The sequence below is a fragment of the Micromonospora chalcea genome (genome assembly GCF_028768405.1).
In the GTDB taxonomy this organism is placed as follows: Bacteria; Actinomycetota; Actinomycetes; order Mycobacteriales; family Micromonosporaceae; genus Micromonospora; species Micromonospora chalcea.
Genome location: NZ_CP118233.1, coordinates 2,929,874 through 2,987,544, shown reverse-complemented (window position 1 = coordinate 2,987,544; position 57,671 = coordinate 2,929,874). Strand labels below are relative to the sequence as shown.

Annotated in this window: 49 protein-coding genes (2 of these 49 running past the window's edge); 33 read left to right on the top strand and 16 right to left on the bottom strand. The window is 74.7% G+C overall.

Annotated elements, in window-relative coordinates; translation table 11 throughout:
• The 4 genes from PVK74_RS12680 to PVK74_RS12665 all read left to right on the top strand — a co-directional run.
• On the top strand, positions 1-469 hold the 3' end of the coding sequence (locus PVK74_RS12680; protein WP_187693125.1) for a glycosyl hydrolase family 18 protein. Its footprint begins 1,166 nt before the window's first position; only the last 469 of its 1,635 coding nucleotides appear in the window; its start codon lies off the left edge, out of view; the stop codon is at positions 467-469.
• A gap of 173 nt (positions 470-642) precedes the next feature.
• The gene (locus PVK74_RS12675; protein ID WP_166457808.1) at positions 643-1,158 is read left to right on the top strand and encodes a hypothetical protein; all 516 of its coding nucleotides are present in this window, start codon (positions 643-645) and stop codon (positions 1,156-1,158) included.
• Between the two features lie 57 nt (positions 1,159-1,215).
• Positions 1,216-2,622: a class II 3-deoxy-7-phosphoheptulonate synthase gene (locus tag PVK74_RS12670; protein WP_064445207.1), complete on the top strand. Its 1,407-nt coding sequence runs from the start codon at positions 1,216-1,218 to the stop codon at positions 2,620-2,622.
• Between the two features lie 59 nt (positions 2,623-2,681).
• Positions 2,682-3,701, top strand: coding sequence for a threonine aldolase family protein (locus PVK74_RS12665; RefSeq protein ID WP_104114584.1), 1,020 nt, complete (start codon positions 2,682-2,684; stop codon positions 3,699-3,701).
• 43 nt (positions 3,702-3,744) lie between these two features.
• Here PVK74_RS12665 and PVK74_RS12660 read toward each other — a convergent pair whose 3' ends face one another.
• Together PVK74_RS12660 and pknB are read right to left on the bottom strand one after the other, a co-directional pair.
• Positions 3,745-4,614, bottom strand: coding sequence for a deoxyribonuclease IV (locus PVK74_RS12660; protein ID WP_187693126.1), 870 nt, complete (start codon positions 4,612-4,614; stop codon positions 3,745-3,747).
• A complete protein-coding gene (gene pknB, locus PVK74_RS12655) occupies positions 4,611-6,596 on the bottom strand; it encodes a Stk1 family PASTA domain-containing Ser/Thr kinase (RefSeq protein WP_064445208.1) in 1,986 nt (661 codons plus the stop codon). Before pknB ends, PVK74_RS12660 begins: the two co-directional genes overlap by 4 nt.
• A gap of 142 nt (positions 6,597-6,738) precedes the next feature.
• Here pknB and PVK74_RS12650 point away from each other — a divergent pair, with 142 nt between their 5' ends.
• Positions 6,739-7,119, top strand: a complete 381-nt coding sequence (locus tag PVK74_RS12650) for an Rv2175c family DNA-binding protein (RefSeq protein ID WP_043329433.1) — start codon at positions 6,739-6,741, stop codon at positions 7,117-7,119.
• A 132-nt stretch (positions 7,120-7,251) separates the two neighbouring features.
• Here the strand turns inward: PVK74_RS12650 and PVK74_RS12645 are convergent, their stop codons facing one another.
• Both PVK74_RS12645 and PVK74_RS12640 read right to left on the bottom strand, forming a co-directional pair.
• Positions 7,252-8,334: a polyprenyl synthetase family protein gene (locus PVK74_RS12645; RefSeq protein WP_043329435.1), complete on the bottom strand. Its 1,083-nt coding sequence runs from the start codon at positions 8,332-8,334 to the stop codon at positions 7,252-7,254.
• Positions 8,335-8,343: 9 nt separating this feature from the next.
• Positions 8,344-9,771, bottom strand: coding sequence for a helix-turn-helix domain-containing protein (locus PVK74_RS12640; RefSeq protein ID WP_069089013.1), 1,428 nt, complete (start codon positions 9,769-9,771; stop codon positions 8,344-8,346).
• A 219-nt stretch (positions 9,772-9,990) separates the two neighbouring features.
• Between PVK74_RS12640 and metF the strand changes: the two genes are divergently transcribed.
• Both metF and PVK74_RS12630 read left to right on the top strand, forming a co-directional pair.
• Positions 9,991-10,908 (top strand): methylenetetrahydrofolate reductase [NAD(P)H], encoded by a 918-nt coding sequence (metF, locus tag PVK74_RS12635; RefSeq protein ID WP_064445210.1) that lies wholly within the window; start codon positions 9,991-9,993, stop codon positions 10,906-10,908.
• A gap of 44 nt (positions 10,909-10,952) precedes the next feature.
• Positions 10,953-11,642: a CDP-alcohol phosphatidyltransferase family protein gene (locus PVK74_RS12630; protein WP_064445211.1), complete on the top strand. Its 690-nt coding sequence runs from the start codon at positions 10,953-10,955 to the stop codon at positions 11,640-11,642.
• A gap of 129 nt (positions 11,643-11,771) precedes the next feature.
• Here PVK74_RS12630 and PVK74_RS12625 read toward each other — a convergent pair whose 3' ends face one another.
• The 6 genes from PVK74_RS12625 to PVK74_RS12600 all read right to left on the bottom strand — a co-directional run bounded on the left by PVK74_RS12625 (position 11,772) and on the right by PVK74_RS12600 (position 17,083).
• Complete coding sequence (locus PVK74_RS12625) at positions 11,772-13,259, bottom strand: phytoene desaturase family protein (RefSeq protein WP_064445212.1); 1,488 nt, start codon at positions 13,257-13,259, stop codon at positions 11,772-11,774.
• Positions 13,260-13,271: 12 nt separating this feature from the next.
• The gene (locus PVK74_RS12620) at positions 13,272-14,399 is read right to left on the bottom strand and encodes a glycosyltransferase family 2 protein (protein ID WP_274479106.1); all 1,128 of its coding nucleotides are present in this window, start codon (positions 14,397-14,399) and stop codon (positions 13,272-13,274) included.
• Entirely contained in the window at positions 14,396-15,199 is an 804-nt protein-coding gene (locus PVK74_RS12615) for a carotenoid biosynthesis protein (protein WP_113972534.1), read from the bottom strand. The genes PVK74_RS12620 and PVK74_RS12615 overlap by 4 nt, the downstream gene beginning before the upstream one ends.
• Positions 15,200-15,318: 119 nt before the next feature.
• Positions 15,319-15,873 (bottom strand): GNAT family N-acetyltransferase, encoded by a 555-nt coding sequence (locus PVK74_RS12610; protein ID WP_043329442.1) that lies wholly within the window; start codon positions 15,871-15,873, stop codon positions 15,319-15,321.
• Entirely contained in the window at positions 15,870-16,598 is a 729-nt protein-coding gene (locus PVK74_RS12605) for a monooxygenase (protein ID WP_274479105.1), read from the bottom strand. Before PVK74_RS12605 ends, PVK74_RS12610 begins: the two co-directional genes overlap by 4 nt.
• On the bottom strand, positions 16,595-17,083 hold the full coding sequence (locus tag PVK74_RS12600) for a YbaK/EbsC family protein (protein ID WP_064445214.1): 489 nt from the start codon (positions 17,081-17,083) through the stop codon (positions 16,595-16,597). Before PVK74_RS12600 ends, PVK74_RS12605 begins: the two co-directional genes overlap by 4 nt.
• Before the next feature lie 513 nt (positions 17,084-17,596).
• Here PVK74_RS12600 and PVK74_RS12595 point away from each other — a divergent pair.
• From PVK74_RS12595 to PVK74_RS12555, 9 genes are all read left to right on the top strand, one after another.
• Positions 17,597-18,100 (top strand): SAV_6107 family HEPN domain-containing protein, encoded by a 504-nt coding sequence (locus PVK74_RS12595; protein ID WP_043329447.1) that lies wholly within the window; start codon positions 17,597-17,599, stop codon positions 18,098-18,100.
• Positions 18,101-18,255: 155 nt separating this feature from the next.
• The gene (locus tag PVK74_RS12590; RefSeq protein WP_064445216.1) at positions 18,256-19,017 is read left to right on the top strand and encodes a hypothetical protein; all 762 of its coding nucleotides are present in this window, start codon (positions 18,256-18,258) and stop codon (positions 19,015-19,017) included.
• On the top strand, positions 19,014-20,852 hold the full coding sequence (locus PVK74_RS12585) for a DNA polymerase Y family protein (RefSeq protein ID WP_274479104.1): 1,839 nt from the start codon (positions 19,014-19,016) through the stop codon (positions 20,850-20,852). Before PVK74_RS12590 ends, PVK74_RS12585 begins: the two co-directional genes overlap by 4 nt.
• A gap of 93 nt (positions 20,853-20,945) precedes the next feature.
• The gene (locus tag PVK74_RS12580; RefSeq protein WP_274479103.1) at positions 20,946-24,296 is read left to right on the top strand and encodes an error-prone DNA polymerase; all 3,351 of its coding nucleotides are present in this window, start codon (positions 20,946-20,948) and stop codon (positions 24,294-24,296) included.
• A gap of 96 nt (positions 24,297-24,392) precedes the next feature.
• A complete protein-coding gene (locus tag PVK74_RS12575) occupies positions 24,393-24,572 on the top strand; it encodes a hypothetical protein (protein ID WP_030500224.1) in 180 nt (59 codons plus the stop codon).
• Between the two features lie 31 nt (positions 24,573-24,603).
• Positions 24,604-25,335, top strand: a complete 732-nt coding sequence (locus PVK74_RS12570; protein WP_030500225.1) for a methyltransferase domain-containing protein — start codon at positions 24,604-24,606, stop codon at positions 25,333-25,335.
• Entirely contained in the window at positions 25,332-26,495 is a 1,164-nt protein-coding gene (locus PVK74_RS12565) for an alkaline phosphatase family protein (RefSeq protein WP_187694413.1), read from the top strand. The genes PVK74_RS12570 and PVK74_RS12565 overlap by 4 nt, the downstream gene beginning before the upstream one ends.
• 84 nt (positions 26,496-26,579) lie before the next feature.
• Positions 26,580-27,839, top strand: a complete 1,260-nt coding sequence (locus PVK74_RS12560) for a DNA polymerase IV (protein WP_274479102.1) — start codon at positions 26,580-26,582, stop codon at positions 27,837-27,839.
• 115 nt (positions 27,840-27,954) lie between these two features.
• Positions 27,955-28,353 (top strand): DUF3040 domain-containing protein, encoded by a 399-nt coding sequence (locus tag PVK74_RS12555; protein ID WP_030500228.1) that lies wholly within the window; start codon positions 27,955-27,957, stop codon positions 28,351-28,353.
• 496 nt (positions 28,354-28,849) lie between these two features.
• Here PVK74_RS12555 and PVK74_RS12550 read toward each other — a convergent pair whose 3' ends face one another.
• From PVK74_RS12550 to PVK74_RS12540, 3 genes are read right to left on the bottom strand one after another with little or no spacing between them, the layout of a single operon-like run.
• On the bottom strand, positions 28,850-31,318 hold the full coding sequence (locus PVK74_RS12550) for a transglutaminase TgpA family protein (protein ID WP_274479101.1): 2,469 nt from the start codon (positions 31,316-31,318) through the stop codon (positions 28,850-28,852).
• A 16-nt stretch (positions 31,319-31,334) separates the two neighbouring features.
• Positions 31,335-32,633 (bottom strand): DUF58 domain-containing protein, encoded by a 1,299-nt coding sequence (locus PVK74_RS12545; protein WP_274479100.1) that lies wholly within the window; start codon positions 32,631-32,633, stop codon positions 31,335-31,337.
• Position 32,634: 1 nt separating this feature from the next.
• Positions 32,635-33,690, bottom strand: coding sequence for an AAA family ATPase (locus PVK74_RS12540; protein WP_043329458.1), 1,056 nt, complete (start codon positions 33,688-33,690; stop codon positions 32,635-32,637).
• Positions 33,691-34,091: 401 nt separating this feature from the next.
• Here PVK74_RS12540 and leuS point away from each other — a divergent pair, with 401 nt between their 5' ends.
• The gene (gene leuS, locus PVK74_RS12535) at positions 34,092-36,932 is read left to right on the top strand and encodes a leucine--tRNA ligase (protein WP_274479099.1); all 2,841 of its coding nucleotides are present in this window, start codon (positions 34,092-34,094) and stop codon (positions 36,930-36,932) included.
• A gap of 46 nt (positions 36,933-36,978) precedes the next feature.
• Here leuS and PVK74_RS12530 read toward each other — a convergent pair whose 3' ends face one another.
• From PVK74_RS12530 to PVK74_RS12520, 3 genes are read right to left on the bottom strand one after another with little or no spacing between them, the layout of a single operon-like run.
• Positions 36,979-37,656 (bottom strand): TVP38/TMEM64 family protein, encoded by a 678-nt coding sequence (locus PVK74_RS12530; RefSeq protein WP_369799370.1) that lies wholly within the window; start codon positions 37,654-37,656, stop codon positions 36,979-36,981.
• Positions 37,657-37,685: 29 nt separating this feature from the next.
• A complete protein-coding gene (locus tag PVK74_RS12525; protein ID WP_043329464.1) occupies positions 37,686-38,408 on the bottom strand; it encodes a type 1 glutamine amidotransferase in 723 nt (240 codons plus the stop codon).
• Entirely contained in the window at positions 38,398-39,645 is a 1,248-nt protein-coding gene (locus PVK74_RS12520) for a MurT ligase domain-containing protein (protein ID WP_064446416.1), read from the bottom strand. The genes PVK74_RS12525 and PVK74_RS12520 overlap by 11 nt, the downstream gene beginning before the upstream one ends.
• A gap of 355 nt (positions 39,646-40,000) precedes the next feature.
• On the opposite strand from PVK74_RS12520, the gene mraZ reads away from it, so the two are divergent.
• The 16 genes from mraZ to PVK74_RS12440 form a co-directional block, all read left to right on the top strand.
• Positions 40,001-40,432: a division/cell wall cluster transcriptional repressor MraZ gene (mraZ, locus tag PVK74_RS12515; RefSeq protein ID WP_013287610.1), complete on the top strand. Its 432-nt coding sequence runs from the start codon at positions 40,001-40,003 to the stop codon at positions 40,430-40,432.
• 204 nt (positions 40,433-40,636) lie between these two features.
• Positions 40,637-41,746, top strand: coding sequence for a 16S rRNA (cytosine(1402)-N(4))-methyltransferase RsmH (rsmH, locus tag PVK74_RS12510; protein ID WP_043331095.1), 1,110 nt, complete (start codon positions 40,637-40,639; stop codon positions 41,744-41,746).
• Positions 41,743-42,324 (top strand): cell division protein FtsL, encoded by a 582-nt coding sequence (ftsL, locus tag PVK74_RS12505; protein WP_043329466.1) that lies wholly within the window; start codon positions 41,743-41,745, stop codon positions 42,322-42,324. The genes rsmH and ftsL overlap by 4 nt, the downstream gene beginning before the upstream one ends.
• 3 nt (positions 42,325-42,327) lie before the next feature.
• On the top strand, positions 42,328-44,541 hold the full coding sequence (locus tag PVK74_RS12500; RefSeq protein ID WP_064445225.1) for a peptidoglycan D,D-transpeptidase FtsI family protein: 2,214 nt from the start codon (positions 42,328-42,330) through the stop codon (positions 44,539-44,541).
• Positions 44,542-44,593: 52 nt separating this feature from the next.
• On the top strand, positions 44,594-46,156 hold the full coding sequence (locus PVK74_RS12495; RefSeq protein ID WP_187694459.1) for a UDP-N-acetylmuramoyl-L-alanyl-D-glutamate--2,6-diaminopimelate ligase: 1,563 nt from the start codon (positions 44,594-44,596) through the stop codon (positions 46,154-46,156).
• Positions 46,153-47,562 (top strand): UDP-N-acetylmuramoyl-tripeptide--D-alanyl-D-alanine ligase, encoded by a 1,410-nt coding sequence (locus PVK74_RS12490; protein ID WP_043329471.1) that lies wholly within the window; start codon positions 46,153-46,155, stop codon positions 47,560-47,562. Before PVK74_RS12495 ends, PVK74_RS12490 begins: the two co-directional genes overlap by 4 nt.
• Positions 47,559-48,686: a phospho-N-acetylmuramoyl-pentapeptide-transferase gene (mraY, locus tag PVK74_RS12485; RefSeq protein WP_043329473.1), complete on the top strand. Its 1,128-nt coding sequence runs from the start codon at positions 47,559-47,561 to the stop codon at positions 48,684-48,686. The genes PVK74_RS12490 and mraY overlap by 4 nt, the downstream gene beginning before the upstream one ends.
• Positions 48,687-48,917: 231 nt before the next feature.
• Positions 48,918-50,333 carry an FtsW/RodA/SpoVE family cell cycle protein gene (locus tag PVK74_RS12480; RefSeq protein WP_176722845.1) on the top strand — a complete coding sequence of 472 codons (1,416 nt, stop codon included), beginning with the start codon at positions 48,918-48,920 and terminating at the stop codon, positions 50,331-50,333.
• The gene (murG, locus tag PVK74_RS12475) at positions 50,333-51,439 is read left to right on the top strand and encodes an undecaprenyldiphospho-muramoylpentapeptide beta-N-acetylglucosaminyltransferase (protein WP_043329477.1); all 1,107 of its coding nucleotides are present in this window, start codon (positions 50,333-50,335) and stop codon (positions 51,437-51,439) included. The genes PVK74_RS12480 and murG overlap by 1 nt, the downstream gene beginning before the upstream one ends.
• 31 nt (positions 51,440-51,470) lie before the next feature.
• Entirely contained in the window at positions 51,471-52,949 is a 1,479-nt protein-coding gene (gene murC / locus PVK74_RS12470) for a UDP-N-acetylmuramate--L-alanine ligase (RefSeq protein ID WP_064445228.1), read from the top strand.
• Complete coding sequence (locus tag PVK74_RS12465; RefSeq protein ID WP_064445229.1) at positions 52,946-53,764, top strand: cell division protein FtsQ/DivIB; 819 nt, start codon at positions 52,946-52,948, stop codon at positions 53,762-53,764. Before murC ends, PVK74_RS12465 begins: the two co-directional genes overlap by 4 nt.
• Positions 53,765-53,991: 227 nt before the next feature.
• Positions 53,992-55,107: a cell division protein FtsZ gene (gene ftsZ / locus PVK74_RS12460; RefSeq protein WP_030500246.1), complete on the top strand. Its 1,116-nt coding sequence runs from the start codon at positions 53,992-53,994 to the stop codon at positions 55,105-55,107.
• A 9-nt stretch (positions 55,108-55,116) separates the two neighbouring features.
• Positions 55,117-55,863, top strand: a complete 747-nt coding sequence (locus PVK74_RS12455) for a YggS family pyridoxal phosphate-dependent enzyme (RefSeq protein ID WP_274479098.1) — start codon at positions 55,117-55,119, stop codon at positions 55,861-55,863.
• Between the two features lie 193 nt (positions 55,864-56,056).
• On the top strand, positions 56,057-56,758 hold the full coding sequence (locus PVK74_RS12450) for a cell division protein SepF (protein ID WP_043329483.1): 702 nt from the start codon (positions 56,057-56,059) through the stop codon (positions 56,756-56,758).
• A 28-nt stretch (positions 56,759-56,786) separates the two neighbouring features.
• Entirely contained in the window at positions 56,787-57,092 is a 306-nt protein-coding gene (locus PVK74_RS12445; protein ID WP_030500249.1) for a YggT family protein, read from the top strand.
• Between the two features lie 41 nt (positions 57,093-57,133).
• On the top strand, positions 57,134-57,671 hold the 5' portion of the coding sequence (locus PVK74_RS12440; protein ID WP_043329484.1) for a DivIVA domain-containing protein. 269 nt of this gene lie beyond the right edge of the window; only the first 538 of its 807 coding nucleotides appear in the window; it begins with the start codon at positions 57,134-57,136; the stop codon falls past the right edge of the window.

Here is a 57,671-nt window from a genome sequence, read left to right as displayed (position 1 = left end):
CGGCGCCTTCAACGCCCAGGGGCCGACCGCGCCGCACTCGCCGCTCTACTCGTACTCGGGCATCCCGCAGCAGGGCTTCTGGTCCGACGCGGCGATCCAGAAGCTGAAGTCCAAGGGCGTACCGTCCAGCAAGCTGCTGCTCGGCGTCGGCTTCTACGGACGCGGCTGGACCGGCGTGACCCAGGCTGCGCCCGGCGGCAGTGCCACCGGCGCGGCCCCCGGCACCTACGAGGCCGGCATCGAGGACTACAAGGTGCTCAAGAACAGCTGCCCGGCCACCGGCACGGTCGGCGGCACCGCGTACGCCAAGTGCGGCAGCAACTGGTGGAGCTACGACACCCCGGCGACCATCGGCGGGAAGATGAGCTACGCCAACAGCCAGGGCCTCGGTGGCGCGTTCTTCTGGGAGCTCTCCGGTGACACCAGCAACGGTGAGCTGATCGGCGCCATCAAGGGCGGTCTCGGCTGAGCCGAGGGCCGACGCACCACCCACCCGGCGGGGAGGGGCCGTACCGGCCCCTCCCCGCCCGCGTGCCGTTCTGGCAGAGCGCGCCGATCCGGGTCAGGATGGGGAGTCACCCGGCCGGCCGGGCCGGGTGTGGCACACTCGCCGCTCGACGAGTCCACGCGACGGGAGGACCGATGGATCGCAGCCACCGCGGCCGGTTCGCCGCGCTCGCCCTCGCCTTCGCGCTCACGCCGGCGCTGGCCGCCTGCGGCTCCGGCCCGGACGGCGCCGCCACCGCGCCCAGCGGCCGGGCGCCCGCCGAGGAGGCGGCGGCCAAGAGCCGGGAGCGCGTGCAGGCGTACCTCGACGCGCTCACCGCCCGCGACGCCGACGCCGGCCGCAGCCAGCTCTGCGCGCCCATGCACGCCGCCTTCGACGCCGCCGCCACCGGCCCGAACGGTGACTTCGCCGACCACTTCACGGTGCCCGAAGCGACGATCACCGACGTCCGCTCCGGCCCGAACGGGCAGGAGGTCAGCGCCTCCGTCACGGTGGCCGCCGGATCGCGCAAGGCCACCCGGTCACTGCTGTTCACGGTGACCCGTAACGGGGCGGACTGGTGCATCTCCGGCGAGGTTCCCGGCGACCGCACGGCCGACCCGTCCGAGCCGCCGCCGGCGGCGCGGCCCTCGCCGGTCTCCTCCCAGTGACCGGAACCATGCCCCTCGGCGACGAGTGATCGCGACGGTCGCCGTACGCTTTCCTCCATGCGCCATGAGTGGCATCAGCTGAGTCACCCCGCCGTGGGCAGCCCTGGCCTGCAGACCAGCCGCCCGACCGCCGACTCCGCCGAGGACGCAGCCCTCGGCCTCGACCGATGGCGGGAGCTGCCGCGCGCGCAGACCCCGCCGTGGGACGACCCGGCCCAGGTCGCCGAGGTCTGCCGGGTGCTGGACACGGTTCCCTCGGTGGTCGCGCCCTACGAGGTCGACCAGCTGCGGCAGCGGCTGGCCCTGGTCTGCGAGGGCAAGGCGTTCCTGCTCCAGGGCGGTGACTGCGCCGAGACGTTCGCCGACAACACCGAGAGCCACCTGCTCGCCAACGCCCGCACGCTGCTCCAGATGGCCATCGTGCTCACGTACGGCGCGTCACTGCCGGTGGTCAAGGTGGCCCGGGTGGCCGGCCAGTACACCAAGCCCCGGTCCCTGCCGACCGACGCCCGGGGGCTGCCCGCCTACCGCGGCGACATGATCAACTCGCTGGAGGCCACGCCGGAGGCGCGGGTCGCCGACCCGCAGCGCATGATCCGGGCGTACGCCAACTCGGCCGCCGCGATGAACATGCTCCGGGCGTACCTGGCCGGCGGCCTGGCCGACCTGCACGCGGTGCACGACTGGAACAAGGACTTCGTCCGGCAGTCCCCGGCCGGGGAGCGCTACGACGCGATCGCCCGGGAGATCGACCGGGCACTGGCCCTCATCCGGGCCTGCGGGATGACCGACGACGAGGCGCTGCGCACCGTCACGCTCTACTGCTCGCACGAGGCGCTGGCGCTGGAGTACGACCGGGCGCTGACCCGGATCTCCGACCACAAGGCGTACGGCCTGTCCGGGCACTTCCTCTGGATCGGCGAGCGGACCCGGCAGATCGACGGCGCGCACATCGACTTCATCTCCCGCATCGCCAACCCGATCGGCGTCAAGCTCGGCCCCACCACCACGCCGGACGAGGCGATCGAGCTCTGCGAGAAGCTCAACCCGGACAACATCCCCGGCCGGCTCACGCTGATCAGCCGGATGGGCAACCACCGGGTACGCGACGCGCTGCCGCCGATCGTGGCGAAGGTCACCGCCGCCGGCGCGAAGGTCGTCTGGCAGTGCGACCCGATGCACGGCAACACGCACGAGTCCTCGAACGGCTACAAGACCCGGCACTTCGACCGGATCGTCGACGAGGTGCTCGGCTACTTCGAGGTGCACCGCGGCCTCGACACCCACCCGGGCGGCCTGCACGTCGAGCTGACCGGCGAGGACGTCACCGAGTGCCTCGGCGGCGCCCAGGGCATCGAGGACCTCGACCTGCCCGACCGGTACGAGACCGCCTGCGACCCCCGGCTCAACACCCAGCAGTCGCTGGAGTTGGCGTTCCTGGTGGCGGAGATGCTCCGTGGCTGACGCGAGGAGTGAGCTTGCGAGCCCCGCAGTCGGCAGCCGAAGGAGGCTCCGTGGCTGAACTGATCGATCTGCGGACGGACACCGTGACCCGGCCGACGCCGGGGATGCGGGAGGCGATGGCCGCCGCCGAGGTGGGCGACGACGTCTACGGCGAGGACCCCACAGTCGCCGCCCTGGAGGCGGAGGTGGCCGCGCTGTTCGGCCACGAGGCGGCGCTGTTCGCCCCGAGCGGATCGATGGCCAACCAGATCGCGCTTCAGTTGCACGTGCCGCCCGGCGACGAGTTGCTCTGCGACGCCGACGCGCACGTGGTCACGTACGAGGTGGGGGCCGCCGCCGCGTACGGCGGGATCTCGTCGCGGACGTGGCCGGCGGTGGGCGCGGACCTGGACCCCGACGTGGTCGCCGGGATGATCCGGCCGGACGGCTACTTCGCGGTGCCGACCCGCGCGATCGCGGTGGAGCAGACCCACAACCGGGGCGGCGGCGGGGTGATCCCGCTGCCGACGCTGCGACGCATGCGCGAGGTCGCCGACGAGCACGGGGTGGCGCTGCACTGCGACGGTGCCCGGATCTGGCACGCGCACGTCGCGGACAGGGTGCCGCTGGCCGGGTACGGGGAGCTGTTCGACACGCTCTCGGTGTGCCTCTCCAAGGGCCTCGGCGCGCCGGTCGGCTCGCTGGTGGTGGGCAGCGCGGAGAAGATCGCCCGCGCGCGGGTCCTGCGCAAGCGGATGGGCGGTGGCATGCGGCAGGTCGGCATTCTTGCCGCCGCCGGCCGGTACGCGCTGGCGCACCACGTCGAGCGGCTCGCCGAGGACCACGCGAAGGCGGCCCGGCTGGCCGAGGCGGTCGCCCCGCACGGGGTGCTCGCGTCGGTGGTGCGGACGAACATCGTGCCGCTGGACCTGACCAAGCACCCTCTCGACGCGCACGCGCTGGCGGCGGCCGCGCGGGAAGCCGGCCTGCTGATCTCGGTGCTCGGCCCGCGTACCGCCCGGTTGGTGACCCACCTGGACGTCACCGACGAGCAGATCGACAGCGCCGCCACCATCCTCGACACCGCCCTGCGCGCCTGACCCTCCGGCAACGCCGTGGCGAGGGCGGGAGGAAACGGCTGTGTCAGGGGCGCAGGCGTTTGAGGGCGGCGATGTCGGCGGCGTGGCCGACGTGCTTCTCCGTCGGGGTCTCCACCAGCACCGGTACGCCGGCGGCCGCCGGATGGCGCATCAGCTCGGCGAACGCCGGTTCGCCGATGGTGCCCTTGCCGATGTTCTCGTGCCGGTCCCGGGTGGAGCCGCACAGGTCCTTCGAGTCGTTCGCGTGCACCAGCCGCAGCCGGTCGGCGCCCACCGTGGCGACCAGCGTGTCGAGCGTGGCGGTCATGCCGCCCTCGGCGGCCAGGTCGTGCCCGGCCGCCCAGGCGTGACAGGTGTCGAAGCAGACGCCCAGCATCGGGTGCCGGTCGACCGCGTCGAGGTAGGGGCCGAGGTGCTCGACCCGGGACGCCAGTGACCGGCCGCCCCCGGCGCTCGGCTCGACCAGCAGCATCGGCCCGCCGGTGGCCGCGGTCTCGTCGAGCAGCGGGAGCAGCGACTCCCGGACCTGCCGCAGGGCCGCCTCGGCGTGCCCGGCGTCCACCGAGCTGCCGGCGTGGAACACCACGCCCTCGGCGCCGATCGCCCGGCCCCGCCGCAGCGCGTGGGCGAGCGTCTCCGCCGACCTGGTGACCGTCGCGGGGGTGGGGGAGCCGAGGTTGACCAGCAGCGACGCGTGGATGAACACGGGCAGGCCACGCTCGGCGCAGCCGTCGCGGAACAGCGCGTCCTGCGCCGGGTCACCGGCCGGCAGCGCCCAGCCACGCGAGTTCGAGACGTAGACCTGCACCACCTCGGACTCGGCCGCATCCGCGTACGGCAGGGCCGCCCGCGCCAGGCCACCGGAGGTGGGGGTGTGCGACCCCACCGGCCGGCACCCGTTCGCCGCGCTCACAGGCACGTCACAGTGATCGTGGTGCCCGGCGGCACCGGCGTGTTCTCGGCCGGGTTCTGGATCCGGACGATGCCGTTCGGGTTGAGCTGGATGTTGACCGGGAAGCCCTGGCTCTCCAGCGTCTGCTTGGCCTGCTGGCAGGGCATGTCGACCACCCGGGGCACGGCCACCTGCGGCGGGCCCTTGCTGATCTCCAGCTTGACCTGGGCGCCCTTTTCCACACCGGTGCCGTCGGCCGGGCTCTGGCCGAGGATCTCGTCCTTCGGCTTGTCGGACTCCTTGACGTTCTCCACCGGCTTGAGCCCGAGCCGCGCGAGGATGGCGCGCGCCTCGGTGAGGCTCTTGCCGACCAGGTCGGGCACGCTCACCGGGGCGCGGCCCTTGCTGAGGATCAGCGTCACCTTGGCCCCGGGCTTGACCTCAGTGCCCACCTTCGGGTCGGTGGCCAGCACGACACCCGCCGGCAGCGCGTCGTCGTAGCGGGAGCTGCCCTTGGCCGCGACCAGGTTGAGACCCTCCAGCTCCACCTGGGCGAGCGCGAAGTCCTTGCCCACCACGTCCGGCACCGGCAGGCGCTCCGGACCGAGCGACAGGGTCAGCGTGATCGTGCCGCCCTTGACGATCCGGGCGGCCGAGCCCGGCGCCTGCCCGAGCACGGTGTCCTTCGGGACGTTCTCGTCGTACCGGGGGTCGGCGTAGCGCAGCGTGAAACCACCGCGCTGGGCCTGCGCCTCCGCCTCGGCCTTGGTGAGGCTCACCATCTGCGGCGCGACCGTGTAGCGGCCCACGCCGAACCACCAGCCGCCGACGGCGGCGACCAGGCCGAGCACCACGACCGCCGCGGCGACGGCCAGCCGGCCGCGCGGCGAACCCATGATCCGGGTACGCAGGGCGGCGAACCGGGCGCCCACCCCCTCCGGTTCGGCGGCGCGTCGGCGGTGCGGGCGCTGCGTGGCGGCGCCCTCGGGCAGCCGGGCCCACGACGGGCGCTCGATCGGCTGCAGCGCGGCCACCACCTGCGTCGGCTGGCTCAGCACCGCCGTGTCGTCGCTGAGCTGACGCAGGACAGTGGTGTGCGTGTGCGGGTTGCCCAGTTCCTCGCGGGCCGCCTGCACCTCGGTCAGCAGCGCCGCGGCGTCGGCCGGACGGGCGGCCGGGTCGCGCCGGGTGGCCCGGGCGACGAGCGCGTCGACGGCCGGCGGCAGCGCCGGAACCAGCGTGGACGGGGCCGGCACGTCCCGGTCGACATGCTGCCAGGCGACCTCCACCGGGCGGTCGCCGTCGTAGGGCACCCGGCCGGTGAGCATCTCGAACAGCACGATGCCGGCCGAGTAGACGTCGGTGCGCGGGTCGGCGTGGCCCTGGGTGACCAGCTCCGGCGCCACGTACGCCACCGTCGCCATGAGCTGGTTGCCGTTCTCGTCCTCCGCGCTCGCCTCGACGGCCCGGGCCAGCCCGAAGTCGGCCACCTTGACCACGCTGTCGACCAGGTCGCGGCTGCCGCCGGCGGGCACCTCGGCGACCAGGACGTTCTCCGGCTTGACGTCGCGGTGCACCAGGCCGGCCCGGTGCGCGGCGGCGAGCGCGGCGAGCACCTGCTCGGTGATCGCGAGCGCCTCGTCCGGGTTCAGCCGGCGGCGCTCGGCGAGCACGTCACGCAGCGTGCGGCCGCGCACGTACTCCATCACCAGGTACGGCAGGCCGGCGTGGATGCCCTGGTCGTAGACCGCCACCACGTTCGGGTGGGTGAGCCGGGCGATCGTCTTCGCCTCGTCGGTGAACCGCTCGACGAACCCGGCCATCCGGGCCCGGGCCTGCGGCGCCTGGGTCGGGTGAATGATCTTGACCGCCACGGTGCGCTCCAGGCGCTCGTCGGTGGCGGTGTACACGGTCGCCATGCCGCCACGGGCGACGCGACCGCGAATGCGGTAGCGCCCCTCGATCAGCGAGCCCAGCAACGTGTCGGCGACCTGTGTGTCCATCGGCAGGCAGTCTATGTGTCGGAAGGGTGAACGTAGAACAGGATGCTACCGCCGGGTTGGGACACCGGTGGCCCGGCGCGCTCCGGCGCAGGTCGGGGGGTGCCGTGCACCGGATCCGGCGGGCACGTGGCAGGGTGGTCGGGTGACCGATTCCGTACCCGCCGAGACCGGCGCCGACCTGGCCGGACCGGCCGACCCGGCCGGCTGGCTGACGCTGCCCGACGTGGCCGAGCGCCTGGACCTGTCGATCAGCAAGGTGCACCAGATGATCCGCGACCGCGAGCTGCTCGCGGTGCGCCGCGACGGCGTCCGCCGCGTCCCGGCCGACCTGGTGGCCAACCGCACCGTGCTCAAGCACCTGCCCGGCGTGCTCAACCTGCTCGCCGACGCCGGGTACGACGACGAGGAGGCGCTGCGCTGGCTCTACCGGGAGGACCCGTCGCTTCCCGGCACCCCCGCAGTGGCCCTCGGCGGCGACCTGGCCCGCGAGGTCAAACGCCGAGCCCAGGCCGTGGCCTTCTAACCCACACCCCACCCACCCACCCCCACCCACCCCGTCGATCATGAAGTTGGCGGCGAAGTCGATCTCCAAAAGTGCCGCCAACTTCATGATCGACCGCTTCGGAGGCGGGGGACAGCGCGGGGGGAGTGGTTGTCAGGCGGGGCGGCGGGTGGCGGCTATGGCCAGGTCCACCAGCGCCTGGCGGGCCTCGGTGTCCAGGTCGACGGCGGTGAGCGCGGCCAGCGCGCTCTCCGTGAGCGCGGTGATGTGCCGTTCGGCACGCTCCAGCGCGCCGCTGGAGGTGATCAGCTCGCGCAGCCGGTCCACCCCGGCCGCGTCCAGGTCCGGTACGCCCAGCCCGGCCAGCAGCGCCTCCCGGCCGGCCTCGTCGAGCGTCTCCAGGGCGGCCGCCACCAGGTACGTCCGCTTGCCCTCGCGCAGGTCGTCACCGGCCGGCTTGCCGGTCAGCTCCGGGTCGCCGAACACGCCCAGCACGTCGTCGCGGAGCTGGAACGCCTCACCCAGCGGCAGCCCGTACGCGGAGTAGGCGGCGTGCACCTCGGGCGGGGCGCCGGCCAGCGCGGCGCCCAGCAGCAGCGGCCGTTCGACCGTGTACTTCGCCGACTTGTACCGGGCCACCTTGGCCGCCCGGTCGAGCGAGGTGTCAGCGGTCGCCTGGGTCAGCACGTCCAGGTACTGCCCGACGGTCACCTCGGTGCGCATCTCGTCGAAGACCGGCCGGGCCCGGGCCACCGTCGCCGGCGGCAGGCCGGAGGAGTGCAGCAGCTCGTCGGACCAGACCAGGCACAGGTCACCCAGCAGGATCGCGGCCGAGTCGCCGAACGCGTCCGCGTCGCCGCCCCAGCCGGCCGCCCGGTGCCGGGCGGCGAACCTGCGGTGCACCGCCGGCTCGCCCCGCCGGGTGTCCGACCGGTCCATCAGGTCGTCGTGAATCAGCGCGCTGGCCTGCACGAACTCCAACGCGGCCAGGGCGGCGACGACCTGGTCGGAGTCGACTCCGCCGGCGCCCCGGTAGCCCCAGTAGCCGAACGCCGGGCGCAGCCGCTTGCCGCCGCCCAGCACGAACGCCTCGATCGCCTCGGCGACGGGCAGCAGGCCGTCGTCGACGGCGGTCAGCCAGCCGCGCTGGCCGGCCAGGAACTCGGTGAGCGCCTTGTCGATCCGCTGACGCAGGCCGGCACGGTCGACGGGGGAAACGGGAGCAGCGTGGGTCACGCCACGACGCTAGCGGTTCGGGCCCGCTCCCGTCGTGCCGCCGTCCCGGCGTGCCTCGCAGCTCACCGGCGGCGACGGCCGCCACGGGTGCCGTGACGGCAGGTACGGACGGGTCGCCGCGAGCAGCCGTGCGTACCCCCGGGTCGCCGGTCCGGGCGGACGGCGGGCCAGCCCGCGGCGGAACTCGGTGAGCTGGCCGACGGCCCGGGGCGAACCGGAGCGGACCGCGTCGAGCAGCGCCTCGCCGGCCACCGCGCACGCCTCGGGCTCCGCGCCGAGCCCCAGGTGCGCCCGGGCCAGCCAGCCGCCGTACACGGCGGAGCGGCGCGGGCGGCCCGGCGCTGTCACCACGGGCGTCAGCAGCGGCACGGCCGCGGCGGCCCGGCCCAGCGCGACGAGCGTGCGCCCGGTCATCGCGGCCAGCTCGGCGGCGTCCAGCCAGTAGAGCCACTGCGGCTCCCGGCCGGGCTCCGGCGGCCCGGCCCGGTCGGCGCCGGCCAGCGCCTCACCGGCGGCGCGACGCCGCCCGCCGAGCGCGGCGGCGAGGGCGACCCGGTGCAGCAGCAGCGCCCGCAGCCCCGGGGAGGCGGTGGCGCGGCTGGCCGCGTACCCGATCCGGGCCAGGACCAGCGCGCCGGCCGCGTCACCGGCGTCGGACAGCAGGTGGCTGGCCGACCCGAGCACGTGCCCGGCCAGCGGCGGCTCCCCGGCGGCCACCGCGGCCCGCAGCGCCAGCCGGTAGGCGACCAGGCCGCCGGTGAGGTCGCCGGCGTCGGCGGCCAGCCACCCGGCGAGCTGCGCCGACTCGGCCAGCGACGGCAGCATCCGCCGCCGGCCGGCGGGCCCGGCGCGCCGGTAGCCGCGGACCGAGCGGCGCAGCCGGCGGGCGCCGAGGCCGGCGAGGTCGCCGCCACCGAGGAGGTCGTCCCAGCGGCGCAGCGTGGCCAGTGACGCCCCGTCCGCCGGGTGCCCCCGGACGGGGCCGGCGCGGTCGGCGGCGCGGGCCGGTCCGTACCCGTCGCCGGTGGCCGGTCCGGGGACCGGCGGTGTCGCCGGGCCGGTGAACGGACCGGCCAGCGTGCCGCCGCCCGGGTCGGCGGCCCAGCGGTGCGCCAGGGTGAGCAGCGCCAGCCGGGCCCGGGACCCGGCCGGGTCGACGGCCACCGGCGTCACGCCGAGCCGGCGGCTGCTGGCGGCGGCCCCGGCGAGCAGCTCGCCGGGCACGCCCAGGACCGTCGCCAGCCACGCGGACCAGAAGTCGCCGGGGAGCCGGAGCTGGCGCTCCCAGCGGGACACCTCGTGCCGGGTCAGGGTGGGCACGCCGGAGGCGGCGCAGAGCTCGGCGGCGAGGCGCTGCTGGCTCCAGCCGCGGGCGGCCCGCAGCTCGGCCAGGAGCGGCCCGAGCAGCCGCGGACCGGGCGGCCAGGACGGGATCATGGTGACCTCCGGGGGCGACGGCGTGAAATGGCGACGCGGACGTCCGGCTGGCGCCGGCGCGTCACAGTCGTGCGACCCCCGCGCGGGCCCCCGGGACGGCCGTCGGCCGCCCCACCGCGCTGTGGTCTTTCTACCCCCGGGGTACGACGTCGCGCCGCGAAGTGTTCGCGGGCTGGGAAGACCCTCGGTAAGCCGTGCGCTCCCGGCTACAGTCGGTCCGTGGCGCTCGGTCTTCCCTCGGTCCTCCCCAATCCCCAGCCGGCCATCGGGGAGCTGATCCGTGACGGCCGCCCCACCTTCTCCTTCGAGTTCTTCCCGCCGAAGACACAGGCCGGGGAGAAGCTGCTCTGGCAGGCCATCCGCGAGCTGGAGTCGCTGCGCCCCTCGTTCGTCTCGATCACCTACGGCGCGGGCGGCTCGACCCGCGACACCACGGTGGCGGTGACCGAGCGGATCGCCACCGAGACCACGCTGCTGCCGATGGCGCACCTGACCGCGGTGAACCACTCGGTCGCCGAGCTGCGGCACGTGATCGGCCGGCTGGCCTCGGTCGGGGTGCGCAACGTGCTGGCCGTGCGGGGTGACCCGCCGGGCGACCCGGGCGGCGAGTGGATCGCCCACCCCGAGGGCGTCCGGTACGCCGAGGACCTGGTCCGGCTGGTCCGCGACAGCGGTGACTTCAGCGTCGGCGTGGCCGCCTTCCCGTACAAGCACCCGCGTTCGCCGGACGTGGACAGCGACACCGCGTACTTCGTGCGCAAGTGCCGGGCCGGCGCGGAGTTCGCGATCACCCAGATGTTCTTCGACGCCGACGACTACCTGCGGCTGCGTGACCGGGTGGCCGCCACCGGCTGCGACACGCCGATCCTGGCCGGGGTGATGCCGGTGACCCAGATCGGCACCATCGAACGCTCCGTGCAGCTGTCCGGCGCGCCGTTCCCGCCGGCGCTCGCCGAGCGGTTCGAGCGGGTGGCCGACGACCCCGAGGCGGTCCGCCGCCTCGGCGTGGAGCAGGCGAGCGAGATGTGCGAGAAGCTGCTCGACGAGGGCGTGCCGGGGATCCACTTCATCACGCTCAACCGGTCCACCGCGACCCGCGAGGTGTGGCAGCGGCTGCGCGCGGCCGCACGGGTGTGACCACCCGCCACACGACACCCGCGCCGTGCTTCTACGGTTGATCCGTGGTGGGCACACAGCTGAACTGGGACCAGTACGCGACCGCGTGGGCGCGGCTGCACGGCGGATTCGATCCGCGTACCGCCGCGCCGGTGGTGCGTGCCTGGCTGCGCTTCGCCTACCACGTGGGCTACGTGCTGGGCCGGCTGCGCGTCGGCCCCACCCCGGTGACCGTGTTCGGGGTGCTGCTCTGCTTCTGCGTACCCCTGTTCGCGGAGCGGCCCGGCGACGGACCGTTCCTCGGCGCGCTGTTCGTGCTGCTGGCGGCGGTGGCCGACAGCGTCGACGGCGCGGTGGCGGTCGCGACCGGCCGCACCACCCGGCTGGGCTACGTCTACGACTCGGTCGCCGACCGGCTCGGCGAGGTGGCCTGGCTGATCGCGTTCTGGCTGCTCGGCGCGCCCGGCGCGCTGGTCGCGGCGGCCGGGGGCCTGTCCTGGCTGCACGAGTACGTGCGGGCGCGCGCGGTGTCGGCGGGGATGCGGGAGATCGGCGCGGTGACGGTGGGGGAGCGGCCCACCCGGGTCAGCGTGGCGCTGGTCGGGCTGCTCGTCGCCGGGCTCACCGGGCTGATCGACGCCGACCTGACGGCCGGCACCATCACCATGGCCACCACGGTGTGGGTGCTGCTCGCCGGGTTCGGCCTGGGGCAGTTGCTCTCCGCCGTCCGCCGCGCCCTGGTAGACGCGGGCTGACCGCCGCGCCCGCGCCCGCGCAGCCCCGCCGCGCCCACGCGAGGCGCGCGGCGGGCGGCGGGCGGCGCGCGTTAATAAGGGGCCCTTCCTCTACCGGAGGCGTTAATAGGGGGCCCTTCCTTACACCCCTCACCAGGCGGGGCCGACCGCCTCGGCGACGATCTCGGCGGACATCGTGACCATGGGCAGGCCGCCGCCCGGGTGGCTGGAGCCGCCGACCAGCCAGAGCCCGGCCGCCGGGCCCCGGTTTGCCGGGCGCAGCAGCCCGCCCGCGGTGCCGTAGATCGCCCCGCCCGGCGCGCCGGTGGCCGCGTCCAGGTCGGCCGGGGTACGGATCTCCCGGAACACCAGCCGGTCCCGCACGTCGGCGCCGCGCTCGGCCAGCACGTCGAGGATCCGGTCCGCGTACGCCTCGGCCAGGCCGGGCCGCCGCCAGTCCACGGCGCTCGCGGCGGTGCCGTGCCGGGGCGCGTTCACGAGCACGAACCACGCCTCGTGGCCGTCGGGGCGGACCGCCGGATCGTCGGCGGCGGTGACGAACACGGTCGGGTCGGGCGCCGGGCGGGCCCGCACCCCGCGACCCGGGTCGCCGAACACGGCGTCGAACTCGGCGTCGTAGTCGCGGGGGAAGAACACGGTGTGGTGGGCCAGCCCGGAGTCGCCGCGCACGCCCAGCAGCAGCACGAATCCGGCCAGGCTGCGGTCGGTGAGCGCGGCCAGCCGGCGCGGGTCGGGCAGCAGGTCCCGGTAGACGGTGAGCGCGTCCACGTTCGCGACCACCACGTCGGCGGGCACCGGCGCGGCCGACCCGGCCACGCGTACCCCGTGCACCCGCCCGCCCGCGGCGTCGATCCGGGTGACCGCGGCGTCGGTGCGTACCACCACGCCCAGGTCCAGGCAGCGCGACAGCAGCGCGTCGGCGAGCGTGCCCAGCCCGCCGCGCAGGTACCAGCCGCCGTACGCCAGCTCGGCGTAGGGAACGGCGACGAGCGCGGCCGGGGCGCGGCGCGGGTCGGCGCCGGTGTACGTGGCGTACCGGTCCAGCAGCATCCGCATCCGTGGGTCGGACAGGTGGCGGCGGCCCAGCCCGCGCAGGCTGCGGCCGGGGCCGATGGCGGCCAGGTCGCCCAGCCGCCAGGCCAGCGCGGCCAGGTCGCGGGGCGAGTCGACGGTACGGCGCAGGATGTCCCGGTGCGAGGCCGCCCACACCCGGCCGGCGCGCCGCCACAGCCCGCGCCAGTCGGCGGCGGACCGGTCGCCGAACGCGGCGCCGATCCGGGCGGCGAACTCGTCCGGGTCGGCGCAGGAGTCGAGCGCCTGTCCGCCGCCGGGGAAGACGTGCCGCACGATCGGGTCCAGCGGGACCAGGTCCAGGTATTCGTCGAGCTTCGCGCCGGTCGCCTCGAACAGGTCGTGGAAGACCTGCGGCAGCGTGAACAGGCTCGGCCCGGTGTCGAAGTGCCACACCCCCTCCGGGGTGTGGTGGGCGTACCGGCCGAGCTTGCCCCCGACCGTGCCGGCCCGTTCGAGGACGGTGACCTCGTGCCCGGTGACCGCGAGCCGGGCGGCGGCGGCGAGCCCGCCCACCCCGGCGCCGATGACCACGATGCGCGCCATGGCGTGCCCCTCCTAGGTGACCGGGCGACCCCGCCAGGTGAGCCGGTGTCGCTTCCGCAGATGGTACGACCGGACGGTCAGCCAACCGAGGACCACGACCGACACGGGGTGTGCGAGCGCGTCGGGCCACGCCCGTCCGCCGGTGGCGCGGGCGCTGACCACCCGCCCGGCGACCCCGGCCAGGTAGGCCAGGAACGCCACGGCGGCCACCGCCGGCGCGCCGGCGAGCAGCGCCCCGAGCGCCAGCAGCGGCGGCGCGACGTAGAGCGCGAACAGCAGCGCCAGCACGGCCGCCGCGGCGGCCGGGTGCCCGAACGTCGCCCACAGCGACTTGGTGTAGCCGTCGCGCAGCTGCGGCCAGGTGTCGTACATCCGGCAGGACGCCAGCCGGGACCCGTCGGCCAGCGCGATCCGCCCGCCGGCCCGTTTCACCGCCCGGGCCAGCTCGATGTCCTCCAGCACCTTGTCGGCCACCGCCGCGTGCCCGCCGGCCCGCAGGTAGCCGGCCCGGTCCACGACCAGGAACTGCCCGCCCGCCGCCGCGAGGGACGGCCGCCGCGAGCGTTCCATCGCGCGCAGCGGCAGGAACGTCAGCCACAACCACTGCAGCAGCGGCTGCGCCAGCCGGTCGGCCACCGTCCGCACCACGATCCGGGGGTACGGCGACAGCAGCGCCGCGTCCGCCGCGCGCAACTCGGTCACCGCCGCCGCCACCGCGTACGGGGTGAGCACCACGTCCGCGTCGACGAAGGCCAGCACCGCCGGCTCCGGGGCGGTCCGGGTGGCGAGCTGCCAGCAGGCGTGCGGCTTGCCCAGCCAGCCCGGCGGCGGGGCGACGCCGGTGAGCAGCGTGAGCCGGGGATCGTCACCGGCCACCGCGCGGACCACGTCGGCGGTGCCGTCGGTCGAGCCGTCGTCGAGCACCACGATCCGCAGGTCCGGCACGCCGCGCTGGGCCAGCAGCGCGCGCAGGCACGGGGTGACCCGGTCGGCCTCGTCGCGCAGCGGCAGCAGCACCGCCACCGGCTCGGTCACCTCGGCCGGGCCGGCGGCCGGGCGGCGCAGCCAGGCGTACGCGTTGACGATCGTGTGCCCGGTGAGCGCGGCGACCGCCACGGCCAGCGCGAGGGTGGCGATCATGCCGGGGCGTCGACGCGCGGCGCCGGCTCCGGCGCGGCGGCCCGGTCCCGGCGGGCCCGCCACAGCGTCACCGCCAGCGGCACCGCCGCCACCGCCATCCCGGCCGCGCCCCACAGCGCCGACGCCGGCAGCCGCAGGAACACCGCGTGCGCCAGCACGCTGGAGGCGTACGTCCAGAGGTAGAGCGCGAACATCGGCGCGTCCCGGCCGTCGGTCCGGTCCACCGACGGACCGGCGAGCGGGCGCAGCGCGACCGCGAGCAGCACCGCGAAGCCCAGCCAGCCCAGGTAGTTGCTGACCGGGATGCCGGGCAGCCCGGGTAGCGCCGGGGTGGCGTCACGCCAGGTCCAGTAGCCCTCGGCCACCATCTGCGGGTCGAGGAACAGGTCCCACGCGGCCAGTCCGACCGCCGACAGCGCGATCCGGGCGAGGCGGGAGCGGACCAGCCGCACCGCGGTGAGCCACGCCGGCCAGGCCATCCAGGTCCAGGCGAGTGGGATGATCAGCGGCACCCCGGCCAGCTTCGGGCCCAGCTCGCCGGAGTAGTCGTAGGTGCCGAACGGGAACCCGGTGGCCACGCCGATCGCCTCCACCGCGAACCCGCCGCCGGTGACGACCGCGACCAGCGCGGCGGCGGTACGGACGCCGCGGGTGAGCAGCGCGTGGCCGACCGAGAGCAGCCAGCCGAGCACCACTGTGGCCACCGTGAGCCCGGCCCGGGTCGCGCCGCCGGTGAGCGGGTAGCAGATCTGGGCGAGGATCAGCGCGGCCAGCAGCGCCCAGGGCAGCCGGGCTCTCATGCTGTGCCGCCTTTCGTTCGCGACTGCGGGGCTCGCAAACCCGGCTCACTCCTCGCGCTCACGGTGCCGCCCTTTCGTTCGCGACTGCGGGGCTCGCAAACCCGGCTCACTCCTCGCGCTCACGGGGCGTCCGGCGGGGGCAGCGGCAGGTCCCGGCCGAGCACGCCGAACGGCCGCTCGTCGCCGGGGAAGTGGAAGTGCCGCAGGACGTCGACGAAACCGAACCGGCGGTACAGCCGCCAGGCCCGGGACTTCTCCTCGTCGGCCTCCGGCGTGGACAGCAGCGTGGTGTCGCCCTCGGCCACGGCGAGCAGCGCGCGCAACTGGCGGGCGCCCAGGCCGTGCCCCTGCGCGGGCGGGCGGACGTGCAGCTCGACCACCTCGAACGGGTGCGCCAGCCAGCGCTGCCGGTCCCGCGCGTTCAGCGCCCGGTGCACCTGGTCGTGCCACCACTGCCCGGTGGCGCCCCGGTAGCCGTACCCGAAGCCGGCCAGGTGGCCCTCGGTGGTGAGGCTGGCGACGGCGCGGAAGCCGGGCCGGCGTACGTGGGTGGCGATGTAGCCGCGGCGGGCCTCCAGCAGGTCGGGCCGGTAGCCCATCGCCTCGCCGTAGACGGCCACCACGTCGTCCAGCCGCCGGACCAGGTCGTCCGGTGTCCACCGCACCAGCCTCATGCGTACCCTCTCGCTGTTTCCGGGCCGCCCTCGGCGGCCCAGCCGAGCACCGTGCGGTCGCCGACCACGTCGCCCACCGCGAACCGCGCGAACAGTTCCTCCGCGTACCAGCCCTCGGTGGGGGTGCGGGTGATCGCGGCGCGGTGCTCGGGGGAACGGTACGCGAACGCGACCAGGTCCGCCGGGTCGCGCCACACGCTCACCGTGCCCTGCCAGCCCAGCGGCGCCTCGCCGACGCCGAAGCGGGCGAGCAGGCCGGGCGCGGCGTGCAGCTCGGTGGCGACCGGCGGGATCGCCCGCCAGAACGTGGCCGCCCGGCGGGCCCGCAGCCGGGCCCGGGTCAGCGCCAGCACCGGACCGGTGACCCGCCCGCCCGACGGCGCGCCGAACGGCTCCCGGCCGGACCACCGGCCGCGGCTGGTCAGCGGGCGCAGGTCGACCCGTACCGCGGCGCGGGCGATCCGGGCCCAGGAGCGGGCGACCGGGGAGGCGTCGAAGCCGGCCGCGTCGGCGAGGGAGTCCCAGACCACGAGCGCGGCCCACCGGGTCAGGTCGGCGTCGCCGGGGCCGAATCCGGTGCCGGTCCCGGTGCCGAGCAGCTTGGCGAAGCGGACGCCGGGCAGGCGGCGCAGCCGCGCCGGGTGGGTGGCCATCCGGGCCGGCACACCGGGTACGGCCCGTCGGGGCACACGCCACACGTGCAGCGTGACGAGTTCGGGGTTCACGCCACCTCGGCCGGCGCGCCGGCGGTGATCCGCAGCAGTTCCGCGTACGTGGTGGGGAACACCGCCCGGGGTACGCCGCCGGCGGCCCACACCTCGTCGTACCCGGTCAGGGCGGTGTCGACGACGGTGCGCAGCGGCGTGGGGTGGCCGACCGGGGCGACGCCGCCGATCACCTGCCCGGTGTGCTGCTTGACGAACTCCGGGGTGGCCCGGCGCAGCCGGGTCACGCCCAGCGTGGCGGCCAGCCCGGCGGTGTCCACCCGGTGCGCGCCGGAGGTGAGCACCAGCAGCGGCGCGCCGTCCGCGTCGAAGATCAGCGAGTTGGCGATGGCGCCGACGGCGACGCCGAGCGCCTCGGCCGCGGCGGCGGCGGTGTGCACCGCGTCGGGCAGCAGTCGGACGAGGCTGGCCTCGCCCGATCCGTCCCGCGCGCCCGCCTCGTCGAGCGCGCGCTGCACCGCCTGCACGTTCGGGTGTGGCTGCATGCCCCCATTCTTCCCTCACCCCCGGTCCGGCCCCGCCGGGGGCCGTGGCCCTCCCGTGTGTCCCCGGCGCGTCACACGTTGCGTTTTCGTCGGTAGGGAGGTGTACTGTCAGGGTAGTTAGAACGAGTGTTCGATTCGGTTAGAGCGGATAGCGGCTCAGCTCCCCGGCTGGCCCGGCTCCGGTCCGACCGGTCGGGCACCCGTCGAACGCTCCGGAAGCGGTGTTTCGCGGCACCGGCTTCCGGGAGGTGCGGCACCGCGGGCCGCACCGGGTTCGGACAGTCGCGAGTCCGGGCCCGTCAGGCAGGTCGTCGCCCGCCGCCCACGACCCCCGGGCGGCGGGCGACGGACCCGCCGGCACGCCGGCCGGGGGTGGGTGTGGGGAAGCGTCCACACCCGGCCGGCCAGCCACCTGAAGGTGCGTCTTCCTCCGCACCGACCGCTCCGGGCGACCGGGCGACGGTTTCCCCGTCGCGCGACCGCCCGCCCCGGCCACACGCGGAGGAGAGACCCATGCCGACCAGTCCGGCCCAGGCGCCCACGGTGCCCGCGCACGTGCTGCCGCACCGCACCCCCGCCCAGTTGCTCGCGGTGGCCCGCGACGGGCTGGCCGAGGCCGCCCGCACCCGTCCCGACGGTCTCCGGTACGCCGCCGCCCACCTCGCGGCGCTGCGCGCCGCCGCCGCCGTGCTCGCCGCCCGGGCCCGTCCCGCGCCCACCCGGCGGAACCGGATCACCAGCGTCTGGGTGCTGCTCGCCACCGTCGCCCCCGAGCTGGACGAGTGGGCCGCCTACTTCGCCGCCGGCGCGAGCAAGCGGGCCGCCGCCGAAGCAGGCATCCCCCGGGTGGTCACCGCCCGGGAGGCCGACGACCTGCTGCGTGCCGCCGAGGAGTTCGTGACAGTGGTGGAGACCGCGCTCGGCCTGGCCCACCAGCCGGCGCTCGACGGCCTGCCCCGGCCCCTGCGGCGCGGCGCCCCCGACTCCCCGACCCGGCCCGGAGCAGCCGCGGCCTGATTCGTGGCGCCCGGCCACCACCGGCGGGACCCCGGGTGGCCGGGCGCCGCACCAACGGCACCACGTGCCGCAGCACCGACACGATCCACAGCACACGATCCACAGCACCATCCACGGGCGGGCCCGTGGCGGAAACACGACGGGGGGTTGGTCCGATGGCGGGCCGCATGGTGGTCGGTTCCGCCGCCCTGGCCGAGCTGGTCCGTCCGGCGAGCGCGCCCGACCCGGCCGGCGGCCACCGGGTGCTGCCCGTCCGGGCCGAGCTGACCGGGCTGCTGCCCAACCGTGGCCTGCGCCGGGGCAGCACCGTCGCGGTCGGCGCCGGCCAGCCCCGGCGCAGCGGCGCCACCTCGCTGATCCTCGCGCTGCTCGCCGAGGCGTCCCGGGCCGGCTCGTGGTGCGCCGTGGTCGGCGTACCCACCTTCGGGGCCGGCGCCGCCGCCGAGGCGGGCATCGCCCTGGACCGGCTGGCCCTGGTGCCCGACCCCGGGCCGGAGTGGCCCACAGTGGTCGCCGCGCTCATCGACGGGGTCGACGTGGTGGTCACCGCCGTGCCGGCGACCGTCTCCGCCTCGATCGCCACCCGGCTGGCCGCCCGCGCCCGGCAGCGCGGAAGCGTGCTCGTCCCGTACGGCCGGTGGGACGGCGCGGACGTCACGCTCCAGGTGGTCCGGGGCGTCTGGCAGGGGCTCGGCGCCGGTCGCGGGCGGCTGCGCCGCCGTGAGGTGACCGTCTCGGCCCGGGGGCGGGGCGCCGCCGCCCGCCCCAAGGAGATCAAGGTCTGGCTGCCCGGCGACGAGCTGACCCGGGTGATCCCCCGCTCGGCCGGGTTCGGCGCACCGTCCGCCGCGCCGTCGCGCCGGCTGCGCGTGGTGGCTCCGCCCGCCCGTACGCCCGCCGTGGCCGGGCCGGCGTGAGCGGCGTACCGCAGCGGACGCTGCTGCTCTGGTGCCCGGACTGGCCGGTCCTCGCCGCCGAGATCGTCGACGGGGTGCCCGCCACCGACCCGGTCGTGGTGCTGCACGCCAACCGGGTGGTCGCCTGCTCCGAGCGGGCCCGTGCCGAGGGGATCCGGCGCGGGCTGCGCCGCCGGGAGGCGCAGGGGCGCTGCCCGCACCTGACGGTGGTCGACCACGACCCGGGGCGGGACGCGCGGGCGTTCGAACCGGTGGTGGCCGCCGTGGAGGAGGTGGTCGCCGGCGTCGAGGTGATCCGGCCCGGCGCCTGCGCCACGGCGGCCCGGGGGCCGAGCCGCTACCTCGGCGGCGAGGAGGCGGCGGCCGAGCGGATCGTCGAGCACGTCGCGCAGAGCTGCGCGGTGGAGAGCCAGGTCGGCATCGCCGACGGGGTGTTCGCGGCCGGGCTGGCCGCCCGGGAGGGGCGGATCGTGGCGCCCGGCGGCACCCGCGAGTTCCTGGCCACCCGGCCGGTCGAGGCGCTCGGCCGGCCCGCCCTGGCCGACCTGCTGCGCCGGCTCGGCGTCCGCACCCTCGGCGACTTCGCGGCGCTGCCCGCCGGGGACGTGCTGGCCCGGTTCGGTTTCGACGGCGCGCTGGCGCACCGGCTCGCCGGCGGCCGGGACGACCGCCCGCTCGCGGTCCGGCAGCCGCCCGCCGACCTGATCGTCACCGCCGACTACGACGAGCCGGTCGACCGGGTCGACGCCGCCGCGTTCGCCGCCCGCACGCTCGCCGAACTGCTGCACGAGCGGCTGGCCGGGTACGGGCTGGCCTGCACCCGCCTCGGCATCGAGGCGGTCACCGCGCACGGCCAGGAGCTGCACCGGGTCTGGCGGCACGACGGCCTGCTCACCGCCGCGGCCATCGCCGACCGGGTCCGCTGGCAGCTCGACGGCTGGCTCACCGGCAGCAACGGCCGGGGCGGGACGCGCCCGGCCCGCCCGACCGCCGGGATCGTCCGGTTGCGGCTGGTGCCCGACGGGGTGCTCGCCCAGGCGGGCCTGCAACCCGGGCTGTGGGGGGAGACCGGCGCGGAACGGGAGCGGGCGCACCGCGCGCTGAGCCGGGTGCAGGGCATCCTCGGCCCCGAGGCGGTGGTCACCGCCGTGCTCGGTGGCGGGCGTTCCCCGGCCGACCAGGTGCGCCTCGTGCCGTGGGGCGACGAGCGGGTGCCCGCGCGCCCCGGCCCGCCACCCCTGCCGCCCGCCTCTCCCGCCGCCGCGCCACCGGTCCCGGCCGGTTCGGTGCGCGGTGTCGCGTCGTCGCGCCCGGTCCCGGCCGGTTCGGTGCGCGGTGTCGCGTCGTCGCGCCCGGCTCCGGCCGGTCCGGCTGCCGCTCCGGCGAGCGGCGTGACGCCGTCGCGCCCGGCCGCCGGGGCCGCTCCGGGTGCCGCGTCCGCCCCTGTCGTCGTACCCCCTGGGGGCCGTGCGGGGCGACGGGCCGGGCGGGGCCGGGCGATGGCCGAGCCGCCGTGGCCGGGGCGGATCCCGCCGCCGTCGCCGGCCGTGGTGCTGCCCGCCCCACTGGCCGCCGACGTGCGCGACGCGGCCGGGGATCCGGTGGTGGTGAGCGCGCGGCTGGCGGTCAGCGCGGCGCCGGCCCGGCTCACCGTCGGCGACGGCCGCCCGGCCGAGATCACCGGGTGGGCCGGCCCGTGGCCGGTGGACGAACGCTGGTGGGCGCCGGCCGAGGCGCGCCGCCGGGCCCGGTTCCAGGTGTGCCTGGCCGACGGTGCCGCGCTGCTGCTCGCGGTCGAGGGCGGGCAGTGGCTGGTGGAGGCGATCTATGACTGAGCGCCGGGAAAGATCTTGGTACGAAAGCGCCCCTCCGGGGGCCGCTTCGTACCAAGATCTCGGGCTTTCGGGTGCAGGGCGAGGCGGGCACCGGTGAGCTTCCACAACCCGAAGATGCCCTGGTCGAAGCTGGAGCAGGTGCTCTCCGGGCGGGCCAAGGGGGAGCGGCACCTGCACGTGGTCGACCCGCTCGCGGTCGACGCCGACGGCGGCGACTCACCGGCGTGGAGCCGCAAGCGCCAGGAATACCAGCCGCCGCAGCTGGACCGGCCGGACGGCGTGGTGCCGTACGCGGAGCTGCACGCGCACTCCAACTTCAGCTTCCTCGACGGGGCCAGCCACCCGGAGGAGCTGGCCGAGGAGGCGGCCCGGCTCGGGCTGACCGCGCTCGCCGTCACCGACCACGACGGCTTCTACGGCGTGGTGCGCTTCGCCGAGGCGGCCCGCGCGCTGCGGCTGCCGACGATCTTCGGCGCGGAACTGTCCCTCGGGCTGCCCGGCCCGCAGAACGGCGAACCCGACCCGCTCGGCCGGCACCTGCTGGTGCTGGCGCACGGCCACGAGGGGTACGCGCGCCTGGCCGCCACCATCTCCCGCGCCCAGCTGCGCGGCGGGGAGAAGGGCCGCCCGGTCTACGGCGAGTTGGAGGAGCTCGCGGCGGAGCTGAAGGACCACGTGCTGGTGCTCACCGGCTGCCGCAAGGGGCACGTGCCCGCCGCGCTGCTCACCGAGGGCGTCGACGCGGCGGCCCGGGAGCTGGACCGGCTCACCGCGCTGTTCGGCGCGGAGACGGTGGCGGTGGAGCTGGCCGACCACGGCCACCCGGTCGACGCCGACCGCAACGACGCGCTCGCCGACCTGGCCGCCGCGGCCGGGCTGCCCACAGTCGCCACGAACAACGTGCACTACGCCACCCCGGGCCGGCGGCGGCTGGCCACCACGGTCGCGGCGGTCCGGGCCCGGCGCAGCCTCGACGAGATCGACGGCTGGCTGCCCGCCGCGGCCACCGCCCACCTGCGCAGCGGCGCGGAGATGGCGGCGCGGTTCGCCGCGTACCCGGGGGCGGTGGCGCGGGCCGCCGAGTACGGCGCGGAACTCGCCTTCGACCTGCAGCTCGTGGCGCCGAAGCTGCCGGCGTACCCGGTGCCGCCCGGGCACACCGAGATGAGCTGGCTGCGCCGGCTGACCATGGACGGCGCCCGCGAGCGCTACGGCCCGCCCGAGGCGCACCCGGAGGCGTACGCGCAGCTGGAACACGAGCTGCGGATGATCGAAGACCTCGGTTTCCCCGGCTACTTCCTGGTGGTCTACGACATCGTCGCGTTCTGCCGCGCGCAGGACATCTACTGCCAGGGCCGGGGCTCGGCGGCCAACTCGGCGGTCTGCTACGCGCTGCGCATCACGAACGTGGACGCGGTCCGGCACCGGCTGCTGTTCGAACGGTTCCTCGCCCCGGAACGCGACGGCCCGCCCGACATCGACGTGGACATCGAGTCCGACCGTCGGGAGGAGGTGATCCAGCACGTCTACGCCCGCTACGGCCGGGAGCACACCGCCCAGGTCGCCAACGTCATCTCGTACCGGCCCCGGTCGGCGGTGCGGGACGTGGCGAAGGCGTTCGGCTTCTCACCCGGCCAGCAGGACGCCTGGAGCAAGCAGATCGACAGGTGGGGCTCGGTCGCCGCGGTCGACGTGGCGGACATCCCGGAGCAGGTGGTCGCGTACGCCAACGAGCTGCAGACGTTCCCCCGGCACCTGGGCATCCACTCCGGCGGCATGGTGATCTGCGACCGGCCGGTGATCGAGGTGTGCCCGGTGGAGTGGGGCCGGATGCCCGGCCGCAGCGTGCTCCAGTGGGACAAGGACGACTGCGCGGCCGTCGGCCTGGTCAAGTTCGACCTGCTCGGCCTCGGCATGCTCTCGGCGCTGCACTACGGCTACGACCTGATCGGCTCCCGCCTCGACCTCGGCGACATGACGCTGGACGACCCCGAGGTCTACGACATGCTCTGCCGGGCCGACTCGGTGGGCGTGTTCCAGGTGGAGAGCCGCGCCCAGATGGCCACGCTGCCCCGGCTCAAGCCGCGCGAGTTCTACGACCTGGTGGTGGAGGTGGCGCTGATCCGGCCCGGCCCGATCCAGGGCGGCTCGGTGCACCCGTACATCAGGCGCAAGAACGGCCAGGAGCCGGTCACGTACGCGCACCCGCTGATGCGCAACGCGCTGGAGAAGACGCTCGGCGTGCCGCTGTTCCAGGAGCAGCTCATGCAGCTCGCCATCGACCTGGCCGGGTTCGACGCGGCCGGCGCCGACCAGCTGCGCCGGGCCATGGGGGCGAAACGGTCGGTGGAGCGGATGGCGCAGATCGCCGACCGGCTCTACGCCGGGATGGCCGAGCGGGGCATCACCGGCGAGCTGGCCGACGACGTCTACCGCAAGCTCACCGCGTTCGCCAGCTACGGCTTCCCGGAGAGCCACGCGATGAGCTTCGCCTACCTGGTGTACGCCAGCTCGTGGCTCAAGCGCTACCACCCGGGCCCGTTCCTGGCCGCGCTGCTCAACGCCCAGCCGATGGGCTTCTACTCGCCGCAGACGCTCGCCGACGACGCCCGCCGCCACGGCGTGGAGGTACGCCGGCCGGACATCAACGCCAGCGGCGCCAAGGCGGTGCTGGAGTCCACCCCGCAGACGCGGTGGGGCAGCGTGCCGGGCGAGCCGCCGCACGCCTGGGGGCTGGGCGGCCCGGCGGTACGGCTCGGGCTGGGCAGCGTCCGTACCCTCGGCGAGGACGTGGCCGAGCGGATCGAGGCGGAACGGACGGCGCACGGGCCGTACCGGGACATGCCGGACCTGGCCCGCCGCGTCGGTCTCACCGCCGCGCAGCTGGAGGCGCTGGCCACCGCCGACGCCTTCGCCTGTTTCGGGCTGACCCGGCGGCAGGCCCTCTGGGCCGCCGGCGCGGCGGCCCAGGACCGGCCCGGCCGGCTGCCCGGCACAGTGACCGGCGCGGACCCGCCCACGCTGCCCGGCATGGCCGCGGTGGACCGCCTGGTCGCCGACGTCTGGGCCACCGGCCTGTCCCCGGAGAGCCACCCGGCCCGGTTCATCCGGGACCGCCTCGACGAACTGGGCGCGGTGCCGATCGCCCGGCTCGGCCAGGTGCCGCCCGGGCAGCGGATCCGGGTCGGCGGGATCGTCACCCACCGGCAGCGCCCGGCGACCGCCGGCGGCGTCACGTTCCTCAACCTGGAGGACGAGACCGGAATGCTGAATGTCACTTGCTCCCCGGGGCTGTGGCAGCGCTACCGTCGAATCGCCCGCACCAGTGGAGCACTGGTGGTGCGGGGCCGGCTGCAGCGGCACGAGGGCGTCACGAACCTCACCGCGGACCGGCTGGACGCGATCGAGCCCCCCGTCACACCGGCATCCAGGGATTTCCGTTGATGGAGTGATCCACATTACGGTTTCCGTGAGCCGGAGGCGGGAGACTCCCGACGCGGGTGGGCAGAGTGGCCCACCCGGGGTATGGGGGATGAACAGATGACCTTTCACCGCACGTACGCCGGTGGCGTAGCCAACGCCCGACGGACCCGCCTCGGCGCCGACTGGGCGCCCACCCACGAGGCCGAGCCGCGGGAATACCAGGTGACCGACGGCCCGGTGGCCAACGACCAGCGCTCCCGCGCCGAGGACGACCCCGCCGGCGGCGGCGAGTCCTGAACCTGGGCCGGGGGGTGACTAGGCTCGGCGCGTGGAGCAGATCCGAACCCTCACCCCCCGCACCGCCGTCATCTGGTCGGTGCTCCGGGCCGAGCTGGACCGGCGGGCCGGCGAACGACTCTCCGTGCTCGACGTCGGCGGCGGGACCGGCGGCTTCGCCGTCCCGCTCGCCGAGGCCGGTCACCGGGTCACAGTGGTCGACGCCAGCCCCGACGCGCTCGCCGCGCTGACCCGCCGCGCCGCCGAGGCCGGGGTCGCCGACCGGGTACGCGCGACGCAGGGCGACGCCGACGCGCTCGCCGGGCTGGTCGAACCGGCCACCGTGGACCTGGTGCTCTGCCACTCCGTCCTCGAAGTCGTCGACGAGCCGGAACCGGTGATCTCCGCGCTGGTCACCGCGTTGCGCCCGGGCGGCGCGGCGAGCGTGCTCGTCGCCGGCCGGGCCGCCGCCGTGTTCGGCCGGGCGATGAACGGGCAGCTTGACGCCGCCGCGGCGCTGGCCGCCGACCCGCACGGCACCACCGGCCGCCGGGACACGCTGCGCCGCCGTTACGACGCCGCCGACGCGAGCGCGCTGCTCACCGCCGCAGGCCTCGCCGTGGAGGAGATCCACGGGGTACGGGTGCTCGCCGACCTGCTTCCGGCCGCCGTGGCCGACGGTCAGCCGGCCGCCCTGGTGGAGCTGGAACGGGCGCTCGCGGCCCGGCCCCCGTACCGTGATCTCGCCGCTCAACTGCACCTGTTCGCCCGCCGCCCGGCATGACCGGCCCGGCTCCGGGCCCGCTGGACCGGGTTGCGCCGCGCTACGACGGCGGCAGCCTGGCCGACGTGCTGCCCAGCGCGCTGTCGGTGCTCGGCGTACCCGGTGCGGCCGACCGGCTCGGCCTGGCACCGGGGCTGGCCGGGGTACGCCGGATCGCGGTGCTGCTCGTCGACGGCCTCGGCTGGTACCAGATCCCCACCGCCGCCCGGTACGCCCCGACGCTCGCCGGACTGGCCGCCACCACCGGCCGGCCGCTCACCACCGGCTTCCCGTCCACCACCCCGACCAGCCTGGTCAGCCTCGGCACCGGCACCGCGTCGGGCGCGCACGGCGTGCTCGGCTTCACCGTCCGGGTGCCCGGCACCGACCGGGTGCTCAACCACGTCGACTGGGCCGGCGACCCCGACCCGGTGAGCTGGCAGCCGGTGCCCACCTGGTACCAGCGGGCGCGCGCCGCCGGGGTGGCGGTGACCGTGGTCAGCCGCCCCGAGTTCGCCGGCAGTGGCCTGACGCTCGCCGCCAACCGGGGCGGCGACTACCGGGGCGCGGCCGGCGCCGACGCGCTCGCCGCGCGGATGCTGGCGGCGCTGGCCGCCGGGGACGGACCCACGCTGGTCTCCGGGTACCACCCCGACCTGGACCGGCACGGGCACCTCAGCGGCGTCGACTCCGCGCCGTGGCGGTCCGCCGCCGCCGATGTGGACGCGCTGCTGGCCCGGCTCGTCGACGGGCTGCCGCCGGACGCCGCGCTGCTGGTCACCGCCGACCACGGCCAGCTCGACGTGCCCGCCGGGCACCGGATCGACCTGGACGCCGATCCCCGGCTGCGCGCCGGCGTACTGGTGGTCGCCGGTGAGCCCCGCGTCCGCTACCTGCACACCGAGCCGGGCGCCGAGGCCGACGTGGTGGCCGCCTGGACCGAGCTGCTGGGCCCGGCCGCGCACGTGCTGACCCGCGCCGAGGCGGTGGCGACCGGCTGGTTCGGGCCGGTGCCCGAGGCGCACCTGAGGCGGATCGGCGACGTGGTGGTGGTCTGCCGGGACACCTACGCGGTGGTCGCCACCCGTTCCGAGCCGCCGATGGCGTCGCGGCTGGTGGCGTACCACGGCGCGGACACCGCCGCCGAGATGACCGTTCCGCTGCTGGTGGTGCGGGGCTGACCCGGCTCATCCGCGGCTGCGGCCGCGTCGGTGGCCGCCGGCCTGGGCGGTGGGGTTGTCGGACCGGCGGGCTAGCCTGCTGGCATGGGCCGCAGCCAGTCGTTGCCCCGAGGCGGTGACCCGCGCTTCGGGCCGGACGCCGACGACACCGGCTGCGCCATCCTGCACGTCGACATGGACGCGTTCTACGCCTCGGTCGAGGTGCGCCGCCGACCCGAGCTGCGCGGGCGGCCGGTGGTGGTCGGCGGCGTCGGCCCGCGCGGCGTGGTCAGCTCCGCCAGCTACGAGGCCCGGCAGTACGGCGTCCGCAGCGCCATGCCCACCGCCCGCGCCCGGGCGCTCTGCCCCGGCGCTGTCTACCTGCCGCCCGACTTCACCGCCTACACCGAGGCGTCGCGGGCGGTCATGCGGATCTTCCGGGACGTCACGCCGCTGGTCGAGCCGCTCTCGCTGGACGAGGCGTTCCTCGACGTGGCGGGCGCCCGCCGGCTGTTCGGCCGGCCCGCCGACATCGCCGCGCTGATCCGCCGCCGGGTCGCCGAGGAACAGCGGCTGACCTGTTCGGTGGGCGTCGGGCCGAGCAAGTTCGTGGCGAAGCTCGGCTCCACCCGGGCCAAGCCCGACGGCCTGCTCGTGGTCCCGGCCGCTCAGGTGCTGGACTTCCTGCACCCGCTGCCGGTGTCCGCCCTGTGGGGCGTGGGGGAGCGTTCCGCCGACGCGCTGCGCCGCCTCGGCCTGCGCACCGTACGCGACCTCGCCGAGGCGCCGGCCGGCCTGCTGCGCCGGGCCGTGGGCGAGGCGTCCGCCGCCCACCTGCACGAGCTGGCGTGGGGGCGCGACCCGCGCGGGGTGACGCCCGAACAGGTGGAGAAGTCGATCGGCGCGGAGGTCACGTTCGACATCGACGTGACCGACCCGGACGAGATCCGGCGGTCCCTGCTCGCGCTCGCCGACAAGGCCGGCGTCCGGCTGCGGGCGGCCGGGCAGGTGGGCCGTACCGTGTCGCTCAAGGTCCGTTTCGCCGACTTCCGGACGATCAGCCGCTCCCGCACGCTCGCCGTGCCCACCGACACCGCCCGGGAGATGTTCGACACGGCCTGGGCGTTGTGGGGCGCGCTCGCTCCCGGCGAGCCGGTTCGGCTGGTCGGGGTCCGGATGGAAGGTCTCGCCCCCGCCGGGGAGACCCCGCAGCAGCTCACCCTCGGCGCGCCCGAGCGCGGCTGGCGTGAGGCGGAGGCGGCGGCCGATGCGGCGGCCGCCCGATTCGGGCGGTCCGTCATAGGTCCGGCCAGTCTTCTCGGCCGTCGTGATACACGACAAGTCGAAAAACCGACCCGGCCGTAGGTCGTCCCGCTTTCCGACGCGCGGGGGCCCTCGTAGACTTGCGGGTAAGCAGCCGGTTGGCTGCCACGGTCTGTCGGCCCGCCCGGGTCGACCAACGTGACCGGGGAGGAGTGCCGTGCCGCTCTCGGAGCACGAGCAGCGGCTGTTCGAGCAGATCGAGCGGTCGCTTGCCGAGGACCCCAAGTTCGCCTCGGCCGTGCGCGCCAGCGACCCGCGTTTCCACGCGCGGCGTCGCGTGCTCGTCGCTGCCGGCGTGGTCGTCGCTGGTCTGGCCCTGTTGATCTATGGTGCCGTGATCAAGATTCCCGCGGTGGCCGTGGCGGGTTTCGTCGTCATGCTGGCCTCGTTGGGCTACGCGGTGCAGTCGCACCGCCGATCCCAGTCGCCCGACCTGCACGTGGTCGGCGGCACAACGAGCCGGCGTCGTCCCCGTGGCCGCAGCAGTGGCCGCCGGGGCTCCTTCCTCGACCGGATGGAGGACCGCTGGCGGCAGCGCCCGGAGGGACACCGCTGACCGTGCTCCGCCCCGGACCGGGGCGGATGTCGCGGCGACGCCCGTCGGCGTGCGCTTCGTCGTGCCCGCTCCACGGCCGGTTGGTGTCGCGTAGCGGTCGATGGCGCCGCACCCGTCCACGCCCCGATGTCGGTCGGTGTGGCGGTGCCCCCGGATTCCCCGGCTGCGGCGTGAGTCTCTCCCCGGTCCGCTGGCCAGTGCTTCGCAGCCGATCATCGCCTCCGCGCCGACCTGCGGCGGCTCCTGTCGGCTGATAGTCCACGAATAGAGATCGATCTTCCAAGCGCGGGAAACGCGAAGATCTTGGTAGGAAAAGGCCCCTATAGCGGCCCTTTCCTACCAAGATTTCAAGCGCCCTCGCTCCCCACCCCGCCAGCCCGCTGAGCAGTCGGTGATCAAGGAGTTTGTGTCCGGTCGGAGGCCTCGCGGAGACACAAACTCCTTGATCAACGGGCCGGGGGCCGGGGGGACGGGGCGAGGGGACGGGGCGGGACGGTCAGCGGGCCGTGCGGCCCGCCAACAGGCGGCGTGGGCTCCAGCGCAGCATCTGCGTCCGGGCCTGCCCGCTCGTGGTGACGATCCGGGCCGACTGCTCGGCCAGGGCGGTCCGCCAACGCTGGATCACCGACGGGGGCAGCAGCGCGGCCAGCAGCCGGGTGCGGCGGTCCGCCCTGGCCGCGAGCGCGCCCCGGACCGTCCGCAGCGCCGGTTGCAACTCCGCGCCGGCGAGCGGGTCCCGCGCGTACCGGGCCCGCTCCTCGGCCCGGCCCAGCAGCCGTACCCCGGTCGCGGCGTCGCCGTTCTCGGTGAGCGCCTCCCGGGCCAGCCGCTCGGCGGTCGCGCGGGGGGTCTCCGTGCGGTCCACCCGGACGTGGAAGTCGACGAGCGTGTCGAGAAGCTCGTCCCAGGCGGCGTGCGCGTCGGCGCGGGCGGACTCGGCGTCCACGCCGACGACGACCTCCCGTGTCTCGCCCCGCTGGCCCGGCACCGCGAGCGCGGTGGCCGAGGGCGCCCGGACCCGGACGCGCCGGCGGCGGCGCAGGGTGGAGCGGCGCAGGCCCGGTACGGCGAACAGCGCCAGCAGCGCCAGCGCCGCGGCCAGCCACCACGGCCACACCCGGTTCTGCTCGGCCGGGTCACCTCCGCCCAGGGACAGGCCCTGGTCGGTGTCCTTGTCGAGCCGGTCCGCCTCGTTCGGGCCGGCCGACGGGTCGGCGGCGCCGGGAGCGACGGTGCTGCCGGGCGACGGGGTGACCTCCTCGGGGGCGTCGGTGTCCGGCGCCCAGGCGGAGCGGACCGAGCCCTGCACGCTCGCCGCCGGGGTGGCGTCGAACGGCACCCAGCCGATCCCGTTGCCGAAGTTGACCTCGGTCCAGGCGTGCAGGTTGCGGTTGGTCAGCACGTACGTGCCGCCGTCGGACTTGCTGCCGTTGGTGAAGCCGACAGCCACCCGGGCCGGAATGCCGGCGGCCCGGACCAGCCAGGCCATCGCCGCCGCGTACTGCTGGCAGTAGCCGACCTTGGTGGCGAGGAAGTCGGTGATGTCCTGCCCGCTGCTGCCGTCGCGGGTGGACAGCGAGTAGGTGAAGCCGTTCTCCACGGAGAAGTATTCGTAGATCGCGCGGACCTTGTCGTAGTCGTTCGACTTGCCCCTCACCAGTTCGTCGACGAGCTCCTCGACCTCCGGGACCGACGGCCGCTCGGTCTGCTGGCGCTTCACCGGGCTGTCCGCGGGCAGGGACGGGGCGGCGCGCAGCGCCGCCGGGCTGAACGTCGAGCGCACGTACTCGAACGAGTAGCTCTTGCCGCGGGCGTTCTCCCGGTTGGAGAAGACGATCTGCTGGCTCGAGTCGTACAGCCAGTTGCCGTTGAGGTCGTCCGCCTTCACCGGATCGGCGTAGACCGGCAGCAGCGGCATGTTCAGGTTCTTCGACACCTCGACGGTGGCCTTGTAGCGCTGCCGCTCGACGCCACGCGGGGTGCGCTCGCTCGGGTCGGGCAGGCCGCGGGTGACCGGCCGCCCGGTGGGCACGCGCGCCTGGAAGCCGCTCGGCCGCAGGTCGTCGACCACGCCGAGGCGCAGGTAGAACGGGCTCGGCTCGTTGGTGCTGACCTTCACCAGCTCGGTTTCCTGGCTCTGGTTGAGCTGGCCGCTGAGCGCTGCGAACAGGTCGATCCGGCCCGGGCTGCCCCCCTGGCCGGGCCGGCCGTTGCCCTCACCGGGCCCGGCGCCGACGTTGTTCATCAGCCCGCCGGTCATCCCGGGCACGGCCAGGGGCAGGGCCACCGCCACCGCCACGCCGACCACTGCCAGCCGGCGGCCCGCCGCGGCCAGCGGCGACGCCTCCCAGACGTCGACGTCGCGTCCCTCACCGGTGAACCGGCGGCCGAACCGGCGTACCCGGTCGACGTTGTCGGTGACCAGCAGCCACAGGTAGCCGGCGGCGCCCACCACGAACGGGGTGGCGGGGACGCTGTCCAGGTAGACCGCCACCGGCACCGAGTAGATGGCGAGCATCGGCAGGCCGGCCAGCGCCGGCCGGCGCAGCCCGACCGAGAGGACGTCCACCACCACGGCGACCGCGCCGATGCCGAGCACCGCGAGGAACAGCAGCGAGTCGACGTCGGGCACCTTCACGCCGTACGAGCGCATGTCCTCCAGCGACGCCTGCGTCAGCTCGCCGAAGTGGGCGAACGTGCCTGGGGCCGGGATGAACGCGAGCAGCTCGGCGCCGCTCGGGAAGATCCACGTCAGGCCCAGGGTCAGGCCGGCGAGCATCGCCAGCACCTGGCCCCACAGCGGCGCCCGGGCCAGCCGGCTCAACGCGGCCGAGCCGGCCACCACGGCGACCACGATGGTGGCCTGGATCAGCCACGTCCAGCGTTCGAAGATCGCCGACAGCGGGGCCGCCGCCAGCAGGGTCGCCGCCGCGGCGACGAACCCGATGTTGCGATGGGGGGTCACGGGAGCTTCCTTCCGGTCATCGCATGCCTCCGGCGACCGTCTCGGCCAGGGCCGCCCGCAGCGCGAATCCCTGCGATCCGCGCCCGGCCTGCGGCCACAGCACCGGCAGACGGCTGCCGTGCTCCACCCCGATGACCCGCCAGCCGCTCTGCAGCAGCGCGAGCGCGGCGGCGCCGTGCGCCCGTTCCGCCTCGGTGCGGGCCTTCGGCGGCAGGTTCAGCCAGGTGTTGCTGTCGAGCAGGAACGCCACACAGGTCGCGCCGTTGCCGCGCAAACCGGCCAGCAGCTCCGCCTCGGCGGCGCCGAGCGTGCCGAGCAACGCGATGATCAGGCCGCCGTCGGCCCGCTGCCGGACCTGCTGCACCAGCGTGGTGATCTCGCCGCGCCGGTCCAGGTGCACGTCGGCGAGCTGGTCCAGGAGCAGGCCCTCACCGCCGGCCTCGGTCGCCGCGACGTCGGCGCCGTTGCCGGTGACCAGGCGCAGCTTGTAGCCGGCCTGGCGCAGGTGCACGGCGATGCTGGCGGCCGCCGAGACCGCCCACTCGAAGCTCGCCGTCGGCCCCTCGCCCCGGTGCCCGGCGGCGCGCGTGTCCAGCACGACGGTGGCGCGGCTCTCCCACGGCTGCTCCTCGCGGCGCACCATCAGCTCGCCGGTGCGGGCGGTGGACTTCCAGTGCACGCGGCGCAGGTCGTCGCCCATCCGGTACTCCCGGGTGGCGGCGTCGTCCTCGCCGTGCACCGCTACCGAGCGGGCCCGGCTGTCGCCGCTGCCGGCGTACTCGCCTGGTAGCCGCACCGACGGCAACGCAGTGACCTGCGGGATCACCGTGAGGTGGTCGGTGCTGGGGAACGAGCGGGTCAGCTCGCACAGCCCGAACGGGTCGGTCAGCCGGATCACCAGCGGGCCCACCTCGTAGCGGCCACGCACGTCCGCCCGGACGGTGTACGCCACGGAGCTGGCCTGGTGCGCGCCGAGCCGCTCCAGCACCACCCGGGGGCGGCTGCCCAGCGCGTACGGCAGGCGGTCCTCCAGCAGCAGCGTGCCGGTGGGCAGCCGGGACAGGTTCTGCAACCGCAGCACCACGCGGGAGCTGGCCCCGACCGGCACCCGGTGCGGCTCCAGCGACCTGTTGCAGGCCAGCTTGTACCGGCTGCGCCCGACGTACGCGGCGGCCAGCAGCGGCAGGACGGCGAGCAGGACCGCCACCCGGAGCAGGTCCTTCTCGCCCAGGATGCCGGCGGAGATCGCCGCGGCCACCGCGGCCGCCAGGAAGGAGCGGCCGCGGGTGGTCAGCCCACGCAGGCCGTCGCGCACGTCACGGCCTCCGCGGCTCGTACGGCCCGCGGCCGTTGTTGCCGCCGCCGGGGCGGGTGTCGTACGGCGAACGCTGCCGGTCGTGCGGGAGCGGCAGGCGGTGCACCAGCTCGGAGACGATCGCGTCGGTGGTGCGCCGGGCCAGCTGGGCGTCGGCGGTCGGGATGATCCGGTGCGCCAGCACCGGCACCGCGAGGACCTGGAGGTCGTCCGGCAGCACGTAGTCGCGGCCCTCCAGGGCGGCCACCGCGCGGGCGGTGCGCAGCAGCTGGAGCGTGGCCCGCGGGGACGCGCCCAGGCGCAGGTCCGGCGCCTCCCGGGTGGCGGTGACCAGGTCGATCGCGTACTGCTTGACCGCGTCGGCGACGTGCACCTGCCGGACGTGACCGATCAGCCGGCGCACGGTGGCCGCGTCGGAGACCGGCCGCAGCCCCGACAGCGGGTCGGTGGCGCCGTGCCCGTCGAGCATGGCCAGCTCGGCGCGCGGGTCCGGGTAGCCCATGGCGATGCGGGCGGTGAACCGGTCGCGCTGCGCCTCGGGCAGCGGGTACGTGCCCTCCATCTCGATCGGGTTCTGCGTCGCGATCACCATGAACGGCGTCTGCAACTGGTAGGTGACGCCGTCGACGGTGACCTGGCGCTCCTCCATGCACTCCAGCAGCGCCGACTGGGTCTTCGGCGAGGCCCGGTTGATCTCGTCGCCGACCACCAGGTTGGCGAAGACCGCGCCGGGGCGGAACTCGAAGTCGTGCGTCTCCTGGTTGTAGACGCTCACGCCGGTGACGTCGCTGGGAAGCAGGTCGGGGGTGAACTGGATCCGCCGGACCGAGCAGTCGATGGACCGGGCCATCGCCTTGGCGAGCTTGGTCTTGCCGACGCCGGGCACGTCCTCGATGAGCAGGTGGCCCTCGGCCAGCAGCACCGCCAGGGCGAGCCGGACGGTGGCGGTCTTGCCCTCGATGACCTGCTCGATGTTGGCCACGATGGCCTCGCTGGCGGCGCGGAACTCGTCGTGCGGCAGCAGACCGCCCACCTCGTCCCAGGTCTGTTGTGTCACGGGCCTCCTCCTCGTCGCCTGGACGGCAGCTCTTTATAGAGCACCTGGACCCGCCGTTGGGTTCGCGACGCCGAGCCACGTCTGCCGCAGTAATCTCACTGGCCTCTCAGGCTAACCATGTTTGTCGTTACTGCCGACTCCCGCAGGTGGTCGGTCGGTTACGCCCGGAATATTCGCCGGACCGGGGGACCGGCCGCTCCGGGCGGAACGGGCGCGCCGCCGCCGAGGGCTGCGAGGTACACTGCCTGCATGGCCGGGTTCTTCCTGCTTCTTACCGAGCCGTGTTGATGCGCTGAACGCGCGACAGCACGGCCGCCCCTCCTGCGCGAGGGGCTTTTTTGTGCCCGCAGCAGACCGCCCACAATTTTTTCGAATCGCCCGATCCGCGCCGAGGAGACGCCATGAGTGAGGCAGCCGCACCGGCGACCGACATTCCCCCGTTCCGGTACACCGCCGCACTGGCCGACGAGATCGAACACCGCTGGCAGGACACCTGGGAGCGGGACGGCACCTTCCACGCGCCGAACCCGACCGGCCCGCTGGCCGACCCGGGTCATCCGCGCGCGGGCGCCGAGAAGCTGTACGTGCTGGACATGTTCCCGTACCCCTCCGGCGCGGGCCTGCACGTCGGCCACCCGCTGGGCTACATCGGCACCGACTGCTACGCCCGCTACCAGCGGATGGCCGGGCGCAACGTGCTGCACGCGATGGGCTTCGACGCGTTCGGCCTGCCCGCCGAGCAGTACGCGGTGCAGACCGGCACCCACCCCCGCACCACCACCGAGGCGAACATCGAGCGGTACCGGGCGCAGCTGCGCCGGCTGGGGCTGGGCCACGACGAGCGGCGGTCGGTGGCGACCATCGACACCGACTTCTACCGCTGGACGCAGTGGATCTTCCTGCAGGTCTTCAACTCCTGGTACGACACGGACGCGCGCAAGGCCCGGCCGATCGCCGAGCTGATCGCCGAGTTCGAGGGCGGCACCCGCGCCACCCCGGACGGGCGGCCGTGGGCCGAGCTGTCCGTGGGGGAGCGGCGGCGCGTCGTGGACGACCACCGCCTGGCGTACGTCTCGGAGGCGCCGGTCAACTGGTGCCCGGGCCTGGGCACCGTGCTGGCCAACGAGGAGGTCACCGCCGACGGCCGCTCCGAGCGCGGCAACTTCCCGGTCTTCAAGCGCAACCTGAAGCAGTGGATGATGCGGATCACCGCGTACGGGGACCGGCTGCTGGAGGACCTGGACACACTGGACTGGCCGGAGCCGATCAAGCTGCAGCAGCGCAACTGGATCGGCCGGTCGACCGGCGCGCACATCGACTTCCCGACCGCCGCCGCGCCGGTGCGGGTGTTCACGACCCGGCCGGACACCGTCTTCGGCGCCACCTACATGGTGCTGGCCCCCGAGCACGAGCTGGTCGACGTGCTGACGCCGGCCGCCTGGCCGGAGGGGACGAAGGACGCCTGGACCGGTGGGCACGCGAGCCCGCGTGAGGCCGTCGAGGCGTACCGGAAGGCCGCCGCGGCCAAGACGGACATGGAGCGGCAGGCGGACAGCAAGGAGAAGACCGGCGTCTTCGTCGGCGCCTACGCGACCAACCCGGTGACCGGCGGGCAGATCCCGATCTTCATCGCCGACTACGTGCTGGCCGGGTACGGCACCGGCGCGATCATGGCGGTGCCCGCGCAGGACGAGCGGGACTGGGACTTCGCCGAGGTCTTCGAGCTGCCGATCGTGCGGACCGTGCAGCCGCCGGAGGGCTTCGCCGGCAAGGCGTACACCGGGGACGGCCCGGCGATCAACAGCGCCGCGCCGGAGCGCGGCATCGACCTGGACGGCCTGGGCGTCACCGAGGCCAAGGCGCGGATCATCGAGTGGCTGGAGGCGAACGGACACGGCGCCGGCGCGGTCACCTGGCGGCTGCGCGACTGGCTGTTCTCCCGGCAGCGTTACTGGGGCGAGCCGTTCCCGATCGTGTACGACGAGACCGGCGCGCCGATCGCGCTGCCCGAGTCGATGCTGCCGGTCGAGCTGCCCGAGGTGGAGGACTTCTCGCCGAAGACGTTCGACGCCGACGACGCCGACAGCAACCCGGAGACCCCGCTGTCGCGGCGGCGCGACTGGGTCGAGGTGGAGCTGGACCTGGGTGACGGGCCCAAGCGCTACACCCGCGAGACCAACGTGATGCCGCAGTGGGCCGGCTCCTGCTGGTACGAGCTGCGCTACCTGGATCCGACCGACTCGCAGCGCTTCGCCGACCCGGAGAACGAGGCGTACTGGATGGGGCCGCAGCGTCCGGGTGACTGCGGCGGCACCGACCTGTACGTCGGCGGCGCCGAGCACGCCGTGCTGCACCTGCTGTACGCGCGCTTCTGGCACAAGGTGCTGTACGACCTGGGCCACGTCTCGTCGTTCGAGCCGTTCCGCCGCCTGTTCAACCAGGGCATGATCCAGGCGTACGCGTTCGTCGACCCGCGCGGCGCCTACGTGCCCGCCGAGGAGGTCGTCGAGGTCGACGGCCGCTGGTTCCACGGCGAGACCGAGGTGCGGCGCGAGTACGGCAAGATGGGCAAGTCACTGAAGAACGTGGTCACCCCGGACGACATGTGCGCGGCGTACGGCGCGGACACGTTCCGGGTGTACGAGATGTCGATGGGCCCGCTGGAGGTGTCCCGCCCGTGGGAGACCCGGGCGGTCGTCGGCTCGTACCGGTTCCTGCAGCGGGTCTGGCGCACCGTCGTCGACGAGCAGACCGGTGAGCTGCGGGTCACCGACGCGCCGGCCGACGAGGCGACCCGGCGGCTGCTGCACAAGGCGATCGACGGGGTCCGCGCCGACATGGACGGGATCCGGTTCAACACCGCCATCGCCAAGCTGATCGAGCTGACGAACGGCCTGACCCGGCTGGCGGAGACCCCGCGTGAGGTGGCCGAGCCGCTGGTGCTGATGGTCGCCCCGTTCGCCCCGCACCTGGCGGAGGAGCTGTGGCGCAAGCTGGGCCACGAGGAATCCCTGACGTACGCGGACTTCCCGGTCGCCGACCCGGCCCTGCTGGTGGCCGAGTCGGTCACGTACCCGGTGCAGGTCAACGGCAAGGTCCGGGGCCGGATCGAGGTGCCGGCCGACGCGTCCGAGGAGACCGTCCGCGCGGCGGCGCTGGAGGCGGTGGCAGGCGCGCTGGCCGGCAAGGAGCCGCGCAAGGTGATCGTGGTGAAGGGCCGGATGGTCTCGGTCGTCGTCTGACCCGGCGGGTGGGCGTGTCCACACGCGGGACACGCCCACCCGCCGGTCAGGTCGCGCGGCGTCGCCGTTCGGCCCGCCACCAGCGGTGGATGATCAGCACACTGGCGATCAGGCCGAGGCTCGCAGGCGCCGCCGCGTACCAGTTGATCGACCCGGGCGTGGTCACCGCCGCGCCGATCGCCGCGTAACCGATGGCGGTGGGGGCGGAGGCGATCACGCTGCCGGCCAGGAACGGCCCCACCCGGGCGGCGGTGGTGCCGTAGCCGTAGCTGACCAGGCCGAACCCGGCGATCGGCAGCAGCCGGACGGTGATCACGCCGAAGACGCTCTGCCGGGCGAACCAGCCGTCGAGGCGGGCCAGCCGGCCGCGTACCCGCTCGGCGACGAAGTCGCGCCCGAGCACCCGCCCCACCGTGAAGCCGAGGGCCGCCGCCAGCAGCGCCGCGCCGAGCGCGTACGCGGCGCCCTGCACCGGGCCGAAGATCGCGCCCGCGGCCAGCGTGACGAACGTGCGCGGCACCAGAGCCACCAGCAGCAGCGCGCCGCCGAGAACCGCCGCGGGCGGGCCGTAGCCGCCGAGCGAGTCGGCGAGCCGGGGCAGGTCGGCCGGATCCGGCCGCGGCACCAGCAGCAGCGTCACGCCGAACCCGGCGAGCAGCAGCAGGAGCAGCCCGAACCGGCGCGCCGAGGGCTGCCGCAGCAACCCGGCGAGCCGGCGGGCCACCGGTCGCCGCCCCGGCCGGGCGGCGTCGGTCACGGCCTCGGGGCGGCGGCCACCGCGGTGCGGCGTTCGGAGCGGAGCCGGTCGGCCCAGGTGTCGTCGAGCGGCGGAAGCTGGTGGATGCCGGTCGCCCAGCGCAGCAGCAGGTCGGCCAGGTCGGGGTTGCGCGCCAGCGCCGGGCCGTGCGAGTAGGTGCCGAGCAGCTTGCCCCGCCACGCGCCCTCGGTGGCGCCGTCGTTGCCGACGCCCGTGGTGACCCGGGCCAGCGGGGACACGCCGGGGCCGAGGTGGGTACGGCCGCCGTGGTTCTCGAACCCGGACAGGTGCGGGATGCCCAGCCGCGGGTCGACCTCGCCGGCCAGCTCGCCGACGGCCCGGGTGGGGCCGCGGTCGGAGGAGAGGTCGAGCAGCTCCAGGCCGGCGCACTGGGTGCCCTTGGCGAAGAAGGAGGTGCCGAGCAACTGGTAGCCGGCGCAGACGCCGAACACCACCGAGCCCTGGGCCACCGCCCGGTGCAGGCCGCCGTCGGCGATCAGGCGCTGGGCGCCGAGCGCCTGCGGGCCGTCCTCGCCGCCGCCGAGCAGGTAGATGTCGGCGGTGGCGGGCAGCCGCTGGTCGGAGCGGACCTCCAGCACCTCGACCGGCATGCCGCGCAGCTGGGCCCGGCGGGCCAGGATCAGCGCGTTGCCCCGGTCGCCGTAGGTGGACAGCAGGTCGGGATAGATCCAGACGATGCGCAGGCTCTCAGTTGACACGGTCCAGCTCCGCTCGGATGTCCTGGAAGGCGGTGTAGTTGGCGATGACCTCCAGCCGGCCCGGCGGCACCGCGCGGACCGCCTCGTCGAAGCTGCGGACGTGCTGGAACGGCACGCCGTTGACCTCGAGCCGCACCGCCAGGTCGTACGCCCGGTCGCCGGTGATCAGCACCTGCCGGCCGGTCAGCGGGGAGAAGTCCACGTCGAACAGCCAGGACGTGTCCAGCCCGTCGGGGTCGCGGGCGTTGATGGACAGCAGTGTCGGCGCGACGTCGGCCATGTCGAACGCCTCCAGCCAGCTCGCCGGGTTCTTCGCCAGCAGCAGCCGGATGTTGCGCCCGTCGCGGTTCACCTGGGCGTAGCGCCCGGCCACCGAGGTGACGGTGCCGAGCCGGGAGACCGCGTCCACCGGGCGTACGCCGAACTCGGCGGCGACGGCCAGGGCGGTGGCCGCGTTGCCGAGGTTGACCTTGCCGGGGAGCTGAAGCTGGATCTTGTGCCAGGCGCCGGTGGGGTCGAGCACGCCGTCGTCCTCGACCGTCCAGTTCGGCTCGGGGCGGCGCAGCGGGCAGCCGGTGCACCACCACTGCTCGCCGGAGCGCTGGATGGTGGAGCCGCACTCGGGGCAGACCCAGGAGTCGTCGTGCCAGCGCTGCCCGGCGCTGAACCAGGTGACGTGCGGCGGCACGTGGCCCTGGGCCGGGTCGGCCGGCGGGGTGGCGGCCCACACCACCATCGGGTCGTCGGCGTTGGCGACCACCCGTACCCGCGGGTGCCGGACCAGGGCGGCGCGCCAGAGCTGCGCCATCATGGCGACCTCCTTGGCGCGGTCGAGCTGGTCGCGGGAGAGGTTGAGCAGCGCCACCACGTGCGGCTCGGTCGCCTCCAGCACCTGGGCGAGGTAGTGCTCGTCCACCTCCAGCACCGCGTACGGCGTGCTGCCGGCCTTGGCGAGCGCCGAGGTGTGGCCGGTGGGCATGTTCGCGCCGAAGGAGTTGGTGGCGACCCGGCCCAGCACGCCGACCGCGGCGGTGGTGAGCCGGGTGGTGGTGGTCTTGCCGTTGGTGCCGGACACCAGGGCGATGGCGCGCCCGGCCGAGAGGTGGGCGAGCAGGTCCGGGTCGATCTTGAGGCCGATCCAGCCGCCGATCACCGAGCCGTCGCCACGGCCCGCGGCCCGCGACAGCGCCGCGGCGGTGCGCGACACGGAGCTGGCCACCTTTGCCCGCAAGGGCATCTTCGCGTCCGTCACGCGAGCGAGGTTACCGGACCGCCACCTCCACCAGATCGCCGCCGACGGCGAACCGTTCGGCCGGGGACGTTCCGGCGGACGGGTGGAGCGCGCGGGGCCGGACGGCGTCGGTCGATGTCGGGTAGCGGACGGTGCCGGGCGCGCCCCACCCCCTCCACTCCGCCCCACCCGCGTTGACGTGCGGTTTTGCGCGCGGAAACGCCACGCCGCGCGGGCGATTCTGGTTGCAGGTGGAGGGAAGTGGAGTAGAGTGGGGCGCGATGGTGAGGCCGGGAGGGCCACACCGGCCCGGGGGGTCAGCGGCGCCGCGAACGCCGCTCAGGGCGAGGGGGTTGGGCCGATGTTCCTCGGCACCCACACTCCGCGCCTGGACGACAAAGGCCGGTTGATCCTGCCGGCGAAGTTCCGGGACGAACTGGCGGGGGGTGTCGTGATCACCAAAGGGCAGGAGCGCTGCCTCTACGTCTTCCCGATGCCCGAGTTCCAGCGGATCGCCGACCAGTTGCGCGCGCAGCCGATGACGAGCAAGGCGGCTCGGGCCTACAGCCGGGTCTTCTTCGCCAGCGCGCACGACGAGGTGCCGGACAAGCAGGGGCGGGTCACCATACCCGGCCACCTGCGGTCGTACGCGGCACTGGACCGGGATCTGGTCGTGATCGGAGCGAGCACCCGGGTGGAGATCTGGGACAAGGCGGCCTGGGAGGCCTACCTCGCGGAGAGCGAAGACGACTTCGCCGACATCGAGGAGGGGGTGCTGCCCGGCGGTCTGTAGGGCGTGACGGCGCCCGACGTACTGCGAGATCTCCAGCCGCTTTCGAGTTCCTGGCACCCCTTCCCCGGTGCCAGGCGCACGATCCGACACGGAGGGCCGCGGCCTCCGGCGGGCGGGAGCGGATGGGGATCTGGCGGTATGGCGAGGCGTCGTGGCGACGACGGACACGTGACGGAACGGTTGGCGAACGGGGTGGGGGTCGAGATGGGGGAGCTACGCGGCACGCACGTGCCGGTGCTGCTCGAGCGGTGTCTCGAGCTGCTGGCCCCCGCACTGGGCCGGCCCGGTCGCACCGTCCACGTCGACGCCACGCTCGGCCTGGCCGGGCACGCCGAGGCGGTGCTCACGGCGCATCCGGACACGGTGCTGATCGGCCTGGACCGGGACACCGAGGCGCTCGCCCACGCGCGGGTCCGCCTGGCCCGGTTCGCCGACCGGATCCACCTGGAGCACGCCGTCTACGACGAGCTGCCCGAGGTGCTCGACCGGCTCGGTTACCCGGCGATCGACGGGGTGCTGTTCGACCTGGGCGTCTCGTCGCTGCAACTGGACGCGCCCGACCGCGGGTTCGCGTACGCGCAGGACGCGCCGCTGGACATGCGGATGGACCAGACCCGGGGGGTGACCGCCGAGGAGGTGGTCAACACCTACTCCCACCCGGATCTGGCCCGCCTGCTGCGGGTGTACGGCGAGGAGAAGTTCGCCGGGAAGATCGCCTCGGCGATCATCCGGGAACGGGAGCGGGCCCGGATCACGTCGTCGGCCCGGCTGGCCGAGCTGGTCCGGGAGAGCATTCCGGCGCCAGCCCGACGAACTGGCGGACACCCGGCAAAGAGAACGTTTCAGGCTTTACGGATCGAGGTAAACAGAGAACTGGCAGCGCTGGAGACAGCGCTGCCGGCCGCTCTGGACAAGCTCACAGTGGGCGGCCGCATGGTGGTCCTGTCCTACCACTCGCTGGAGGACCGGCTCACCAAGCACGCGCTCGCCGACCGGGTCCGCAGCAAGGGCCCGGTCGACCTCCCGGTCGAACTGCCCGGGTCGGGCCCGACGTTCCGGCTGTTGAGCCGGGGCGCCGAGCTGCCCGGGGAGGCGGAGGTGGCCGCGAACCCGCGCGCCGCCTCGGTGCGGCTGCGGGCAGCGGAACGGCTCGACCCGGAGGCGGCCCGGCAGGGGCGTACCGACCGCGAACGGTACCGCCGCCGGGTGAAGGCGATGCACCAACCGGGGACGGGGTCACCGGGGTCCGGGACGGACCCCGCGTCGGCTCCGGGGGACGGGATCGGGACGGACGAAGAGGGGGAGGGGACATGAACGTCGAGAAGCGCGACGGCCGGGGAGCCGTCGGGCAGCGCGCACCGCGGTCGGGGGGCCGGACCGCGGCGCAGCGCACCACGCGGGCCACGACGGCGACCGACCGCCGGGAGGACACTCGCGCCCGGGGGGCGCGCGAGTTCCCGACGCAGGGCAGCGCCGCTCTGCGGCCGGCCGAGCGGACCCGGGTCACCGGCACGCCGGCGCCGCGCCTGCGGGTCGCCCCGCCGGCGCCGATCCGGGTGCCCCGGGCGCCTTTCGTCGCACTGATCCTGGTTCTCGTGGTCGGTGGGGTGCTGGGCATCCTGGCCGTCAACACCAAGATCAATGAGAACGCCTTCAAGCTGGAGAGGCTCCAGCAGCAGCAGGCCAAGCTCGACGTGGACGAGCAGGAGCTCAAGAAGGAGATCGCCAACCAGAAGGCGCCCGGCAACCTGACCGCCAACGCCCGCAAGCTGGGCCTGGTCGAGTCCGAGGACCCGGCCTACATCCGGCTGCCGGACGGGCAGACCATCGGGGTGCCGCACCCCGCCCAGGGCGCCCCGTCGGTCACCAGCCAGCAGGGCAACGGAGGCTGAGCGGTGCCGCCGAGATCGGAGGATCCGCGCCGGGACGCCACGGGCTCCCGGCGCGGATCGTCGCGGGGGTCGGAGCCGCGCGAGCCGGGTCTCGGCGGGATCTCCGACGCCCGGGCGTACACCCCACGCGGACGGACCGTGCGCGAGGGCGGCGGCGCCGAGCAACGGCGTACCCCCCGCAGCACCCGGTCCGGCGACCCGTTCCGGCCCGCGTTGCAGGTGCTCGACGGCGGCCGGGCCGGGCGTGCCGGCACGCGCGAGCCCACGGGTGACGGCGCCCGGACCGGCCGCCGGGCCACCGCCGCGGGCGGCCGGGCCGGCGTGGTGCGGACCGTCTCGTCCCGGCCCGTGCGGGAGCCGTTCGACGACGAGGAGGACGCGCCGCCGCCGCGCCGCCGGTCCCAGCCGCGCCGTCCCGCCGCCCAGCCGCGCCGACCGGTCCGCAAGCCGCGCCGGCCCCCGCGGCTGGGCGATCCGCGCCGGCGGCTGCGCCTCGGCACGCTGCTGGCGCTGACGTTGTTCGCCAGCATCGGCGTGCGGCTGGTCTACCTCCAGACCGTCGACACCCCGGCGTACGCCGACGGCGGCCTGCCCAACCGGCTCGCCGTGGTCGAGCTGCCGGCCCCGCGCGGGGCGATCCTCGACCGCAACGGTGAGCCGCTGGCACACAGTGTGGAGGCCCGGTACGTGTTCGCCGACCCGACCCGGGTCAAGGACCGCGCCGCCACCGCACGGGCGCTGTCCCCGTTGCTCGGCGTGCCCGCCTCGGACCTGGCCGAGAAGATGCGCGAGCGCAACCTGCCCGGCACCGACACCCCGTTGCAGTTCGTCTACCTGGCCCGGGGCGTCGAGATCGGCACCGCGAAGCGGATCATGGCACTCGACCTGGCCGGCATCAACGTGCACCGGGACGAGCGGCGCGAGGTGCCCGGCGGAGACCTGGCCGCGAACCTGCTCGGCTTCGTCGGCCAGGACATGAACGGCCTGGAGGGGCTGGAGGCCAGGTACGACGACGTGCTGCGGGGACAGGCCGGCAAGCGGACCTACGAGGTGGGCCAGGGTGACCTGGCCGCGCCCATCCCGGGCGGCTACAGCCGGACCACCCAGCCGAAGCCGGGCAGCTCGCTGCAACTCACTGTCGACCGGGACCTGCAGTTCATGACGCAGCGGATCCTGGCGAAGCAGACGGAGAAGGTGAAGGGCAGCGTCGGCGCTGCGGTGATCATCGAGATCCCCAGCGGCGAGGTGCTGGCCCAGGCCAGCCAGCCGACGTACGACGCGGCCAACCCCACCAAGGTCACCTCGCCGTCGGACCGGGACGACGCGGCCACCACGTTCGTGGTCGACCCGGGCTCGATCCACAAGGCGATCACGTTCGGCGCGGCGCTCCAGGAGGGCGTGATCACCCCGGACACCGCGTTCCCGGTCGCCAACACCATCGAGCGGGGCGGGGTCACCTTCCGCGACACCCACCCGGTCGACGGCCGCACCATGAGCATCCCCGGCATGCTCGCCTTCTCGTCGAATGTCGGCACGATCGAGATCGGCGAGAAGCTGGGCAAGGAACGGCTCTTCGACTACCAGAAGCGCTTCGGGCTGGGCCAGGTGACAGGCGAGGGCATGCCGGGTGAGGCGGCCGGCCGGCTGCTCCCGCCGGACCAGTGGAGCGGCTCGGCGTACGGGTCGGTGCCGATCGGGCACAGCGTGGACGCCACGCCGCTGCAGATGGCCGCCGCGTACGCGGCCATCGCCAACAACGGCACGTACGTGCAGCCGCACCTGGTCAAGGAGACGATCGGCGCGGACGGCACACGCAGCCCCGCCGCGACGCCGACCACCCGGTCCGTGCTCAGCCCCGCGAACGCGGCCGCGCTGCGCCGGATGATGGAGGCGGTCACCACCGTCGACGGCCCGGAGGGGCAGGCCACCGGGCTGGCCGCCGCTGTGCCCGGCTACCGGGTGGCCGGCAAGACCGGCACCGGGCTGCGCTACGACAACGGCAAGCAGCAGCCCGGTGAGGTCGGCTCGTTCATCGGCATGGCCCCGGCGGAGAACCCCCGGTACGTGGTGGCGGTCTTCGTGTGGAGCCCCGGCGGCGGTGGCGGCGCGGTGGCCGCGCCCGCGTTCCGGGAGATGATGGGCTTCACTCTCCGCCACTACCGGGTGCCTCCGTCGCTGACCAACAAGTCCCCGAAGTTCGAGGTCTTTCCGCGCTGAGCCGGGACGGCGGGACATCATCGGTGAGTGGCGACGAACCACCGGGGCGGCTGTGCGGTCGGAACCGGACGACCGGGTAGGGTCTGACGCCGTGCCCGGCAATCCACGTCCCGCCACCGTGCGTCCCGTACGGCTCGGCGACCTCGCCGCCCGCGTGGCGGTGACCCCGCCGGAGGGGGCCGCCGAGGTGGCTGTCACCGGCGTGACCCACGCCAGCCAGGAGGTCCGCCCCGGCGACCTGTACGCGGCCCTGCCCGGCGCGCGGCGCCACGGCGCGGAGTTCGCCGCCGCCGCCGCCGAGGCGGGCGCGGTGGCCCTGCTCACCGACCCGGCCGGCGTGGCGCTGGCCGCCGGCGCCGGCCTGCCCGTGCTCGTCGTCGACGACCCGCGCGAGGCGCTCGGCGAGGTGGCCGCGACGGTCTACGGCGACCCGACCGCCGGCCTGACCGTGATCGGCGTGACCGGCACCGCCGGCAAGACGTCCACCAGCTACCTGGTCGAGTCCGGGCTGCGCGCCGCCGGGCGCGTCACCGGCCTGATCGGCACCGTGGAGACCCGCCTCGGCGATCTGGTGATCGACAGCGTCCGGACCACCCCGGAGGCCACCGACCTGCACGCCATGCTCGCGGTGGCCCGCGAGCACGGGGTGGACACCGTGGTCATGGAGGTGTCCAGCCACGCCCTGGCGATGGGCCGCGTCGGCGGCGTCCGCTTCGACGTCGGCGGCTACACCAACTTCGGCTCCGACCACCTGGACTTCCACGCCGACGAGGCGGACTACTTCGCGGCCAAGGCCCGGCTGTTCGACGGCCGCTGCCGGGTCGAGGTGCTCAACCACGACGACCCGGCGCTGCGCCCGCTGTACAAGCCGGGCACGGTCACCTACTCGGCAGCCGGCGACCCGGACGCCACCTGGTGGGCCGAGGGCATCGACGGCGAGGGGTACGCGCAGCGCTTCACCCTGCACGGGCCGGACGGGCTCGCGCTGCCCACCGGGGTGGCGCTGCCCGGCCGGCACAACGTGGCGAACGCGCTGCTGGCCGTCGCGCTCCTGGTCGCCGTCGGGGTGGACGCGGAGACCGCGGCGCGCGGCGTGGCCGCCTGCGGCGGCGTGCCCGGGCGGCTGGAACTGGTCAGCGGCGACGCCCCGGTACGCGGGGTGGTCGACTACGCGCACAAGGCCAACGCGATCGAGGCGGTGCTGACCGCGCTGCGCGACCTGACCGGCGGCCGGCTGATCTGCGTGCTGGGCGCCGGCGGCGACCGGGACCGGGGCAAGCGGCCGGTGATGGGCGGCGTGGCCGCGCGCGGCGCCGACGTGGTGCTGGTGACCGACGACAACCCGCGGACCGAGGACCCGGCCGCGATCCGGGCCGAGGTGCTGGCCGGCGCGTACGCCGCCGCGACCCCGGCCCGCGTCATCGAGGTGCCCGGGCGGCGGGCGGCGATCGAGGAGGCGGTCCGGGTGGCCGAACCGGGTGACGTGGTGGCGGTGCTGGGCAAGGGCCAGGAACGCGGCCAGGAGATCGGCGGCGAGGTGCTGCCGTTCGACGACCGGGTGGAGCTGGCGGCGGCGCTGCGCGCCCGCTTCGGTGACCTGGTGGGTCAGCGGTGATCCCGCTGACGCTGGCCGAGGTGGCCACCGCCGTCGACGGCCGGCTCGTCGGCGCCGACCCGGACGCCCGGGTCACCGGCACCGTCGAGTTCGACTCCCGCAAGGTGAGCCGGGGCGGCCTGTTCGTGGCCTTCCCCGGCGAGCGGGTGGACGGCCACGACTACGCGGCCGGCGCGATCTCCTCGGGCGCGGTGGCGGTGCTCGGCACCCGGGAGGTGCCGGGCGTGCCGATGGTGCTCGTCGGCGACGCGCTCGACGCGATGGGCCGGCTGGCCCGCGCAGTCGTCGACCGGCTGCCCGGCCTGACCGTCATCGGGCTGACCGGCTCGTCCGGCAAGACCACCACCAAGGACCTGATCGCCCAGGTCGCGGTCCGGCTCGGCCCGACGGTGGCCCCGCCCGGCTCGTTCAACAACGAGCTGGGGCACCCGTACACGGCGCTGCAGGCCACCCCGGAGACCCGCTTCCTGGTGATGGAGAAGGGCGCCCGCGGGGTGGGGCACGTCCGGTACCTGTGCGACGTGGTGCCGCCCCGGATCTCGGTGGTGCTCAACGTCGGCGTGGCGCACCTGGGCGAGTTCGGCTCGGTGGAGGCCATCGCGCTGGCCAAGGGGGAGCTGGTCGAGGCGCTGCCCTCCGACGGGCTGGCGGTGCTCAACGCCGACGACCCGCGGGTGGACGCGATGTCGACGCGTACGCAGGCCCGGGTGGTGCGGTACGGCGAGTCGGAGCGCGCCGACGTGCGCGCCGTGGACGTGACGCTCGACGGCCGGGGCCGGCCCTCGTACACGCTTGTCACCCCGGAGGGGAGCGCGCCGGTGCGGCTCGGGCTGACCGGCCGGCACCAGGTCTCCAACTCGCTCGCCGCGGCGGCGGTCGGGCGCGAGCTGGGCCTGCCACTGCCCGACCTGGCGGCGGCGCTGAACGAGCTGGGCCTGGTCTCCACCCGGCGGATGGACGTCTTCGAGCGCCCCGACGGGGTGACCGTGATCGACGACTCGTACAACGCGAACCCGGCCTCCACCGGCGTGGCGCTGCGGGCGTTGGCCAGCATGCGCGGCGAGGGGCGTACGGTCGCGGTGCTCGGCTACATGGCCGAGCTGGGTGACTTCGAACTTCAGGGGCATCAGCAGGTCGGCCGGCTCGCGGCCGAGCTGGGAGTGGACCGGCTGCTCGTGGTGGGCGAGCCGGCGGCGCCGATCCACGAGGGCGCGACAGCGGTAGGCAATTGGGGAGGAGAGTCGGTGCTGCTCAGCGATCAGGCGGCGGCCGTCGAGGTGCTGCGGAGCGAGCTGCGTCCGGGAGACGTGGTGCTGGTGAAGGGCTCCCGGTACCGGACCTGGGAGGTGGCCGACGCGCTGCGCGCGGACGCCCGCGAGGGTGCGACGGAGGGCGGCGCCGCATGAGGGCGGTCATCGTCGCCATCGGGGTCGCGTTCCTGATCTCGCTGTTCTGCACCCCGATCGCGATCAAGGTGTTCGCCCGGCTGAAGGCCGGCCAGCCGATCCGGTCGAACCTCGGGCTCGCCAGCAACGAGGGCAAGAAGGGCACGCCGACGATGGGCGGCGTGGTCTTCATCCTGGCCACTGTCATCGCGTACGTCGCCGGGCACCTGGCCCTGACCACGCTGCCGGACGCGCAGATCGCCCAGGTCGAGCCGACGATCACGGCGCTGGTGCTGCTGGGGCTGATGGTGTTCTCCGGCGCGGTCGGCTTCATCGACGACTTCCTGAAGGTGCGCAAGCGGCACAGCGGCGGCCTCAACAAGCGGGGCAAGCTGGCCGGGCAGATCCTGGTCGGCGCGGTCTTCGGCGCGGTCGCGGTCTACTTCCCGTCGAGCATGACCGACGCCGGCGGCAACGCGACGAACACCGAGACGGTGGCCAGCACCACGCTGAGCTTCATCCGGGACATCCCGGCGCTGGAGATCGGCAAGATCGGCTCGGTGATCGTCATCATCATGGTGGTCATGGCGGCCACCAACGGCGTCAACCTCACCGACGGCCTGGACGGCCTGGCCACCGGCGCCTCGGTGATGGTGCTCGCGGCGTACGCGCTCATCGCGTTCTGGCAGTACCGGCACTGGTGCGCCGACCCGAACTACACCGAGGCGTACTGCTACACCGTGCGCGACCCGCTGGAGATCGCGCTGATCGCCGGCGCGGCGGCGGGCGCCTGCGTGGGCTTCCTGTGGTGGAACACGTCCCCGGCGCGGATCTTCATGGGTGACACCGGCGCGCTCGGGCTGGGCGGTCTGATCGCCGGCATGGCGATGTCCACCCGCACGATCCTGCTGCTGCCGATCCTGGGCGGCCTGTTCGTGATCATCACGATGTCGGTGGTCATCCAGATCATCTCGTTCCGTACCACCGGCAAGCGGGTGTTCCGGATGTCGCCGTTGCAGCACCACTTCGAGCTGGCCGGCTGGAGCGAGGTCAACATCGTGGTCCGGTTCTGGATCATCGCCGGCATCGGCGTGGCCATCGCGCTGGGCCTGTTCTACAGCGAGTTCCTCGCCGCCGTCAGCTAGGTGTAAGGAAGGGCCCCTTATTAACAGACGTCTGTTAATAAGGGGCCCTTCCTTCAGATCCGACACGCCGACCGGGCGGTTGCGCCACGGGCGGGCGGGGCGAGCGGCAATGATGGGCCTGTGGGGGAGGGACGAGACATCCAGGTGACCAGCGACCCGCCGGCCCGCCGTGCGCCGGCGGCCACGCCTCCGGCCGAACCGCCGGCGGCGCGCTGGGATCCGGCCGGTGGGCTGGCCGCGCTGCGTGGCCTGCTGGCCCGGCCGCTGGCCTCGTACTACCTGCTGCTGTCCAGCGTCGGACTGCTGCTGCTGATCGGCCTCACCATGGTCTTCTCCGCGACCAGCGTGAAGGACTTCGCCGAGGGCGGCGACGCGTCCGCGTCGCTGACCAAGCAGGCCGTGTTCGCGGTGATCGGCATCGGCGCGTTCTGGGCCTGCCAGCGGCTGCCCGCGCGCACGTTCCGGGCGGTCAGCCGCCCGGCGCTGGGGGTGGCGGTCGCGCTGCTGCTCCTGCTCAACCTGCTCGTCGCGATGGGCTCGCTGTTCGGGGTGACGTCGATCGGGCCGTTGCGGGCCGAACTCCTCTCACTCTCGCTCGGCCCGATCTCGCTGCAACCGGTCGAGGTGGCGAAGTTCGCGCTGGTGCTGTGGGCGGCGCACGTGCTGGCCCGCAAGGGCGCGGTGCTGGGCTGGTGGAAGGAACTGGCCACGCCGCTGTTCCCGGTGGTGGGCCTGCTGTTCGTGCTGGTCGGCTACAACGACCTGGGCAGCATGCTGTGCCTGCTCGCGCTCGTGGTCGGCATGCTCTGGGCGGCGGGCGTACGGACCCGGGTCTTCGCCGCGCTCACCGCGATCGGCCTGGCCGGCATCGGACTGCTGGTGGCCGCGGCCTCGCTCGGCGCCGGCTCCGGCTCCCGGGGCGCCGACAACTACCGGCTCGGCCGCCTCACCATGTGGCTCGACCCGCCGTCCCCGCGCACGTGTTTCGAGCAGGAGCTGCCGAACTGCTACCAGCTCGTGCAGGCCCGCTACGCGATCGGCAACGGCGGCTGGTTCGGCGTCGGCCTGGGCCAGAGCTCGCTGAAGTGGAACTGGCTCCCCGAGGCGCACAACGACTTCATCTTCGCCATCGTCGCGGAGGAACTGGGCGTGGTCGGCTGCACCGTGATCCTGGTGCTGTTCGCCGTGCTCGCGTACACCGGGCTGCGCATCGCCCGCCGGGTCGAGGACCCGTTCCGCCGGCTCGCCGCCGCCGGCGTGACCGCCTGGCTGGTCGGCCAGGCGGTCATCAACATCGGTGGCGTGACCGGGCTGCTGCCGCTGACCGGCGTACCGCTGCCGTTCATCTCCGACGGCGGCAGCGCCCTGGTGGTGACGCTCGCCGCGGTCGGCATGCTCGCCTCGTTCGCCCGCGCCGAGCCGGACGCCGCGCGAGCGCTGCATGCCCGTCCGCCCGCCCGATGGGTCCGACTAGTGTGGGCCCCGTTGCCGCCGCTTCCCGGCCGGCGCCGCAAGCCGGCGTCGCCGCCGGCCGACCGAGGGTCCGTGCCCCGGTCCCGGCAGCGGCGGCAGGACGATCAGGCCGCGCCCCGCGGCGCCCGGTCCGACCGGGCGCGCACCGGCGCGGCGAGCGAGAGGAGACGCTGATGGGTCCGCTGCGTTCGGTGGTGCTCTGCGGAGGGGGTACGGGCGGGCACATCTACCCGCTGCTCGCCTTCGCCGACTGCCTGCGCCGACACGACCCGAGCGTCCGGATCACCTGTCTGGGCACACCGAAGGGGCTGGAGAACGAGCTGATCCCGCCGGCTGGCTACGACCTGCGGCAGATCCCGGCGTACCAGCTTCCCCGGTCGGTGAACATGAGCCTGGTGCGCACCCCGGACCGGATGTGGAAGGCGGCCCGCGCCGCGGGCAAGGTGATCGACGAGGTCCAGGCCGACGCCGTGGTCGGCTTCGGCGGGTACGTCTCGGTGCCCGGTTACCTGGCCGCGTGGCGGCGGGAGCTGCCGATCGTCATCCACGAGGTGAACGTGCCGCCGGGCGTGGCGAACCGGCTCGGGATGAAGTTCACCAAGAACGTCGCGGTGGGTTTCCCGCACCAGCCGGCCCAGGCCGAGGCGTTGCGCGACGCCCGGGTGGTGGGCGTGCCGCTGCGCCGGGGCATCGCCGGGCTGGACCGGGCCGCCCTGCGTGACGCCGCCCGCGCCCACTTCGGACTCCGTCCCGACCTGCCGGTGCTCTTCGTCGCCGGTGGCTCGCAGGGCGCCCGCTCGATCAACCTGGCCGTGTCCGGCGCGGCGAAGGAGCTGGCCCGCAACGGCGTGCAGGTGCTGCACGTCATCGGCGCCCGCAACGAGCCGGTCTCGGTGCCCACCGACCTGCCGGTGCCGTACGTCACGCTGCCGTACCTGTCCGAGATGGAGCTGGGCTACGCCGCCGCCGATCTGATGCTGGCCCGGGGCGGCGCGATGACCTGCGCCGAGGTGGCCGCGATCGGACTGCCCACCGTCTACGTGCCCTACCCGCACAGCAACCAGGAGCAGAAGCGCAACGCGCTGCCGGTGGTGGAGGCGGGCGGCGGTCTGCTGGTCGACGACGCCGAGATGACCCCGGCCTGGGTGGAGCGGACGGTGATCCCGCTGATCCGGGACCCGCAGCGGCTCTGGGCGATGAGCCAGGCGGCAGCCGGCTACGGCCGCCGCGACGGCGACGTGGCGCTGCTGAACTTCGTCTACGAGGCGGTGGCCCGCTGATGAGGGAAACCGCGACGGGAAGGTACGTCTGATGAACACCGCGCAGTTCACGCCCGCCGGCACCATGACGGCGGAGGACCTGGGCCGGATCCATCTGATCGGCGTGGGCGGGGTCGGGATGGCCGGGCTGGCCCGGCTGTTCCTCACCCGGGGTCTGCCGGTCTCCGGCAGCGAGCTGCGGGAGTGGCCGTCGCTGGCCGGCCTGCGGGCGCTCGGCGGCACCATCCACTCCACCCACGAGGCGTCCAACCTCGACGGCGTGGACACGGTCGTCTACTCCTCGGCGATCCCGCAGGACCACCTGGAGATGGTGGAGGCGCGCCGGCGGGGCCTGCGGGTGCTGCACCGGTCCGAGGCGCTCGCCGCGGCGATGACCGGCCGCCGTACGGTGGCGGTCGCGGGCACCCACGGCAAGACGTCCACCACCTCGATGGTCACCATGGTGCTCCAGCAGGCCGGCACCGATCCGTCCTTCGTGATCGGCGGCGAGATCTCCGAGGTCGGCTCCGGCGCGCACCACGGGACCGGCGAGCACTTCGTGGTCGAGGCGGACGAGAGCGACCGCTCCTTCCTCATCTACCGCCCGTTCGTGTCGATCATCACGAACATCGAGGCGGATCACCTCAACACCTACGGCGACCTGGCCACGCTGGAGGCGGCGTTCGCCGAGTTCGCCCGGCTCACCGACCCGGCGGGGTTCGTGGTCACCTGCGCCGACGACCCGGGCGGGCGGCGGCTGGCCGAGACACTGCGCGCCGAGGGCCGCCGGGTCTGGACGTACGGCGAGTCCGCCGACGCGGACCTGCGGATGAGCGACGTCGTCTCGTCCGCGCACGGGGTGCGCTACCAGGCCGAGATCGAGGGCCGGGCGTTCGGCGAGTTCCGGCTGCCCGTACCGGGGCGGCACATGGCGCTCAACAGCGCCGCCGCGGTGCTCGCCGCGTACCTGCTGGAGCTGCCGGTCCCGGCGGCGGAGGCCGCGCTCGGCGCGTTCCCCGGCGTGCGGCGCCGCTTCGAGCGCAAGGGCGTCGCCGACGGCGTGCTGGTCTACGACGAGTACGCCTACCACCCGACCTCGATGACGTTGGCGTTGCAGACGCTGCGCGAGGTGGCCGGCGACGGCCGGCTGATCGTGGTGTTCCAGCCGTACCGGCTCTACCGGACCCGGGACAACCAGGCGGAGATCGCCGCCGCCCTCGGCATCGCCGACGAGGTGGTGCTGCTGGAGGTGTTCGGCCCCGGCGAGACGCGCCGCCCCGGCGAGGGCTCGGCCGCGCTGATCCAGGACGTGCCGCTGCCGGACGAGCGCAAGGTGTTCGTCGAGGCGTGGGACGACGTGCCGGCCGAGGTGGCCCGCCGGGCCCGGGCCGGCGACGTGGTGGTGACCATGGGCGCGCCGCCGATCTCGCTGATGGGTGACCAGTTGCTCGACGCCCTGCTGGCCCGCTCCGGCGGCACGGGGCTGGACGCCGGCGTCGGCCCGGACGGCGCGGCGGCCACCGCCGGATGAGTCCCGGTCCGGCCCGCGGCCGTACCCCCGGCCCGGACGGCGGAGGTGGCCGGCGCAGCCCGGTGCGGCGCTGGCAGCTCGTGCGGGCCAACGCGGACGCCGTGCCGCCGTCGGCCCGCCGGTTCATGGCCCGGGCCCGGCAGCGGCGGATGCGGGCCGCGCTGCCGTGGGCGGTCGCCGCCGCGGTGCTCGCCGTCGTGGGCCTGGTGGCGTGGACGGTGCTCGGCACCGGCCTGTTCGGCGTGCGCGAGGTACGGGTGGTCGGCGCGCGGCTGGTCACGCCGGTGCAGATCCGCGACGCCGCGGCGGTGCCGGACAACGAGCCGCTGGCCCGGGTGGACCTGGCCGCGACCGCCCGCCGGGTCGGCACGCTGCCGCCGGTGGCCAGCGCCAGTGTCGAGCGGGAGTGGCCGGGCACGCTGGTGATCCGGGTGCGGGAGCGCACCGCGGTGGCGGCGGTGCCGCAGGGCGACGGGTTCGTGGTGGTGGACGGCTCGGGCGTGGTCTTCCAGCGCCTGGACCGGGCGCCGGACGGGTTGCCGCTGGTCAAGGTGGCCCGGCCGGGCCCGGACGATCCGGGTACGCGGGCCGGGCTGGCGGTGCTCGCCGCGCTGGGGGAGAAGCTGCGCGCGGAGCTGGTCGCGGTGGACGTGGCCGGCCTGGCCCGGATCACGTTGCAGCTGCGCGGCGAGCGTCAGGTGTTCTGGGGCGACGCCTCCCGGGGCGCGGACAAGTCCACCGTGGCGACCGCGTTGCTGAGCCGCAAGGCGGACCGGATCGACGTCAGCGCGCCGGACGTGGTCACGTTCGAGTGACCGGCGGCTCAGCGAGCGGACGCTGTGTCCCCTGTCGCTCGGTCGCGACACGCCGGAACAGGTCCTTGGCTCCTGGCGCGGCGGCGCATACGTTGCCCCGAAGAGATCAGTGGTTGACATAACTCTAAGCCTCTAGTAGAGGGTGAGGGTTCAGCCGTCGGAGGCCGCTGATCCGGCCAAGCCGTGTGGGGTCGGCCCATGCCAATCTCGAAGGGAAAGGACCGGAGATGACACCTCCGCACAACTACCTGGCGGTCATCAAGGTCGTCGGCATCGGGGGCGGCGGAGTCAACGCCGTCAACCGGATGATCGAGGTTGGGCTCAAGGGCGTCGAGTTCATCGCGATCAACACCGACGCGCAGGCGTTGCTGATGAGCGACGCCGACGTCAAGCTCGACGTGGGCCGGGAGCTGACCCGGGGACTGGGCGCGGGCGCCAACCCGGACGTCGGCAAGAACGCCGCCGAGGACCACCGCGACGAGATCGAAGAGGTCCTCAAGGGCGCCGACATGGTGTTCGTGACCTGCGGCGAGGGCGGCGGCACCGGCACCGGCGGCGCGCCGGTCGTGGCGAACATCGCCCGCAAGCTCGGCGCGCTCACCATCGGCGTGGTGACCCGGCCGTTCTCGTTCGAGGGCAAGCGCCGGCAGGTCCAGGCCGAGGCGGGCATCGAGGAGCTGCGCAACCAGTGCGACACGCTCATCGTGATCCCGAACGACCGGCTGCTCGCGCTCGGTGACCGCAACATCTCCATGATGGACGCGTTCCGCACGGCGGACCAGGTGCTTCTCTCCGGTGTCCAGGGCATCACCGACCTGATCACCACGCCGGGTCTGATCAACCTGGACTTCGCCGACGTGAAGAGCGTGATGAGCGGCGCGGGCAGCGCGCTCATGGGCATCGGCAGCGCCCGGGGCGAGAACCGCGCCGTCGAGGCGGCCGAGGCGGCCATCTCCAGCCCGCTGCTGGAGCAGAGCATGGACGGCGCGCGCGGTGTGCTGCTGTCCATCGCCGGCGGGTCGGACCTCGGCCTGTTCGAGATCAACGACGCGGCGCAGCTGGTCACCGACGCGGCCCACCCGGACGCGAACATCATCTTCGGCGCGGTCATCGACGACGCGCTCGGTGACGAGGTGCGGGTCACCGTGATCGCGGCGGGCTTCGACGGGGGCGCGCCCGCGTACAAGGCGGTCGAGCCGCCGCGCAAGAGCAACCAGAACCCGCCGGCCCAGCCGAACGCGCCGGTGAGCCCGCCGGCCACCATGCCGGCGCCGCAGCAGCCGTCGCGGCGGGTGCTCTTCGACGACGTCGACGTGCCCGACTTCCTCAAGAACGGGTCCTGAGCCGCGCCGATGACGGAGTCACAGACGGCGGTGCGGCCCGAGCGGCGCGCCGAGCTGGCGGCCGGGCTGGCCCGGGTCCGGGCCCGCATCGCCGACGCCTGCGCGGCGGCCGGGCGGCAGCGGGACGCGGTCACCCTGGTCGCGGTGACCAAGACGTACCCGGCGTCGGACGTGGTGGCGCTGGCCGGGCTGGGCGTGACCGACGTCGGGGAGAACCGCGACCAGGAGGCGGCGCCGAAGGCGGAGGCGGTGGCCGAAGCCGGCGCCGCGCCGCGCTGGCACTTCATCGGCCAGCTGCAGCGCAACAAGGCCCGGTCGGTGGTCCGGTACGCCGACGTGGTCCAGTCGGTGGACAGCGTCCGGCTGGCCGCCGCGCTGGACGCCGCCGCGGGCGCGGTCCGGGACCGGCCGCTGGACGTGCTGGTGCAGGTGAGCATCGACGGCGACCCGGCCCGGGGCGGGGCACTGCCGGGCGCCGCCGATCCGCAGCGCGGGCTCGACCCGGTCGCTGCGGCGGTGGCCGGCGCGGACGGGCTGCGGCTGGCCGGCCTGATGGCGGTGGCGCCGCTGGGCTGGGAGCCGGACCGGGCGTTCGCCCGGCTGGCCGAGGTGGCGGCGGCGCTACGGGCCGACCATCCGGGCGCCACGGTGCTGTCGGCGGGGATGAGCGGCGACCTGGAAAGCGCGATCGGGCACGGCGCGACACATGTCCGTGTCGGCAGCGCGTTGCTCGGAATGCGCCCTGCGCTGCGGTAGCCTCACCACGACGGAAGCAAATTACATCAGTGTTGTTCAGGACGGCGTCCCTGTAGCCGGGGGCCGTGACGGGCGGACCGCGAACCGCACGTCAGGGGATTGCCGATCCGGTCCGGTGGGCATGATCGTCCACTCGTGATCAAGCGACACGGCACGGGGGCGCGTGCCGCACGGCGGACGGAAGGGCGCGGGGATGGGTGCACTGCGCAAGGCGGGGGTCTGGCTCGGTCTGGTCGAGGAGGACGACGAGCGGGCGTACGAGGACGGTGGCTACGACAAGGGTGGCTACCGGGACTCGTCGCGCTACCGGTCGAGCCGGTACGCCGAGGAGTTCGCCGACGAGGACGACGACGAGGCCGACGAGCCGCCGGCGACGCGGTCCCGCCTCAGCGACCGGGGCCGGCTGTCCGAGCGCGCCTCCAGCCGGTCGGTCGACACCGACCGGGGCGACGTGGAGCGCCCGGAGCGGGTCGAGCGCTCCAGCGTCCGGTCGATCACCCGGTCCTCCGCCGGCGAGACCTCGGGCGCCCTGACCTATCACACGCGGGACAATCTCGCGCTCGCGCCGCAGGCCCAGCCGCGCGAGCGGGAGCGGGTGGCGCCGGAGGACGAGCAGCGCTACCAGATCACCACGCTGCACCCGACCACCTACCGCGAGGCGCGGACCATCGGCGAGCACTTCCGGGACGGCGTCCCGGTGATCATCAATCTCACCGAGATGGACGAGGCGGACGCCCGCCGCCTTGTCGACTTCGCCGCCGGGCTCGCGTTCGGCCTGCGCGGTACGATCGAGCGCGTGACCAACCGGGTGTTCCTGCTCTCACCGGCCAACGTCCAGGTCACCGCGGAGGACAAGGCCAAGATCGCTGAGGGCGGCTTCTTCAGCCTGAGCTGACCCACATGACCGAGGGACGTCGCCTGCCGTGTTGTCGATCCTGTTCCAGGTGCTCTACCTGCTGCTGTACATCTTCCTAATTGTCCTTTTGGCGCGATTTGTTATGGGGGCGGTGCTGGCCTATGGTCGCCGCTGGCAACCGGGCCGGGGAGCGTCGGCGGGACTGGAAGTCGTGTGGAGCGTCACTGATCCGCCCCTGCGAGCGTTGAGGCGTGTGATCCCGCCACTGCGAATTGGTACCGTGAGCATCGACCTGGCCTCCCTTGTGCTCCTGGTTATCCTGTTCGTGCTGATGGAGTTCGTGTTTAGGCGCCTGATCTTCGCGTTTGCCTGACCAGAGCGCTTTCGCGGCCGCAACTGACCCGAGGAGTTTCGATGCCGCTGACCCCGGCCGACGTTCACAACGTCGCCTTCAAAAAGCCGCCGATCGGCAAGCGGGGGTATGACGAGGAGGAGGTCGACGCCTTCCTGGACGAGGTCGAGCGCGAGCTGGCCCGTCTGATCGAGGAGAACAACGAGCTGCGCGCCCAGGTGGAGCGCGGCGGTCGGGGTGGCGCTCCCGCCGGCCCCGGCGGTGACGCCCGCCTCGCGGCGGAGCTCAACGACGTCAAGGCCCAGCTCGACCGGGTGCAGCGCGACAAGGCGGCCGCCGAGCAGGCGGCCCGCGCGATGCAGGCCGAGCTGGAGCAGGTCCGCACGCAGGGCGGCCCGGCCGGGGTGACCGGGGACGGCGAGCAGCAGGCGCTGCGGGTGCTCATGATGGCCCAGCGCACCGCCGACGACCACGTCTCCGACGCCCGTCGCGAGGCCGACCAGCTGCTCTCCGAGGCCCGTTCGAAGGCCGAGGAGGTCACCCGGGAGGCGCGCGCCAAGGCCGACGCCCTGGAGCGGGACGCCCGCCAGCGGCACCAGG

Excerpts from the sequence above, each read along its gene's own strand:
- PVK74_RS12675 (WP_166457808.1), top strand. The coding sequence starts at position 643 with ATGGATCGCAGCCACCGCGGCCGGTTCGCCGCGCTCGCCCTCGCCTTC.
- PVK74_RS12670 (WP_064445207.1), top strand. The coding sequence starts at position 1,216 with ATGCGCCATGAGTGGCATCAGCTGAGTCACCCCGCCGTGGGCAGCCCT.
- pknB (WP_064445208.1), bottom strand. The coding sequence starts at position 6,596 with ATGGACACACAGGTCGCCGACACGTTGCTGGGCTCGCTGATCGAGGGG.
- PVK74_RS12640 (WP_069089013.1), bottom strand. The coding sequence starts at position 9,771 with ATGATCCCGTCCTGGCCGCCCGGTCCGCGGCTGCTCGGGCCGCTCCTG.
- PVK74_RS12625 (WP_064445212.1), bottom strand. The coding sequence starts at position 13,259 with ATGGCGCGCATCGTGGTCATCGGCGCCGGGGTGGGCGGGCTCGCCGCC.
- PVK74_RS12620 (WP_274479106.1), bottom strand. The coding sequence starts at position 14,399 with ATGATCGCCACCCTCGCGCTGGCCGTGGCGGTCGCCGCGCTCACCGGG.
- PVK74_RS12615 (WP_113972534.1), bottom strand. The coding sequence starts at position 15,199 with ATGAGAGCCCGGCTGCCCTGGGCGCTGCTGGCCGCGCTGATCCTCGCC.
- PVK74_RS12610 (WP_043329442.1), bottom strand. The coding sequence starts at position 15,873 with ATGAGGCTGGTGCGGTGGACACCGGACGACCTGGTCCGGCGGCTGGAC.
- PVK74_RS12600 (WP_064445214.1), bottom strand. The coding sequence starts at position 17,083 with ATGCAGCCACACCCGAACGTGCAGGCGGTGCAGCGCGCGCTCGACGAG.
- PVK74_RS12595 (WP_043329447.1), top strand. The coding sequence starts at position 17,597 with ATGCCGACCAGTCCGGCCCAGGCGCCCACGGTGCCCGCGCACGTGCTG.
- PVK74_RS12590 (WP_064445216.1), top strand. The coding sequence starts at position 18,256 with ATGGCGGGCCGCATGGTGGTCGGTTCCGCCGCCCTGGCCGAGCTGGTC.
- PVK74_RS12575 (WP_030500224.1), top strand. The coding sequence starts at position 24,393 with ATGACCTTTCACCGCACGTACGCCGGTGGCGTAGCCAACGCCCGACGG.
- PVK74_RS12565 (WP_187694413.1), top strand. The coding sequence starts at position 25,332 with ATGACCGGCCCGGCTCCGGGCCCGCTGGACCGGGTTGCGCCGCGCTAC.
- PVK74_RS12560 (WP_274479102.1), top strand. The coding sequence starts at position 26,580 with ATGGGCCGCAGCCAGTCGTTGCCCCGAGGCGGTGACCCGCGCTTCGGG.
- leuS (WP_274479099.1), top strand. The coding sequence starts at position 34,092 with ATGAGTGAGGCAGCCGCACCGGCGACCGACATTCCCCCGTTCCGGTAC.
- PVK74_RS12520 (WP_064446416.1), bottom strand. The coding sequence starts at position 39,645 with ATGCCCTTGCGGGCAAAGGTGGCCAGCTCCGTGTCGCGCACCGCCGCG.
- mraZ (WP_013287610.1), top strand. The coding sequence starts at position 40,001 with ATGTTCCTCGGCACCCACACTCCGCGCCTGGACGACAAAGGCCGGTTG.
- rsmH (WP_043331095.1), top strand. The coding sequence starts at position 40,637 with ATGGGGGAGCTACGCGGCACGCACGTGCCGGTGCTGCTCGAGCGGTGT.
- ftsL (WP_043329466.1), top strand. The coding sequence starts at position 41,743 with ATGAACGTCGAGAAGCGCGACGGCCGGGGAGCCGTCGGGCAGCGCGCA.
- mraY (WP_043329473.1), top strand. The coding sequence starts at position 47,559 with ATGAGGGCGGTCATCGTCGCCATCGGGGTCGCGTTCCTGATCTCGCTG.
- murG (WP_043329477.1), top strand. The coding sequence starts at position 50,333 with ATGGGTCCGCTGCGTTCGGTGGTGCTCTGCGGAGGGGGTACGGGCGGG.
- murC (WP_064445228.1), top strand. The coding sequence starts at position 51,471 with ATGAACACCGCGCAGTTCACGCCCGCCGGCACCATGACGGCGGAGGAC.
- PVK74_RS12465 (WP_064445229.1), top strand. The coding sequence starts at position 52,946 with ATGAGTCCCGGTCCGGCCCGCGGCCGTACCCCCGGCCCGGACGGCGGA.
- ftsZ (WP_030500246.1), top strand. The coding sequence starts at position 53,992 with ATGACACCTCCGCACAACTACCTGGCGGTCATCAAGGTCGTCGGCATC.
- PVK74_RS12455 (WP_274479098.1), top strand. The coding sequence starts at position 55,117 with ATGACGGAGTCACAGACGGCGGTGCGGCCCGAGCGGCGCGCCGAGCTG.
- PVK74_RS12450 (WP_043329483.1), top strand. The coding sequence starts at position 56,057 with ATGGGTGCACTGCGCAAGGCGGGGGTCTGGCTCGGTCTGGTCGAGGAG.